The 56027-nt window shown below is 58.6% G+C and carries 54 protein-coding genes and 1 tRNA gene (1 of these 55 cut by a window edge); 18 read left to right on the top strand and 37 right to left on the bottom strand.

All coding sequences use genetic code 11. The annotated features are described in order from the left end of the window. Positions 1-437: the 5' portion of an HNH endonuclease gene (locus tag KW840_RS12635; RefSeq protein ID WP_218495309.1), read on the bottom strand. Its footprint begins 325 nt before the window's first position; only the first 437 of its 762 coding nucleotides appear in the window; it begins with the start codon at positions 435-437; the stop codon falls past the left edge of the window. Between the two features lie 949 nt (positions 438-1386). Between KW840_RS12635 and KW840_RS12630 the strand changes: the two genes are divergently transcribed. After that, positions 1387-2463 carry a type IV toxin-antitoxin system AbiEi family antitoxin gene (locus KW840_RS12630; RefSeq protein ID WP_256353267.1) on the top strand — a complete coding sequence of 359 codons (1077 nt, stop codon included), beginning with the start codon at positions 1387-1389 and terminating at the stop codon, positions 2461-2463. Further along, positions 2448-3362 carry a hypothetical protein gene (locus KW840_RS28465; RefSeq protein ID WP_256353266.1) on the top strand — a complete coding sequence of 305 codons (915 nt, stop codon included), beginning with the start codon at positions 2448-2450 and terminating at the stop codon, positions 3360-3362. Before KW840_RS12630 ends, KW840_RS28465 begins: the two co-directional genes overlap by 16 nt. 771 nt (positions 3363-4133) lie before the next feature. Here KW840_RS28465 and KW840_RS12620 read toward each other — a convergent pair. The 10 genes from KW840_RS12620 to KW840_RS12575 all read right to left on the bottom strand — a co-directional run bounded on the left by KW840_RS12620 (position 4134) and on the right by KW840_RS12575 (position 14617). Next, complete coding sequence (locus KW840_RS12620; protein WP_218495307.1) at positions 4134-4877, bottom strand: hypothetical protein; 744 nt, start codon at positions 4875-4877, stop codon at positions 4134-4136. 398 nt (positions 4878-5275) lie between these two features. After that, the gene (locus KW840_RS12615) at positions 5276-6295 is read right to left on the bottom strand and encodes an XdhC family protein (protein ID WP_218495306.1); all 1020 of its coding nucleotides are present in this window, start codon (positions 6293-6295) and stop codon (positions 5276-5278) included. Positions 6296-6310: 15 nt separating this feature from the next. Then, positions 6311-7657, bottom strand: a complete 1347-nt coding sequence (locus tag KW840_RS12610) for a cytochrome c (RefSeq protein WP_218495305.1) — start codon at positions 7655-7657, stop codon at positions 6311-6313. 15 nt (positions 7658-7672) lie between these two features. Next, positions 7673-9919, bottom strand: a complete 2247-nt coding sequence (locus KW840_RS12605) for a molybdopterin cofactor-binding domain-containing protein (protein WP_218495304.1) — start codon at positions 9917-9919, stop codon at positions 7673-7675. Further along, positions 9919-10401: a (2Fe-2S)-binding protein gene (locus tag KW840_RS12600; RefSeq protein WP_218495303.1), complete on the bottom strand. Its 483-nt coding sequence runs from the start codon at positions 10399-10401 to the stop codon at positions 9919-9921. Before KW840_RS12600 ends, KW840_RS12605 begins: the two co-directional genes overlap by 1 nt. A 163-nt stretch (positions 10402-10564) precedes the next feature. Further along, complete coding sequence (locus KW840_RS12595) at positions 10565-11329, bottom strand: carboxymuconolactone decarboxylase family protein (protein WP_218495302.1); 765 nt, start codon at positions 11327-11329, stop codon at positions 10565-10567. Then, positions 11307-11804 carry a cupin domain-containing protein gene (locus KW840_RS12590; RefSeq protein ID WP_218495301.1) on the bottom strand — a complete coding sequence of 166 codons (498 nt, stop codon included), beginning with the start codon at positions 11802-11804 and terminating at the stop codon, positions 11307-11309. Before KW840_RS12590 ends, KW840_RS12595 begins: the two co-directional genes overlap by 23 nt. 77 nt (positions 11805-11881) lie before the next feature. Further along, entirely contained in the window at positions 11882-12355 is a 474-nt protein-coding gene (locus tag KW840_RS12585; protein WP_256353263.1) for a cyclophilin-like fold protein, read from the bottom strand. A 25-nt stretch (positions 12356-12380) separates the two neighbouring features. Further along, complete coding sequence (locus KW840_RS12580) at positions 12381-13511, bottom strand: MFS transporter (RefSeq protein WP_218495538.1); 1131 nt, start codon at positions 13509-13511, stop codon at positions 12381-12383. 77 nt (positions 13512-13588) lie between these two features. Continuing rightward, positions 13589-14617, bottom strand: a complete 1029-nt coding sequence (locus KW840_RS12575; protein WP_218495300.1) for an alpha/beta hydrolase — start codon at positions 14615-14617, stop codon at positions 13589-13591. 199 nt (positions 14618-14816) lie between these two features. Here KW840_RS12575 and KW840_RS12570 point away from each other — a divergent pair, with 199 nt between their 5' ends. Continuing rightward, a complete protein-coding gene (locus KW840_RS12570) occupies positions 14817-15746 on the top strand; it encodes a LysR family transcriptional regulator (RefSeq protein WP_218495536.1) in 930 nt (309 codons plus the stop codon). A 940-nt stretch (positions 15747-16686) separates the two neighbouring features. On the opposite strand, the gene KW840_RS12565 is transcribed toward KW840_RS12570, so the two are convergent. After that, entirely contained in the window at positions 16687-17430 is a 744-nt protein-coding gene (locus KW840_RS12565; RefSeq protein ID WP_218495299.1) for a hypothetical protein, read from the bottom strand. A gap of 795 nt (positions 17431-18225) precedes the next feature. Between KW840_RS12565 and KW840_RS12560 the strand changes: the two genes are divergently transcribed. The 3 genes from KW840_RS12560 to KW840_RS12550 all read left to right on the top strand — a co-directional run bounded on the left by KW840_RS12560 (position 18226) and on the right by KW840_RS12550 (position 21509). Further along, positions 18226-19098: a TauD/TfdA family dioxygenase gene (locus tag KW840_RS12560; RefSeq protein WP_218495534.1), complete on the top strand. Its 873-nt coding sequence runs from the start codon at positions 18226-18228 to the stop codon at positions 19096-19098. Positions 19099-19204: 106 nt separating this feature from the next. Next, positions 19205-19684 (top strand): 2,4'-dihydroxyacetophenone dioxygenase family protein, encoded by a 480-nt coding sequence (locus KW840_RS12555; protein WP_218495298.1) that lies wholly within the window; start codon positions 19205-19207, stop codon positions 19682-19684. Between the two features lie 181 nt (positions 19685-19865). Next, entirely contained in the window at positions 19866-21509 is a 1644-nt protein-coding gene (locus KW840_RS12550) for a 3-(methylthio)propionyl-CoA ligase (RefSeq protein WP_218495297.1), read from the top strand. Between the two features lie 106 nt (positions 21510-21615). Here the strand turns inward: KW840_RS12550 and KW840_RS12545 are convergent, their stop codons facing one another. Beyond that, a complete protein-coding gene (locus KW840_RS12545) occupies positions 21616-22689 on the bottom strand; it encodes an alpha/beta fold hydrolase (RefSeq protein WP_218495296.1) in 1074 nt (357 codons plus the stop codon). Between the two features lie 360 nt (positions 22690-23049). Here KW840_RS12545 and KW840_RS12540 point away from each other — a divergent pair, with 360 nt between their 5' ends. Continuing rightward, a complete protein-coding gene (locus KW840_RS12540) occupies positions 23050-24093 on the top strand; it encodes an AraC family transcriptional regulator (RefSeq protein WP_218495295.1) in 1044 nt (347 codons plus the stop codon). 312 nt (positions 24094-24405) lie between these two features. Here KW840_RS12540 and KW840_RS12535 read toward each other — a convergent pair whose 3' ends face one another. The 3 genes from KW840_RS12535 to KW840_RS12525 form a co-directional block, all read right to left on the bottom strand. Continuing rightward, a complete protein-coding gene (locus KW840_RS12535; protein ID WP_154863189.1) occupies positions 24406-25416 on the bottom strand; it encodes a YeiH family protein in 1011 nt (336 codons plus the stop codon). Continuing rightward, positions 25413-25580, bottom strand: coding sequence for a hypothetical protein (locus tag KW840_RS12530; protein ID WP_191628031.1), 168 nt, complete (start codon positions 25578-25580; stop codon positions 25413-25415). Before KW840_RS12530 ends, KW840_RS12535 begins: the two co-directional genes overlap by 4 nt. A 184-nt stretch (positions 25581-25764) precedes the next feature. Then, a complete protein-coding gene (locus tag KW840_RS12525) occupies positions 25765-27090 on the bottom strand; it encodes an MFS transporter (RefSeq protein ID WP_218495294.1) in 1326 nt (441 codons plus the stop codon). Between the two features lie 255 nt (positions 27091-27345). Here KW840_RS12525 and KW840_RS12520 point away from each other — a divergent pair, with 255 nt between their 5' ends. Beyond that, positions 27346-28386: an AraC family transcriptional regulator gene (locus KW840_RS12520; protein WP_218495293.1), complete on the top strand. Its 1041-nt coding sequence runs from the start codon at positions 27346-27348 to the stop codon at positions 28384-28386. Between the two features lie 654 nt (positions 28387-29040). Here KW840_RS12520 and KW840_RS12515 read toward each other — a convergent pair. The 17 genes from KW840_RS12515 to KW840_RS12435 form a co-directional block, all read right to left on the bottom strand. After that, entirely contained in the window at positions 29041-30267 is a 1227-nt protein-coding gene (locus tag KW840_RS12515) for an MFS transporter (RefSeq protein WP_218495292.1), read from the bottom strand. Positions 30268-30417: 150 nt separating this feature from the next. Continuing rightward, positions 30418-30999: a TetR/AcrR family transcriptional regulator gene (locus KW840_RS12510; protein ID WP_218495291.1), complete on the bottom strand. Its 582-nt coding sequence runs from the start codon at positions 30997-30999 to the stop codon at positions 30418-30420. Positions 31000-31982: 983 nt separating this feature from the next. Beyond that, positions 31983-33788: a DUF927 domain-containing protein gene (locus KW840_RS12505; RefSeq protein ID WP_218495290.1), complete on the bottom strand. Its 1806-nt coding sequence runs from the start codon at positions 33786-33788 to the stop codon at positions 31983-31985. Then, a complete protein-coding gene (locus KW840_RS12500) occupies positions 33775-34737 on the bottom strand; it encodes a toprim domain-containing protein (RefSeq protein ID WP_218495289.1) in 963 nt (320 codons plus the stop codon). Before KW840_RS12500 ends, KW840_RS12505 begins: the two co-directional genes overlap by 14 nt. 3 nt (positions 34738-34740) lie before the next feature. Then, positions 34741-35049, bottom strand: coding sequence for a hypothetical protein (locus KW840_RS12495; RefSeq protein ID WP_218495288.1), 309 nt, complete (start codon positions 35047-35049; stop codon positions 34741-34743). Further along, the gene (locus KW840_RS12490; protein WP_218495287.1) at positions 35046-35288 is read right to left on the bottom strand and encodes a hypothetical protein; all 243 of its coding nucleotides are present in this window, start codon (positions 35286-35288) and stop codon (positions 35046-35048) included. Before KW840_RS12490 ends, KW840_RS12495 begins: the two co-directional genes overlap by 4 nt. Beyond that, positions 35285-35494, bottom strand: a complete 210-nt coding sequence (locus KW840_RS12485; protein ID WP_218495286.1) for a hypothetical protein — start codon at positions 35492-35494, stop codon at positions 35285-35287. The genes KW840_RS12490 and KW840_RS12485 overlap by 4 nt, the downstream gene beginning before the upstream one ends. 299 nt (positions 35495-35793) lie before the next feature. After that, a complete protein-coding gene (locus KW840_RS12480) occupies positions 35794-36270 on the bottom strand; it encodes a Rha family transcriptional regulator (RefSeq protein WP_218495285.1) in 477 nt (158 codons plus the stop codon). Beyond that, positions 36267-36560 carry a helix-turn-helix domain-containing protein gene (locus KW840_RS12475; protein WP_218495284.1) on the bottom strand — a complete coding sequence of 98 codons (294 nt, stop codon included), beginning with the start codon at positions 36558-36560 and terminating at the stop codon, positions 36267-36269. The genes KW840_RS12480 and KW840_RS12475 overlap by 4 nt, the downstream gene beginning before the upstream one ends. Next, entirely contained in the window at positions 36561-36785 is a 225-nt protein-coding gene (locus KW840_RS12470; RefSeq protein ID WP_218495283.1) for an AlpA family transcriptional regulator, read from the bottom strand. A 124-nt stretch (positions 36786-36909) separates the two neighbouring features. After that, positions 36910-37533, bottom strand: coding sequence for a hypothetical protein (locus KW840_RS12465; RefSeq protein ID WP_218495282.1), 624 nt, complete (start codon positions 37531-37533; stop codon positions 36910-36912). Then, complete coding sequence (locus KW840_RS12460; protein ID WP_218495281.1) at positions 37530-38753, bottom strand: integrase arm-type DNA-binding domain-containing protein; 1224 nt, start codon at positions 38751-38753, stop codon at positions 37530-37532. Before KW840_RS12460 ends, KW840_RS12465 begins: the two co-directional genes overlap by 4 nt. Positions 38754-38927: 174 nt before the next feature. Next, positions 38928-39003 (bottom strand) — tRNA-Phe (locus tag KW840_RS12455). Between the two features lie 103 nt (positions 39004-39106). After that, on the bottom strand, positions 39107-39379 hold the full coding sequence (locus KW840_RS12450) for an oxidative damage protection protein (RefSeq protein WP_057397205.1): 273 nt from the start codon (positions 39377-39379) through the stop codon (positions 39107-39109). Further along, positions 39376-40443, bottom strand: a complete 1068-nt coding sequence (mutY, locus tag KW840_RS12445; protein ID WP_057712416.1) for an A/G-specific adenine glycosylase — start codon at positions 40441-40443, stop codon at positions 39376-39378. The genes KW840_RS12450 and mutY overlap by 4 nt, the downstream gene beginning before the upstream one ends. Next, complete coding sequence (locus tag KW840_RS12440) at positions 40440-42671, bottom strand: AsmA family protein (protein ID WP_218495280.1); 2232 nt, start codon at positions 42669-42671, stop codon at positions 40440-40442. Before KW840_RS12440 ends, mutY begins: the two co-directional genes overlap by 4 nt. A gap of 78 nt (positions 42672-42749) precedes the next feature. Next, positions 42750-43154, bottom strand: a complete 405-nt coding sequence (locus tag KW840_RS12435) for an acetyl-CoA sensor PanZ family protein (protein WP_057712414.1) — start codon at positions 43152-43154, stop codon at positions 42750-42752. A gap of 229 nt (positions 43155-43383) precedes the next feature. Here KW840_RS12435 and KW840_RS12430 point away from each other — a divergent pair, with 229 nt between their 5' ends. From KW840_RS12430 to KW840_RS12400, 7 genes are all read left to right on the top strand, one after another. Further along, entirely contained in the window at positions 43384-45048 is a 1665-nt protein-coding gene (locus KW840_RS12430) for an OFA family MFS transporter (protein ID WP_154861220.1), read from the top strand. 268 nt (positions 45049-45316) lie between these two features. After that, the gene (gene hisB, locus KW840_RS12425; protein ID WP_003218037.1) at positions 45317-45910 is read left to right on the top strand and encodes an imidazoleglycerol-phosphate dehydratase HisB; all 594 of its coding nucleotides are present in this window, start codon (positions 45317-45319) and stop codon (positions 45908-45910) included. Then, positions 45910-46548, top strand: a complete 639-nt coding sequence (gene hisH, locus KW840_RS12420; RefSeq protein WP_057712412.1) for an imidazole glycerol phosphate synthase subunit HisH — start codon at positions 45910-45912, stop codon at positions 46546-46548. The genes hisB and hisH overlap by 1 nt, the downstream gene beginning before the upstream one ends. Next, complete coding sequence (locus KW840_RS12415) at positions 46549-46806, top strand: DUF2164 domain-containing protein (protein ID WP_150812003.1); 258 nt, start codon at positions 46549-46551, stop codon at positions 46804-46806. 42 nt (positions 46807-46848) lie between these two features. Further along, complete coding sequence (hisA, locus tag KW840_RS12410; RefSeq protein WP_027617356.1) at positions 46849-47586, top strand: 1-(5-phosphoribosyl)-5-[(5-phosphoribosylamino)methylideneamino]imidazole-4-carboxamide isomerase; 738 nt, start codon at positions 46849-46851, stop codon at positions 47584-47586. Positions 47587-47595: 9 nt separating this feature from the next. Then, entirely contained in the window at positions 47596-48366 is a 771-nt protein-coding gene (hisF, locus tag KW840_RS12405) for an imidazole glycerol phosphate synthase subunit HisF (protein ID WP_007972752.1), read from the top strand. Positions 48367-48444: 78 nt separating this feature from the next. Continuing rightward, positions 48445-49200 carry an ABC transporter substrate-binding protein gene (locus tag KW840_RS12400; protein WP_090452595.1) on the top strand — a complete coding sequence of 252 codons (756 nt, stop codon included), beginning with the start codon at positions 48445-48447 and terminating at the stop codon, positions 49198-49200. A 148-nt stretch (positions 49201-49348) separates the two neighbouring features. Here the strand turns inward: KW840_RS12400 and KW840_RS12395 are convergent, their stop codons facing one another. The 4 genes from KW840_RS12395 to gpmI all read right to left on the bottom strand — a co-directional run bounded on the left by KW840_RS12395 (position 49349) and on the right by gpmI (position 54559). Next, positions 49349-50125 (bottom strand): divergent polysaccharide deacetylase family protein, encoded by a 777-nt coding sequence (locus tag KW840_RS12395; protein ID WP_218495279.1) that lies wholly within the window; start codon positions 50123-50125, stop codon positions 49349-49351. A 1-nt stretch (position 50126) separates the two neighbouring features. Next, complete coding sequence (locus tag KW840_RS12390) at positions 50127-51446, bottom strand: S41 family peptidase (protein WP_057712409.1); 1320 nt, start codon at positions 51444-51446, stop codon at positions 50127-50129. A 34-nt stretch (positions 51447-51480) separates the two neighbouring features. Beyond that, on the bottom strand, positions 51481-52776 hold the full coding sequence (locus tag KW840_RS12385; RefSeq protein ID WP_057712408.1) for a murein hydrolase activator EnvC: 1296 nt from the start codon (positions 52774-52776) through the stop codon (positions 51481-51483). Positions 52777-53029: 253 nt separating this feature from the next. Next, positions 53030-54559, bottom strand: coding sequence for a 2,3-bisphosphoglycerate-independent phosphoglycerate mutase (gpmI, locus tag KW840_RS12380; protein ID WP_090452598.1), 1530 nt, complete (start codon positions 54557-54559; stop codon positions 53030-53032). A gap of 153 nt (positions 54560-54712) precedes the next feature. On the opposite strand from gpmI, the gene KW840_RS12375 reads away from it, so the two are divergent. From KW840_RS12375 to secB, 3 genes are read left to right on the top strand one after another with little or no spacing between them, the layout of a single operon-like run. Next, positions 54713-55126, top strand: a complete 414-nt coding sequence (locus tag KW840_RS12375; protein WP_008047735.1) for a rhodanese-like domain-containing protein — start codon at positions 54713-54715, stop codon at positions 55124-55126. 1 nt (position 55127) lies between these two features. Further along, complete coding sequence (gene grxC / locus KW840_RS12370) at positions 55128-55382, top strand: glutaredoxin 3 (RefSeq protein ID WP_008047737.1); 255 nt, start codon at positions 55128-55130, stop codon at positions 55380-55382. A 56-nt stretch (positions 55383-55438) separates the two neighbouring features. Then, the gene (gene secB, locus KW840_RS12365) at positions 55439-55924 is read left to right on the top strand and encodes a protein-export chaperone SecB (RefSeq protein WP_057397192.1); all 486 of its coding nucleotides are present in this window, start codon (positions 55439-55441) and stop codon (positions 55922-55924) included. Positions 55925-56027: the final 103 nt, after the last annotated feature.

The following is a 56027-nucleotide window of genomic DNA, read 5'->3' as shown; positions in this document are numbered from 1 at the left end:
ACCTCTGTACGGTCAACTGGATCTTCAATATCGATAGCCGCAGGCGATTCTGGAGCTGTCTCCAGCGGGAGGTATGGCGACCAATCGAAGCTTTTCGATTTCTTAATTTCCTCCCTCCACCAGACGAAGTCCTCGGGCTGTCGACCAAACAAATCAAAGTAGCCTTTACCTGGCATCAATGAGGTGCGATCAATTACCAAACCAGTGATCGCTGGCTTGCCAGTTCCATGCGTCCATTCAGCAAGAGAAACGAGGCCTTGTGCCTTGAGGCTCTCGCCAAATTTTTCTCGCAGCTGAGGCAGGCCGAGACGATCATGCGCTTCCTTGTAGCCGATGAAGGTTTGTGGATTTTCAGGGTTTGCAGAGGGTAGTTTGGCGACTAGGAGCGCCAACAGTCTCTGGCCCTGAGCATCGAGAGCGATAGTAATAGAAGACATATGAACAGTCCTTTGTGCAGAATCGATGCGCAACGGTATCAATATAGCATCACACGTTATAAAGGCCTTGTGGTGGTCGGTGGGGTTTAGCTGCTTGAGCCGCTAATCGGGAATTGGAAACGGGCAGCTGCTGTAAAGTGCCTATGGCACGAAGATCAAATAACGGTGGAACCGAAGGAAGGCGGTTGCCAGCTAGTGATTATGAGCTAGCTGCATTGGCAGACGGCTTTGTTGGGCTAATCCCGGCGCTAGTGGATTGCCCCTTCGCACCTATGCTTGGGATCTGAGCAACGTAGTTCGCAAGCTGGTTGAAGTGAAGGGCAGTGGAGGAGGCAGAATGGTTTGGGGATTTGTCGTAGGGTTGGCTGTTGCAGGCTCGGCTTGGCTTCTTAACGGTGGCCCGCCCCAGATTCTTCTGGAGCTGCTCGGATTACCATCTAAGGTGTTCTTAGCAACTTTGATACTGGGCACTCTCTGGACTCTCGCACTGCTAGTTGCGCCCAACAAATTACGAGGCAGGCGATCGGCCCTTACAGCCTTGCTGGAGCGCCTGGCGAGTGTATTACTGAGACCCGCTTGCGCCCTATCTGCCATTGGCCTGGTCGCACAATTTCACGCATTCTGGATCTCGGAGCCGGCCGCTCACCTCCAAGGCGTAGCGCTGAGCGTGTCGGTTAGTGTATGCCTTGCCCTGTGCAGTTATTCGATCAGTAGCCTTGCTGATGGGCTTGCGGGCTATCAAGCAATCGAGCGTACTTAGCCGGGGAAGACAGGCTAAAAAAGAACCTAATCTTAGCGAAATTCGCATGTTTAGCTGTTCAGCTAAAGACTATCTTTGAGCTAAGATTTAGCCTCAATCAGTACTTTTGCTGTCCAGCTAATGAAAGGGTTTGAGCTAAAATTTATGGACCGACACCTAAATTGGGCCTCAAAGCTTGAGTGGCAGGTCATGGAAGCCTTGGCTGACAGCCTGACTGAAGCCTTTGGAGCTGACACCCACGTTCGAGTCTACTCGGGGCATGAGGCCATCACAGATGTTTCGGTGACTCCAGACGTTGTGATCGAACTGGAAAGGCTATCTAAGCGACTCAGAATCTTTGTTGAGGTGATCAGCAGCGGCTATCCACGTGACATTCGAGATGCTGTTTGGCGTCTGGATGCATTCACGAATCAACGTTCCAGCTCTTATGACTCGATCAGAATGATTGCCGCGGAGTCCCTTAGTCCGGGCGCAAAAAAGGAGCTAAAAGAACGAGATATAGCCTTCTTCGAGCTAGGGGGGAGTCTATATCTCAAGCATGAGTATTGGTTGATCAATATACAAAAGCCATCCAAACCATCTGCATCAAAGCGAGCTGTGCAGCTCTTCACCGGTGCTCGTGAAAGCGTTATCCATGCGCTTCTCGTACACAATCATGAGTGGCTTACGGGAACTGAGCTTTCGGAGCTGGCAGAAACGTCCCAATACACCTGCTCTCTAGTCCTGCAAGAGCTAACTAATCGCGAATGGTCCGAATCTGTAGGGGGTGGACCGACCAGGCGAAGAAGGCTTGTGGAGCCGGGAGCACTCCTGGATGCTTGGGCAGCCCAATGGCAGAGGCGCCAAGAGGAGACGACTAAGTGGTACACATTCGTTGAAGACCCAAAGCTGCTGTTGGCCCGACTCACAGAACTGGTAGCCCGGCAGGATATCGATTTTCCGTGGGCGTTTACCGGTACGGCTGCGGCAAATGTATTCGCACCGCTTCTAACAAGCACAGATAACGCAGAAATCATCGTGCCTGCAGGATACGCGGAGCATATGGCTAGGGCGCTCAACCTGAAGCCTGTCACGAAAGGGGCTAACGTAACCCTCATAGAGCGCGATGGAGCGAGCTTGCTATTTCGAGACGAACACCCGGATTATCCTGCATTTTTTGCGAGCCCCTACGTCCTGTATCTGGACCTATTGAACGGGCGCGGGCGAAATAAAGAACTGGCTGAGCACATTAGAGACAAATTGGAGGCGCAATGGGCAAGGAACTGAAACCCCGCACAGCAGCTGGGTACAACGCTGATGTTACGGTCGCTTGCGAGAGAACTCTGCTAACGCTTCTCAGCGCCTTTGGGAATTTGAAAGACACCTTGCGCTTGGTCGGTGGGTTAGTGCCGCGCTATCTCACCCCAGAGGCGCCGCCTGAAGTTCCCTCGCATGCTGGAACCTCGGACGTCGATATCGTGTTGAACCTTGAGGTTTTGGCTGAGGGGGATGAGTACAGGAGCCTTGCTGAGCAATTGAAAGGACGTGGATTTGTCCGTTGGGTAGAGGACGGGAAGGTCGCTTCTTGGCGCTGGCGCAGGAAGGTTGACGAACATATCGAGGTGGTCGTTGAGCTTCTTCGGGATGCCGGTGAAGAGAATCCAGGTAGAACGGTTAATGTCAGCGGTGAAGCAGTATCAGCGCTTACGATCAAGCACGCCAAGATCGTGCACGATTGGTATCAAGAAAGAACGGTATCCGCTCAGTTACTCGACGGTGGCGGGTTATCCGTGGACCAGGTGCGTTTTGCGGATGTACCCGCCTTTGTGATTCTGAAGGCAATCGCCCTTGACCAGAGGCAGGAGAATAAGGACGCGGCGGACCTCATCCACGTTCTGCGATATTCCGGTTCAATTGAAAAGGTTGCTGGGCTTTTCGTAGACCGTATTCGTTCAGGAATGCATATGGCTGCTGTTAGCGATGGTATGGCCGCATTAAAGCGCCGATTCTGCGATGACGAATACGGAGAGGGCTTCGAAAAGGTAGGAGCAGTCGCATACGCGAGATTCCATGGTACTGATGATGACGACGACCAGGTAAGAACACAGCGTTATGCAGCAGGGCTTGTTCAGGCATTACTTGAACAGATCGACACGCAGCTAGAGGCAGTCAAGGAACCAGCCTAGCGTGAACGCGGGGCGGCGATATTGTGTCTGCCGCCCAAAGCTACTGCGAAGCACTGATTTGTCCCCTACTTGGGGGCAATCCAAGAAACTCAGTTTTCGTTAGATGACATCAACATTCTAGGTGTTCAGGGAGCCATCCTCATGGTCGCACGTCACTGATGTTGCGAAAGGGTGTCCGAGCCTGTGACCAATGTCTGCCGACAGAGTTAGGCACTCAGCGATAGGCGCTTTAAAATCCTCTCGTATGGTTGTTTTCTGAAAGACCTTGCGGGCCTTGCTCTGGAAGGGCTCCAGTGGATTACCAGAATCTCCGGATCTAACACCGGTCAACCTGAGCCGTGTCCAAATTGCACCCGTGTCTAACCGGCGGATGGGCGTCATTCAGTCTGGCCATCCCGTTAATGGCTGTTTTCGCCATCGAGGGCAGCCAATCGGCGATACATCAACCTAGGCCATTCACTCATCGACATGGCTGGCCAGAGTCGTTGCGATGAACAGGACCGCAAACCCCATAGGGTGCGAGGCTTGCGGTGATCGACTAAACAACAACCAACCACCGAAAAAAGGTCATATATACCGAAGGCGCGGGGCCCGAATTACCCCCTAGGCCCACCCCTTCGGGAGGACCCATTGATATCTTTTCCTGTGTGCAGCCCGCTCCTATCGGTTGGCGCATGCAACTGGATCGCAGGCAGGTATTGGGTATAGTCGTTGTGCCATCCTCCCATGGGATTGATCCAGACAACGCCTACAAGACTTTCCGTTTCTGGTCTACGCGGGTGAAGGTGTGGACACGGAGGGCAAGGTGTCCAGCGCGGGCATCTCGGTACTCTCCTCCGGTGCTCCCTGACTAGGCTCTTCCAAGTCGTAGGCGGCCATGTCCAGATAACGTTTTACGCAACCCTTCTCATAGGTAGCGCTGTGAATGCCGTCCAAAACCATCCAGTAAATGAACAGCGCGACTATGCCCAGCATCAAAAATACCCAACCCTTACCCAACGTAAAGAATGTCGTGGTTTTGATGAGCTCGGTGCAAATGGCGATCATAAAAGCAATGAGTGAGGCAAAGCCCAGGTTCTGCGACAGCGCCGGCCTTGTCGGTTTGACGGTCAGGTCCGCATATTCCGATAACTCCCGAATCTTCGCGACCGTATAGCCCTCATCGCGCAGCTGCTCCAGGAAGAAGGCATAACAAAGAATATTTTCCTTTCCCAGCGAGGATTGACGGTCGATAGAGTGTTCCGCGAACTGTCGCGGATAAACAGTGCGAAGTGCTTTGATGCGAGTGAAATAGAGCGCTAGCGCCCAAGGAAAAAGGGCTATGTAGGCGTAGGGAATCAGCGTCGGGTTCTTGATGCCAAAGCCCGCGAACACAACGAGCAGTATCGTTGAAGCCGCGGTCGTCCACATGGACCATAACCTGCGAGCATTTTCGCGCTTGAATAATAGTTTGTTGGGTTGTTTGCGACTGCGTTTGTAGAGGACCTTGAGGTCAGCCCATTCCATGAGTTTCATGACTAATCCGTATCTTCAGGGGGTCGACAGCGAAGCAATAGTTCGCCAGTCATACTAAGTGAGTCGAACCACGTTTGCAGCCGACCTCCGGCCCAACGATGCTCTGTTTAATGCCTGATACAGCTTGCTCAGCAAGGCCACGCAAGCAGTCGGGTGGTTTGCCGCCTGAATGACCGCTTTCTGCCGATCACGACTGGCTGAAGTCGGCCAATAGCGGCCATTAATTATCTGTGGAAGCAGCCATGCACAACTGACTGATTCGGTGAGCGGTCACCGGTGGATACAACCACTTGCCTCCATTTCAGGCCTTGTACTGAAAACAGATTTCGCTCGCTGGTTAGTGTGGGGACGCTCGATGCGCTGCACCCAAGCGACAAGTCGCATTCAACGTAACGGGCTTATGTACATATCTCCATCTCTCTGATTTCCTTGGCCTGGGAAATAGAGAGTTCGTTTGGGAGCGCTACTGCGTTTTTAGCGGCTAGCACTTCGGCCATCACACTGACGGCGATCTCCGGCGGCGTCTTGCTACCGATGTATATGCCGATCGGTCCATGCAGACGTTCCAGCGATTGCTCGGTCTCACCAAAATGCTCGATCAAACGATTCCGTCGGTTCTGGCTGTTGCGTCGCGAACCGATGGCGCCGATGTAGAAGGCTGGTCCTTGCAGGGCCTCCAGTAATGCCAGGTCGTCAAGCTTTGGATCATGACTGAGGGCGATGATGCAGGTGCGTAAGTCGGGAGCAAAGGCTCTGACCACGTCGTCTGGCATGTTCTGGATTCGAGTTACGCCCTGAACATTCCACATCTCTAGGTATTGAGGCCGGGGATCGCAGATGGTCACCTGAAAGCCATTGAACTGGGCCATCACGGCAACGTACTCTGCCAACGCCCCTGCGCCGATCAGCAGCATGCGATAGCCCGGCCCCAGTGTGTTGCTCATGTGTAGACCATCAAAAGTGAACTGATCGGGCGTCGCTGTGCTGTGCAGATTTACCTGTCCAGTCCGAAGATCAAGTTGGCGCCGCACCAGTTGGCCCGCGTCGAGAAGAGCCAGCAGTTGCTCAAGGGTCTCGACGGCGGGCATGAATTCCAGAATCAATTCGAGCGTGCCTCCGCAAGGCAGGCCGAAACGGTGCGCCTCGTCGGCGCTCACGCCGTAGCGAACCACCTCGGGCAACCGCTCCGGTAAGCCTGCTGCGCCGTAAGCGGTGGTGTATTGGTGGATGAGGTCGTCTTCGATGCAGCCGCCGGAGACGCTACCCACTACACGCCCATCGTTGCGCAGCGCCATCATCGAGCCCACCGGCCGTGGTGATGAGCCCCAGGTTCGCGCCACGCTTACCAGCAGCACGCGGTCGCCCGCAGCAAGCCAATCGCGGGAGGTGCGCAGTACTAGCAGATCAATGCTTTCCATCAGGCCTCCGGAGGCTCAGCGCATGTGCAAGACAATTGGCGTGGGGCTGGCCGGGTCTGTATGCGCGCGCAGTCGGGAGACCGCCTGCGCATCAACCTCGCCACCCCGATTGCCCCAGGTCGCGCGGACAAAAGACAACACCTGCGCAATCTCTACGTCCGAGAGTTGTTCGCGAAAGGCAGGCATCCGGTAAGCATCTGGAACCCCGGCGGTGACCACCCGCATCGATCCGTTGAGGCTGATATTGATGGCTGAGTCAGGTGCCGCCGTCAGTGCCGAAGTCGCCCCGGCAAGCGGCGGCATCCACGGCGCCTGTCCCTTCCCATCCTGACCATGACAGGAAGCGCAGCGCGTCTCGTAGATGTGTCCCCCTGTGCTGGCGAATGCCGAAGCAGCTGCCGCCTCGTATTGCCATGGCGCGCCGTCGCGCTTTGGATCACCCGGCAAAGACTTAAGGTAGTGAGCGATAGCTGCGAGGTCGGCGTCGGTCAAGAATTGCGTGGAGTTGTTGAACGCCTCGGTCATCGAACCAAACACCACCGCATGCTCGTTGCGCCCGGTTTTCAGGAACTGCGCGATATCCGCTTCGCTCCAGCGCCCCAGCCCCGTGCTGGGGTCGTTGCGCAAGCTGGGGGCGTACCAGCCATCCAGCAGGGCACCGGCCAGGAACTGGCCGCCGGCATCACTCAACGCTTTTTCATTGAAAGCCGGGCCGCGTGGCGTATGGCAACTGCCACAGTGGCCTGCGCCCTGGACCAAGTACGCGCCGCGATTCCACTTGGCGTCTCTGGCGGGTTGTTCAATAAAGATTGCAATATCGGTGAACAGGCCATTCCACAATGCGATGGGCCAGCGCATGTTCAGCGGCCAGGGAATTTCGCTCGGTGTATTGGGTTTTGCGGCCGGGCTGACGCCCTGCATGAAGAAGGCATACAAGGCCCGCACATCATCGTCTGTCAGCTTGGCGTACGAGGGGTAAGGCATCGCGGGGTAAAGCCGGCGCCCCTCAGGGGCAACGCCGTGGCGAACTGCACGGTCGAAGTCAGCCAGGCTGTAGTGACCGATACCTGCCGCGCGGTCGGGGGTAATGTTGGTCGCGTAGATGGTACCCAGTGGCGTAGCCATCGCCAGGCCTCCGGCGAATGGGGGGCCATCCGGCAAGCTGTGGCAGGCCACGCAGTCGCTTGACCGGGCCACATACTCGCCGCGCTGCACCAGTGCCGCGTCGCCTGCTGCAACGCTGCCTGCGGCGTCGAGCGCCGACGCCGGCACCCGGGTGCCATACCAAACCAGCAGTACCAACGCGACGAGACCGAACAATGCCAGTGTGCCGGCAGCTTTTGCGTAATGCCGTTTGCTCATGGACACATCTTCCCGTCAGGCTGGTTGGCTAAAGGTGTAGTTGGAGAATGGCATGCTGCGAAGGCGCTGGCCGGTAAGCCTGGCCACGGCATTGGCCACTGCCGGCGCCACGGCCGGCAGCGGTGGCTCACCGATGCCGCCCATCTTGGCGCCGCTCTCAATCACTTTGACGTGCACCCGTGCCATGCGGGCGGGCGGCAAGATCGGGTAGAGATCGTAGTTACGCGCGCGCGGTTTACCGTCGACGTACACCGCTTCTTCAACCAACGCCTGGGACAAGCCTAGGGCCACCGCGCTATTGACCTGTGCTTCGACAATGGCGGGGTTAACGATGCTACCGGGGTCTATCGCCTGCCAAATGTCGTGAACCTTGACTTGGCCATTTTCAATCGACACCTCGGCGACCACTGCCGTCTCCGTACCAAAGGGCGAGGCCATGGCCACACCCCGCGCGCGTCGTGAACCATCTTCAGCGGTGAACGGCCCACGCATCCAGCCACCGGACATTTCAGCGACGGACTGCAGCAGATGGGTCAACCGCGCGTTGCCTTGCAACAAGTGCAGACGAAGCTCAAAGGGGTCATGGCCACCCTTGTCGGCCAGCTCGTCCAGAAACGCCTCGTAAAAGAAGTCATTGAGCGAATTGCCCACCGAGCGCCAGTAGCCAAGCATGACAGGGCCCTTGACGTATATCTGGGCAATGCGCCGGTTGGGAATCACGTACGCCTTGTCGGTCAAGCCTTCAACGGCCGAAGGGTCGAGCTTTGCACCTTGCTTGCCGGCAAGACCCTCGGTTGGCCCCTCGGTGGCGCTCACCGCCTCGAGTGCGACGGGCCAGCCCTTGTCATCAAGCGCGGCGCGAAACTTAACTACGGCCATGGGACGCAGCACGTCGCGCAGGAACTCTTCCTCTCGGCTCCAAATCAGCTTGATCGGGCGCCCGACTGCCTTCGCCAATTCGATGGCCTGCGGGTAGGGGTTGGCGGTGTCGTACAGGAAGTGCCGCCCGAAAAAACCGCCGAGCAACGGCGTATGCAGCGTGATCTTAGAAGGAGCCAGCCCGGTACGTTTCACGATGTCCGCCAGGAAAAAGTCCTGCGCCTGGTTGGGTAACCAGATTTCCAGCGAACCATCGGAATGAAAGTGGGCCAATGCTGAAGGGGGTTCGAGCTGCGCGTGATTGACGTACTGGTTGTGGTAGGTGGCTTCAACGTGCGTAGTCGCCTGTGCCAACGTGCCGGAGAAGTCGCCTTCCACCTCGGCATCACGCCCCGGCCCTGGCTCATTGGCCAGACGCTCACGGAACGCCACCGTGGAGAAGTCGGCGGGCATCACCCGCAAAGGCGAATCGGCAGCGGGCTCCTGCCATTGCACCTGGATGGCTTCGACGGCACGCTTGGCGTGCCACCAGCGCTCGGCGACAACCGCCACGGCGCCGGGCAAACGATGCACCGAGTGCACCCCTTTCATTGCCTTAACTTGCGCTTCGTTGTGCAGCTCGCCCACTGTCATGCCCAGGCGCGGCGCATGTTGCACGGCAGCGTGGAGCATGCCGTTTACCTGCATATCGATGGTGTACAGCGCTTTGCCGGTGGACTTGTCGTAGCTGTCCAGACGGCGCACTGGCTTGCCGATCCAGCGAAACTGGCTGGGGTCACGCAGCGTAATGCTCTCGACAGCGGGCACTGCCAGGTCTAAAGCAAGGCTGGCCAGCTCGCCGTAGCTCAGCGAGCGTCCCGAAGCCACATGCAAAACGTGGCCAGGCTCGGTGGTCAGCTCAGCCACAGGCACATTTAGACGTGCGCTTGCGGCCTGCAGCAACATCGCGCGGGCCAGAGCACCCAGCCGGCGCATGGTAGGGTAACTCATGCGCACCGACATACTGCCACCGGTTATGCGCAGGCCATTTTCCATCACCACATAGGCTTCGCCGGGCGGCGCGCTTTCGACCACAAAGGTCGATGGATCGGCATCCAGTTCCTCGCCAACTATTTGTGCCATGGCGGTATAGGTGCCCTGGCCGCCCTCAATAAAGGGGCATAGCAAGCGGATGGTGTTATCTGGGCGGATCTCAAGAAAAGCGCTCACTTGGGTGCCTGCCGCTTGGCGCTCGGCCGCCATCGCCTGCATACGTGCAGAACCGAGCGGCACACCAAAACCGAGCACCAAGGCACCAACCGCAGTGCCTGCAGAGGCCACTAGAAAGCGACGGCGCGATAGATTGATCGGCTCACCAAGAGCGGTATCAACATGCGTACTCATCAGACCTTCTCCTCGGTTGGCGCCGCAGCGGTTGCAACGTCGGTTGCCAGCTCGTGGACGGCAGCATTGATGGCGTTGTAGGTGCCGCAGCGACACAGATTGACCATCGCCGCCGCGATCTGCACATCGTTGGGCTTTGGGTTGCGCTTGAGCAAGGCGGTCGCGGCCATAACCTGGCCAGACTGGCAATAGCCGCACTGGGCGACCTGATGCTCAACCCACGCAGCGACCACACGCTTTCCGACATCGTCGGCTTCTATCGCCTCGATCGTGGTTACCTCTCGGCCCAACACCCCGGCTACCGGAATAACGCACGAGCGCACAACATTGCCGTCCACGAGCACCGAGCACGCGCCACATTGCGCTAGACCGCAGCCATACTTGGTACCGGTCAGCCCTAGGTCATCGCGGATAACCCATAGCAGCGGCGTATCCGCCTCGGCATCGACCTGGTAGGTTTTTTGGTTTATTCGCAGTTCCATGGCTCACCTGTTTTAACGAGGATTAGTCTTTTAGATGGAGGCATACGGATGGTGGTCTCAGTGCCTTAGAAACTTAGCATTCGCCCGCTGATTCAGAATCCACGGATTTCGATAGCCGTTATTAGCTGAACTCATCAACATCCCGTTGCCATCGGTGGCCTAGTCAGCCCCTGATTTTTTCCAAGGTCACAACAATGCGCTCAGCCGCCTCTTGGTCACCGTGGCGTTTGAGGTCGCTAGCCACTTGGTTCAACTGCTGCGCCGTAAGGCCAACATTCATGCTGATCTTCAGGTGCGACTCCAACTGCGACGCTAACCCTGGCATCGCGGCAAGTGCCCCAACAGTGGCCAGTTCACGAGCAGCCCAATCGAGATTGTCTCGAGCGAAGATATCGCCGAATAGGTGAACCTTCAGAAACTGGTCAATCGCAGGAGCGAACTCAAACAACGGTCCTGAGACCGGTGCACCTACCAGACGGGTTTGATTGTCGGTGCCCAGGTCGAGCAAAGCGTGCCCCGACGGCACGGGGCCTGGTTCGCGTCCCGGCTCGTCTTGAACTCCGCGTGCTTCGCGCTCTTGCAAGACGCTCATCAGCAGCGACAGTGCATTGAGGCTGCGCGGGAACCCGGCGTACGCATAGAGCTGAACCAAGATTTCCCTGCTCTCACTAATCGTCAGACCGGCATCAAGACCGCGATTGAGCGCATCGCGCAAACGGGGCATATCGCCGGTCGCCATGCTGGCGCCGATAGGGGCGACAGCCAGTTGTTTTGCAGTCAGGGTTTGCTCAGTCACCGTCTGCGTCTCCGAATTGTGTGTGGTACTGGCACTCGATACGTGAGCACCTAAAACACTGGCCAGCACTACCAGGCCGGCCAACGACCCCAAGCGGACATAGCGGTATTTACTTGGTTGGGTACTGTTCATCGCTGACCTTCTCCATCCAACGGACGTTGTTGCCGTTCTTCATGCCAGTGATAGCCATGTGCGTCATGGCCGTCGATGGCGCGGCGCCATGCCAGTGCTTTACCCCAGGCGGGCAAAACACCACATCACCGGGACGTAATTCCTGCACCGCCTTTCCCCATTCCTGAGTACGTCCGACTCCCGCTGTCACGACAAGATATTGTCCGGCAGGATGCGTGTGCCAGGCCGAACGAGCGCCAGGCTCAAAGGTGACGTAGAGCGTTGAGGTGTTGAGCTCGTCCGTTGCAGTCGTCAATGGGTCGATCCGCACGTGACCAGTGAAATAATCGGCAGGCCCTGTTATCGAAGCCTGCTCACCCGCACGTGTGATTTTCTGGCTGGCAGGGCTCAGCTCGGCCGCGAAGGCTGGTCCAATGCAGGTAGCGGTGAGCAGCGCCAATGCGGCCAGGGTTGAATTAGTGTGCTTGGACGGCATAAGAAGCTCCTGTATCAACGTGCAAGTGGGTTGTGCGCATCACGTGACATTACTGGGTGGGCGGAAAATGACTGAAACTAGTCCGCTGAAAACGTCACCCGAACATCATCCCGACCCAGAGCCTGCGAGAGGCCCGCTGGGTTGTCGATGCGACCGAGACGGGTATAGCTGTAAGACGAGCTGAAGGTTTTATAAAAGATCACCAACGTGTCGGGGCCGTACAGGAGGAAATCGCCGTTGTGGATTGTTCCAGGTCGATAGGTTTGAGTGGGTAACGGTCGCTGCAAGGTGACGTGCTTTTCGTTGTCGTTCAGATCGCTCATGTCCAGGCTGAGCGGCAAACGGGCGGCAAGCTCCCGAGTGGTCGGGTTGTCCTCAAGGGTAATGGCGAAGCGCTGTTGGCCTATGGTCATCCACATCGTGTAGTTCTCCATGCCTGTTGACGGGCCGGCGATATCTGTCGCGGCTGCGAGGGGCAATGCCGATAGGGCAAATGGCATCAAGGCTGCGAACCAGAGGCCCCTCCATCCAGGGGAATGATCGATAAACATGGCCTTGCTCCTTGGAATAGGAGGTTCACAGGGGTGGCGGCACCGGCGAACGAGAGGTTAGAAAGGTCAACAAGGCGGCGAGCGTCAACATCGCGGCGCTTGCGATGAAGGTGCTCTGGTATCCGAGAGCGTCAAACAGTACACCGCCGACGGTGGAGCCCACGGCAATAGCCAATTGGACAATCGCCACCATCAGGCCGCCGCCCGCCTCGGCGTGATCCGGCAAGGCGTGCGCAATCCAGCTCCACCAGCCCACGGGCGCTGCCGTCGCAATAAAGCCCCATAGGCCGAGCAATACCGCTGCCGCGATAACCCAAGTGCCCGCAGGAATCAGCGCTACCGCAATAACCGCCATCAACAGCGAGATGGTACTTAAGGTGCCGTACAGGCTGCGCTTGAGCACTGATCCGATCAGCACTGTTCCACAAAAGCCAGCGACGCCTATCACCAATAGCAGCAGAGAGAGAATCGGCACGTTGACCTGAGTGACTGTTTCTAGAAACGGGCGCAGGTAGGTGAACAGCGTAAATTGGCCCATAAAAAACAAGCCGGCGGCCGCCATGCCCAGCGCCACCTTGCGATTTGTCAGTAATGTGAAAACATTGCCAGCACCCCGCGAACGCTTCTGCGCGGCCATGCTAGGTAGGCTTATCCACTGCCAAACCAGCGCAATTAACGCCACCGGCACCAAGCACAAGAACGCACCACGCCAACCCACAACTGAGCCCAAATAACTGCCCAATGGCGCTGCCACCACAGTCGCCAGGGCGTTGCCACCGTTGAAAACAGCCAGCGCTCTGGGCACCTGTGCGGCAGGCACAAGGCGCATCGCAGTGGCCGCCGACATAGACCAAAATCCGCCAATCACGACGCCGATCAGGGCTCGCCCAGCCATGTAGATCAGGTAGTTCGGGGCAAGCGCCACAATGGCGCCCGATACGGCCATCAAACCGGTTAGGGCCAGCAGCAGGGTCTTTCTGTTCAGGGCGCCGGCGATCCAACTGATCGACAGGCTGGCCAACACCGCAAACGCACCAGAGATGGCAAGCCCCTGGCCCGCCAAGCCCTGGCTGACCTGCAGGTCGTTTGCCAATGGTGTCAGCAGACTGACAGGCATGAACTCCGAGGCGATCAGCGCGAATACGCATAGCGTCATTGCATAAACGCCTCCCCAATGACCGGTACGCGTACCTGTCTCACTCAAGGTGGTGGCGTGCAGATGGATTTCAGCGGTCACTTCAGGTGGTCCTGAAAGAACTGGGTCAGCTTGGCGAAAGGAATCAGGGCAACACGGTCGTAAAGATCGACATGGCCTGCGTTGGGCACAATGACCAGCTCTTTAGGTTCCCCTGCCAGGCGGAACGCCTCTTCGCTGAACTCGCGAGAGTGGGCGTTTTCACCTGCAATAAACAACATCGGACGCGGCGAAATGCTCTCGATATCTACGAATGGGTAGAAATTCATGAACTTGGCATTACTGCTCAGCGTCGGGCGGGTGGTCTGTTGCGGCGTGGAGCTGGCCGGGGTGAATTCACCACGCGGGGTGCGGTAGAAGTCAAAGAACTCGCGCTGAATAGGGTGAGTGTCGGCATTGAGTTCCTGCACCGTGCCGCCGGTGTATTCGATCTTGCCCCCCGTAAACTCCACATAACGCTGCTCGGCCGCCGCCGCGATGACTTGCTTGCGCTGTTCAAGGGTTTGCGAATGCTTGAGCCCGTTGCGGTTGGCGGCGCCCATGTCATACATGCTGACAGTGGCAATGGCTTTCATGCGCGGGTCGATCTTGGCTGCACTGATTACAAAGCTGCCGCTGCCACAGATCCCCAGCACGCCAATGCGCTGACGGTCGATAAAGGGTCGCGTGCCTAGGTAGTCCACGGCGGCACTGAAGTCTTCGGCGTACATGTCTGGCAGTACCGCGTTACGCGGCAGGCCTTCACTTTCGCCCCAGAACGACAAATCCAGCGCCAGGGTAACGAAGCCCTGTTCCGCCAGTTTTTGCGCATACAGGTTGGAGCTTTGCTCCTTTACCGCGCCCATGGGGTGGCCAACGATAATGGCCGGGCTGCGGGTGGCGCTGTCCAGCCCTTTGGGGACGAATAGATTGCCCACGACATTGAGCTGGTACTGATTTTTGAAGCTGACCTTTTGCACGGTCACCTTGTCACTTTTAAAGAAATTATCTGCACCGTTGGACATGTCGGCTCCTAAAGCTGTGAATGAACTGATTAGAAGCCCAAGCATTACGAGAAGTCTTTTCATGGGGCGTCCTTTTGAGGGAAAGCTAAAGGCGACGCAGGCAGTTAGCGCGAGGCTCGCCCTTCTTCATGCCGAGAGGCTGGGATGCCGGTTAGTGTTACGCAATAAGGAGATTTTGATTAGCTAATGAATGCTTAATGCGGATATAACCATGCCTAATCAATCAATCAATCAATCAATCAATCAATCGAGCATGCTCGCTATGGCCAAACCCAATTTCAACGATCTGCTGGCATTCGTAACCGTGGCGCGGATGGGCAGCTTTACCCGCGCGGCGGTACAGCTTGGGGTGACGCAATCGGCAGTGAGTCAGGTGGTTTCCGCACTGGAAGCGCGTCTGAAAATTCGCTTGCTTACCCGCACCACCCGCAGCGTATCGCTGACGGCGGCGGGCGAGCGATTGCTGGAAGCGGTGGCCCGTCGCTTCGATGAGATCGAGGCCGAAGTGGAAGCTTTGACCGAGCTGCGCGATAAGCCGGCCGGGACGGTACGCATTACCTGCGGCGACAACATCATCAAGACAACCCTGCTACCCAAGTTGGTGCCGTTGCTACAGATGTACCCGGATATCAAGCTGGAATTCGATATCAACTATGGCTTTCGCGATATCGTCGCCGACCGCTTCGATGCCGGCGTGCGCTTCAGCGACACGGTGGCGCAAGACATGATCGCCGTGCCCATTGGCCCGCCGATACGAATGGCCGTAGTTGCTGCGCCAGGCTATTTCGCGAAAAACCCCGCCCCGGAACACCCTCGCGATCTAGCAGCACACCGCTGTATCGATATCCGTTTTCCCACCTATGACGGCGTGGATGCATGGGAATTCGAACGCCTGGGCAAGAAGCTTAAGGTACGTGTAGACGGCCAGTTGGTATTCAACTCCACCACCCATATCGCCGATGCTGCGGTGAGTGGGCTGGGCATCGCCTATCTGCCCGAGGACGAGTTTGCCCCGCATCTAACCGAAGGGCGGCTTGTTCGGGTACTGGAGGACTGGTGTGAACCCTTCGGCGGCTTTCATCTGTACTACCCCAGTCGCCGACAACCCTCCCAGGCGTTTTCGCTGGTCGTTGATGCGTTGCGGGTTGATCGTTTGCCGCCGACCGGTGATCCGCGCGAGACGGACGGCTAACCGCTCTCACTGGTGCGATTACGCGCGGAAACGCTCCAGTGCCCGCAAGGACACATGCAATCAAAGCGACCTGATTGCGCATCCAACCAACGCGAGCTCTTGGCGAGCAATACCCTAGGGATAGGAGAGACTAGAGGCAAGCTGAGTGTCTGGTATGGGTCGATTCTGTTGAAAAAGTCGACCCGCTCTGGCTAGCCATGCATCGAGCGGTGAAAGCGCCTTTTTTTGCACGCTGCTACGTCAAATCCGAGTCCTGGACCTTCTGCGCAAAACACAGATTTCAATCTCAGACGCGCACTTTTCTGCAGTGGAAACCGAAGCCGACTTTTTCAACAGAATCGGTCGGTTTCAGACGGTCGTGATAGGCAGAGAGCGGCCAGTAGCGGACGTTTATCTATCTCGTGAGCGGTGGCCCTTGCGGCAAGAGCTTGGCCCCAGCGCCTCAGGTTCTGCACCGTTGAGCTAGAACAGGATTTAGCCCCTAGCTTTGGCTGTTTCTTTCGAGCGCTTATCTAGAGCGCTCCTCCATGCCGCTAACCTCTCGATATCCGCCTCCAATTCGTCAGGTTCTGGTATGGGAAGCCTTCCAACGTGCGTTGCCGCGTCATGCTCGAACTTGGAGCTCTTGGATATCGATATGGCTAGCCTGAGTCGTTGCGATGTACAGGCCAGCTAAACCCATAGGGGGCGGGGCTTGCAGTGAGCGACTAAACAACAACCAACCACCGAAAAAAGGTCATATATACCGAAGACGCGGGGCCCGAATTACCCCCTAGCCCCACCCCTTCGGGAGGACCCATTGATATCTTTTCCTGTGTGCAGCCCGCTCCTATCGGTTGGCGCATGCAACTGGATCGCAGGCAGGTATTGGGTATAGTCGTTGTGCCATCCTCCCATGGGATTGATACAGACAACGTCTACAAGACTTTCCGTTTCTGGTCTACGCGGGTGAAGGTGTGGACACGGAGGGCAAGGTGTCCAGCGCGGGCATCTCGGTACTCTCCTCCGGTGCTCCCTGACTAGGCTCTTCCAAGTCGTAGGCGGCCATGTCCAGATAACGTTTTACGCAACCCTTCTCATATGTAGCGCTGTGAATGCCGTCCAAAACCATCCAGTAAATGAACAGCGCGACTATGCCCAGCATCAAAAATACCCAACCCTTACCCAACGTAAAGAATGTCGTGGTTTTGATGAGCTCGGTGCAAATGGCGATCATAAAAGCAATGAGTGAGGCAAAGCCCAGATTCTGCGACAGCGCCGGCCTTGTCGGTTTGACGGTCAGGTCCGCATATTCCGATAACTCCCGAATCTTCGCGACCGTATAGCCCTCATCGCGCAGCTGCTCCAGGAAGAAGGCATAACAAAGAATATTTTCCTTTCCCAGCGAGGATTGACGGTCGATAGAGTGTTCCGCGAACTGTCGCGGATAAACAGTGCGAAGTGCTTTGATGCGAGTGAAATAGAGCGCTAGCGCCCAAGGAAAAAGGGCTATGTAGGCGTAGGGAATCAGCGTCGGGCTCTTGATGCCAAAGCCCGCGAACACAACGAGCAGTATCGTTGAAGCTGCGGTCGTCCACATGGACCATAACCTGCGAGCATTTTCGCGCTTGAATAATAGTTTGTTGGGTTGTTTGCGACTGCGTTTGTAGAGGACCTTGAGGTCAGCCCATTCCATGAGTTTCATGACTAATCCGTATCTTCAGGGGGTCGACAGCGAAGCAATAGTTCGCCAGTCATACTAAGTGAGTCGAACCACGTTTGCAGCCGACCTCCGGCCCAACGATGCTCTGTTTAATGCTTGATACAGCTTGCTCAGCAAGGCCACGCAAGCAGTCGGGTGGTTTGCCGCCTGAATGACCGCTTTCTGCCGATCGCGACTGGCTGAAGTCGGCCAGAAGCTGACGTTCGATTTTTTTGGGAACCTCAAAGTCCTTTGATGAAAACACCAAATCTCGCAGTGGTTCCGCGGCCAGTTTGACCAATCACTTTCGGATTGAGCCTTTTACAACTGGAGAACAAGGCAGCCCCCAGGGCCTCTCGCATAAAAGCGAGGCCCGGCGACCGCTCACGTGCTTTTTAGTGCTCCTGATCAGCCATATTGCGTGGATTTTCGACGCCCTCGATGCTCCTGACGATATGCACTCCTCCGCCCATCTCTAGAAACACCGTCCCAGCAGGCAAAACTGCGCCGGAGCGTGGACATTAATCAGCTTAGCCCGTGGTCCCGACGCGTCGTCCCAATATGCTAAGAAACTGTCCCGCCGCGCCCATAGTCTCGTACCCGAGATATCTACTATAGGACCAGTACCTCTGCCATCAGCGGGGGCCTGTTACCTATACCGGATGCACATCTTGCGCATCGCCGTACAAGCACGGATTGGAGACAACAATGACAAAAATCGCCGACATCCAAAACACCCCTTCACCAGCATCGCCCTCGGCACCGGCCATCATCCGGTCGTCGGTGCGCCAGCATTCGATCAAGGTAGAGCTTTGCACACCCGCCATCGGCGCCGAGCTCAGCAACGTCAGCCTTGTCGACGCTGCCCAGGACCCCGAATTGATCGCACAAATCCGGGAGCTGTGGCTCAAGCACAAAGTGTTGTTCTTTCGCGACCAGAACATCACTCCAATGGAGCAACAGCACTTCGCCGCGCAATTCAGCGAACTGGAAGCCCATCCCTTGGCGCCGAGCCATCCTGAGGCGGACAAGCTGCTGATGCTGTACCGCAATCTCGATCCGAGCAAGCCCAAGAGCTACGTGGAAAAGGCTAGTCGCGAAAACCTCTGGCATGCCGATGTCACCTACAAGCAGGCGCCGCCCCGGGGCGCGGTATTGCGCTGTGAACTGGGTCCGGAGACCGGCGGCGATACTCTGTTTTCCAACATGGTGATGGCCTACGAAAAGCTGCCCGAAAGCATCAAGCAACGGATCGATGGCTTGTATGCCAAGCACGGTGCCGAGCAGACCTTTGGCGCCCAGTTGCCACGCGAAGAACGTCACGCGATGGCCCTGAAGACCCCCGGCGCCGAGCATCCGGTGGTGCTTGTGCATCCCGAGACCGGCGAGAAGGTGCTGTTCGTCAATTCCGCATTCACCACCCATTTCTCGAACTTCTTCAACTTCGAGGACATCCGCTACGGCCAGGACTTCATGCCCGAGGCTCATCACCTGATGAACTACCTGATGTCTCAGGCCGCGATTCCGGAATACCAGGTACGCCTGAAGTGGCGAACCAATACGGTTGCCATGTGGGACAACCTGCAAGTCCAGCACTACGCCGTGGCTGACTACGGCAATGCGCCACGGAAGATGCTGCGCGCGACCCTGGCGGGAACCCCGCTGACCTGACCCTGACTGCCTGACAGACAGCCCGGGCACCCGACCATCCGTGATGGTCGGACCATCCCGGCCGCCGAAAAATTCCCGATCAAAACAACAATCAACGGAGATACCTATGCTCTACGAACACGTCGACACCGCAGTCATCGATGGCGAATCCCTGCCCTGGATTCCGTTTACCCCTTATGCCGATAACGTCCTGCTCAAGTACTTCAAGCTCGACCCGATCCGTGGCGAATGGATCGTCATGATGAAGGCGCCGATCGACATGCAGCTGCCCAAGCACCACCACACGGGCACGGTGATGGTCTACACCTTCGAAGGCCAGTGGAAATACAAGGAGCATGACTGGGTGGCCGGCCCGGGCAGCATTGTCTACGAGACGGCCGGGTCGACTCACACCCCGGAAGTCGTCAGTACCGGCAATGGCGACGGCTATGTGCTGACCCTGGTCCAGGTCAATGGCGATCTCGCGTTTGTCGATGACAACGACAACATCGTCGCGCTGGAAAACTGGAAGTCCGGGCTCAAGCGTTATCTCGCCTATTGCGAGCAGCATGACATCGCACCGAAAGACCTCACGGCATTCAACTGACCTGCATTTCATGGAAATCCCGGCATCCCCGGTTTTAAGGGGGAGCCGGGGCAGTTGCCAGATCGCAAAAATCCAGGGGAGGGAAACAGGCTGTGTCGGTTCGCGGTCTTGACGCGGAATCTGACAGGGGCCTGGCCGCCTGCTCGCTCCCCGATCACAAACATAAGAACGGAGCGATGCCATGAATGGCCTAATGATGCAAAAGCAGCTATTGATCTCCTCGCTCATTGAGCATGCCGACCGCCATCATGGCGATACGCAGATCGTGTCTCGCAGGGTGGAGGGCGATATCCACCGCTACACCTTCCGTGACTGCCACCGTCGCGCGCGCCAGATGGCCAGCGCGCTGACCAGCCTGGGTGTCCAACCCGCCGACCGGGTCGGCACGCTGGCCTGGAATGGCTATCGTCACCTGGAGTTGTACTACGGCGTGTCCGGCATGGGTGCCATTGTGCATACCATCAACCCTCGCCTGCATGAAGACCAGGTGGCTTACATCGCTAATCATGCCGAAGACCAGTACATCTTCTTCGACATGACCTTCCTGCCGCTGATCAAGCTCATCGCTGGCCGCTGCCCAACGGTCAAGGCGTTCATCGCCATGACCGATCACCTGCCGACAGACACCGGTATCGACAACCTGCTGTGCTATGAAGATCTGCTGCAACAGGGCGCCTGCGATTACGTCTGGCCGGATCTCGACGAGGATGCCGCCTGCACGCTCTGCTACACCTCCGGCACCACGGGCAACCCGAAAGGCGTGATGTACAGTCATCGATCTTCGCTGCTGCACACCTATGCCGCCGCGCTGCCGGATGCCCTGAACTGTTCGGCGCGCGACGTCATCCTGCCGGTTGTGCCCATGTTCCATGTCAACGCCTGGGGGCTCCCGTACATCGCGTGCATGGTCGGGGCCAAGCTGGTATTTCCCGGCCCTGCGCTGGACGGCAAATCGCTGTTCGAACTGCTCGAAGCGGAGCAGGTGACCCTCTCTGCTGGCGTACCCACGGTCTGGCAAGGGCTGCTGGGGCATCTGGAGCAAACCGGCGAGCCTTTCTCCAGCATGAAACGCACCATCATTGGCGGTGCAGCCTGTCCCACGGCAATGCTGCACAAGTTTCAGGAGACCTACGGCGTGGCGGTGTTGCACGTCTGGGGGATGACGGAATTGAGCCCGATCGGCACCATTGGCACCCTCAAGGCCAAGCACTTTGGCATGTCCCCGGAAGAGCGTAATGCCGTGCAGTCCAAACAAGGCCGCGCAGTGTTTGGTGTCGACATGAAGATCGTCGGCGCGGACGGCCTGGAACTGCCTTGGGACGGCGCGACCTCGGGTGACCTGATGGTGCGCGGCCCCTGGGTGGTACGCGACTATTTCAGAAATGAAAGCGACTGTTCGCCGCTGCTCGAACACGCCGGCCAGACCTGGTTCCCCACCGGCGATGTGGCAACCATCGATGGCGATGGCTTCATGCAGATCACCGATCGCAGCAAGGATGTGATCAAGTCGGGTGGCGAGTGGATCGGCTCGATCGATCTGGAGAACATTGCCCTGAGCCATCCCTCAGTCGCCCAGGCGGCCTGCATCGCCGCGAAACACGCGAAGTGGGATGAACGGCCCTTGCTGATCATCGTCAGGAAAGCGCAGGCAGCCCTGACCCGGGAAGATCTGCTGGCCTTTTATGATGGCAAGATTGCCAAGTGGTGGACGCCGGATGATGTGGTCTTCGTCGACACGATTCCACTGGGTGCTACGGGCAAGGTGTTGAAGAACCGTCTGCGCGAGCAGTTCGGCGATCATCTGCTGGTCAAGGCTGCCAGCTGAGTAACAAGGAAAAAATCCAGCCCTGTCCATGTGCAAAGGCAGGGCGGACGTTACGGCAGATGCCGGTAGCGTTCGCCCTGCCTTTGCATTACCGCTATCAGGGGGTTTAGCCAGCCGCTGGCTCAGAGGTCGGGTCGCCGGACATCAACTGCTCGAGAAACTCCAGCAGCAATTCGTTGACCTGAGCCGGGCTTTCCTCTGCGGCGCTATGGCCTACACCGGGTAGCAGCACCTTTTTGCGCAGAGCGGGCAGGTAGGCTTCCATCTGGTCGTAGAGGCTGCGGATTTCCACCGGCTCCAGGGAAGGGTCGGCAGCACCACCGATGAACAGGCTTGGCTGGCTGACCTTCGCTCCGTCGAGAAACGCGGTGATTTCCCAGTTGCGGTCGCGACAGCGGTAGTAATTCAGGGCACCGGTAAACCCCGTGCGCGTGTACTCGGCGACGTAGTAGTCGAGCGACCGCGGGCTCAGCCAGGACGGGAACGCTCCCTTCGGCTCGGTAAAGGCGTTGAGAATCGGCTCACCGGCCTCGACAAACAGACGCCAGCGTTCGGCTCCGACGGCGCTGCCGGAGATCGAGTAGAAGACGCTGCTCAAGGTCTTGCGCGGATCAGCGGCCAGCTCGCGATCCGGCTTGGTGAGCTGCTGGAAATACAGGTGGTGGTAGACCCGGCCTTTCGCTATGGCCTGCAAGCCCACGGTTGGCTTGACCTTGCCCCGCGGCGGTACCGGGGTATTGAGCATCACCAGGCCACTGAACAGATCCGGGCGCAACATGGCGGCCGCCTGGGCCACCCAGGCGCCCAGGTCGTGGCCGATGATCACCGCAGAGGTTTCGCCCAGGGCCGCCATCAAACCCACCATGTCGCCGACGGACTGGCTCATGTCATAGGCTTCGATGGCGTCGGGGCGGTCCGATTGCCCGAACCCGCGTTGATCGGGCACCACAACCCGATAGCCGGCCTCGGCCAATGCCACGATCTGGCGCCGCCACATGTACCAGAAGTAGGGGAAGCCGTGCAGCAGGATGACGAGCGGGCCCTGGCCCTCGTCGATGTAGTGCATGCGGATGCCGTTGACGTCGGCAAAGCAGTGGTTGAATGCACCAGGATCGTCGGCATCCACCTGCGCCATTGCAGCGAGCGGCTGACCGATACGCATTGAAGTGCGCGTATCCATTATCTACCTCCATCTTATTAGTTGTGGGCTTGAAGGTAGCTCTGAGAGGGTGCCCCGCACTGAGCTTGACAGGACACAATCTTGTGAAATTGGGACAGCGCGAAAGACTATAGAGCTGCTTCTGCCGCGGCCATTCTTGGCTCGCCGGTAGTGTCCCAATATGCAAAGAAATTATCCCGCCATGCCCATAACGCCGCGCTCGTGCTCCCTACAATGGGACCGCGCTTCCTGCTCTGCAATACGCCAGACCAAGGTTGAAGATCGCTAGCGCTATCAGTACTTCCAGAAGCGCCGTCTTCTCGCTCAATACATTTTCGATGAAAAAAGAAACGCCGCCATCGGCCGAGGGAGATCCTATACATGCCCAAGCTTGTTCGCGCCGCCGTCTTGACCAAATACCTGGAAGTCACCCAGGACCTGGGATTCAACCCGCGTGACGTGCTGGCAGTTGCCGGCCTGAACAAGGCTCAGCTGCAAGCCCCTGAATACCGCATTCCCATCGATGCCGCCGTACGTCTGCTGGAAGATTCGGCCGCCGCCAGCGATTGCCAGACCTTCGGCCTGCGCATGGCCGAGTCACGCCAGCTTTCGGACCTCGGTGTAGTCAGCCTGCTGCTCAGCCAACAGCGCACCCTGCGCGACGCCTTGCAGGTGATGGAGCGCTACCGTCATCTGATGAACGATTCCCTGGGAGTCTTCGTTGAAGAGGCCGGCAGGATGGTGATCATTCGTGCAGTGATGGTCACCGAGACACTGCTGCCCAATCGCCAAGCCACGGAGCTGGTCATTGGCGTGCTGTTCCGCTTGTGCTCGACACTGCTCGGCTCGAAGTGGCGCCCCTACAGCGTCAACTTCATGCACCAGCCGCCAGACAGCCTGCACTTACATCAGCGCCTGTTCGGCTGCAATCTGGAATTCGGCAGCGAGTTCGACGGCATCGTTTGCTCCGAAGCCAGTCTCGATATGATCAATCCCAATGCCGACCCGTCCATGGCCCGTTATGCCCAAGACTACATCGATTCCTTGCAGGGCGATGAAAGCACCTCGATGCTGTTCGAGGTGCGCAAGGCCATCTACCTGTTGTTGCCCATGGGGCGCGCCACCCTAGAGCAGATCGCCCTGTCACAGGGCATGAACGTGCGCACCTTTCAACGCCGTCTGCAGGACGACGGCTGTGCCTTCAACGACCTGATCAATGACGTGCGCCGCGACCTGGCGCTGCGTTATCTGGAGAACCCGAACAACTCGATGAGCCGCATCGCCGACATGTTCGGCTTCTCCATGGCCAGCTCCTTTACCCGCTGGTTCATCAACCAGTTTGGCATGCCACCGGCGGCGTGGCGCAGCGCGCAGAAACAGTCCGGTCTCTGCGCAGAGAGTGCCGCAGCCCCTAAATCCTTCTGAGTACAAGGCAAAAAATAGGGTTTTCACGCAATCTCGGGAAACTCAGAAACAACAGCGCCGATTTGACTGATGATGTTCGTGCGAGCAAACACATCTGACAAATCGGCGTTCTTGTGCGTGATATGAGTATTGCGAATTCTTTTTCAAGTAGATCAAGTGCATCTTTCCCAACATTCGTGACGAACCAAAAAAACGGCGACTGCTGGTACAGTCGCCGCAAAAAACCGATGTTTGTGACACCGGTGGTGAGCTTCACTGTAACGAGGAGCCAGCCCAGTGAAGCCCTGCCATAAACCTGTGTGAAGCCTGTTTTCAGAGACCCCAGTGCAGCAACAACAGCACCAGCACGACCAGGAACACCGTCTCACCGACCATCAGCAGGATCGGTTTGATCCCGACCGCCGCCAGCTCCTTGAGTCGGGTCTTCATGCCCAAGGCACTGATGGAAATCACCAGGCACCAGCGCGACAACTCATTGACCCCGCCTTGCACCGCCGGAGCGATCCAGCCGGTGCTGTTGATGCAGGCGAGAATCAGAAAGCCGACGGCGAACCATGGCAGCAGCGGCGGACGCTTGCCGGTCGGGTCGGCGCCCTGCATGCGGGTGATCATCGCCGCGGTGACGATCACCGGCAGCAACATGGCGACGCGCATCAGCTTGACCACCGTGGCCGTGTCGCCGGTCTCGGTCGACATGCTGTAGCCGGCGCCGACCACTTGGGCCACGTCGTGGATCGTGGCACCGAGGAACACACCCGCCACCTGCGGTGACAACTCCAGCCAGTTGGCGATCATCGGGTAGATGATCATCGCCAGCGTCGACAGCGCCGACACGCCGATCACCGTGAACAGGGTCGCGCGCTCTTTCTGCGGATGGTTCGGTAGCGCCGCTGCTAATGCCAGGGCCGCCGAGGCGCCGCAGATGGCCGTGGCACCACCGGTGAGCATGCCAAACAGCCGCGAGAAACCCAGAAACTTCGCGGCGATCACTGAGACAGCAATGGTCCCCACCACCAGGATCACCACCAGCACCATCGGCTTCCAGCCCAGCGCCGCCATTTGCTCCAGGGTGATGCGCATGCCCAGCAGCGCCACGCCAATGCGCAGTACCGTGCGGGCGGTGAACTCGACGCCGACTTTGCAGGGACCGTCGTCGGCAAGAAAATTCAAGGCCATGCCCAGCAACAAGGCGAACAACATGACCGGTGCGCCGTAGTGCTCGGACAAAAACGACGCGGCGGCGGCCACGATCAGGCTGACGATAAAGCCCGGTGCCAATTCGCGTGTGCGACTGTGGATACGGGTGAGAGCAATGGCGCTCATGGCGCGGACTCCTCGGAAAAGGTAGCAATGAACGCCTGGCCGTCGATGATCTCGGCTGGGTAGTTATTGATTTTGAGTTGGGTGGAAGTGGGCAGATAGCCGCCCTTGGTATGGCCCCCGGCCGGCGGGATATTGCCAGCAGGCACAGGAATGGGTCGGCGCATGCCGGTTATGCTCGCGATCACTTCCGCGCAGCGCTTCGATCATGGAGGCCAGTAGCGTTTTGGCGGGTCGTGAGCCCACCACCGTCATCTGCGGTGGGACTGCACATTCGGCACGTTGAAACTGAACCTGCGAGTGCTCCAGTTGGCGCTTGCCGATCCGGCACATCAATACGTAAACGACGACTCACAACTTCACCTCTATCCCGGCTTCACGGACAGGGTCAGGCACGCTCTGACCCTGAAGCCGGGCAATATCTTTGTGGTAATGACACTTGGCGTAAAAGAACACCGCGGCCGCCGCGAGGCTGACCAGTGGCACCAGTTGAAACGCGGCATGCAGACCGATCAGATCGGACACCCGGCCGGTGATGAACGGCCCCGGCGCCAGCCCGAGCAGGTTGTTGGCCAGGGTCAGTGTGGCGAACGCCGTACCGTGCACCGAGTAATGGGTCAGGTTGGCAACCATCGCACCGGCGGGGCCAGTGGTACCGGTGGCAATCAGCATGCCCAGGCAGATCAGCAGCAGTTGCACGGGCCCCGCCTGCAAGGCAAAAGCGGCGGACAACAGCAAACAGCTGCCCAGGCAAAAACCGATGGCCAAGGCGACCTTGCGTTCCGGCGAATGCCGACACAGGCGGTCGCTGAGCATGCCGCACAGAATCATTCCCACCCCGCTGCACAACACGATGAGCGCCGCCATGCCGCCGGCCTTGTCGGTGGGCATGTCGTAGTAACGGTTGAGGTAGCTGGGAATCCACACCATCACTGTACCGCCGACGAACAACTGCAAGCCGCTGCCGACGTAGGTCGCCACCACCGAGCGGCTGGACCAGAGTGTGCGCAACGGGCGTTTGACCGCGGCAGCGGTCTTGTTCGCAATCTGCGCGGCACGTTGTGGCGCAATGCGCGCTTCCTTGACGATGAGCGGGTACAACACCGCCAGGCACAGGCCGAACAGCGCCATGCCGGCGAACGACCAGCGCCAGCCCAGCTTGGCCGCGATCGCACCGCCCAACGCCATGCCCAGCACGGCGCCAAACAAGCCGCCGGCCATGAAAGCGCTGGTCAGGGTGGCGCGCATGTGTTTAGGAAACACCGATATCACCACCGCAATGCCCACGCTGCCGTAAGCGGCTTCGCCGACGCCGACCATGAACCGGGCGATGAACATCTGCTGGTAGTCCTGCGCCAGCGCGCATCCCAGGGTGGCCACACTCCACAGCAGCGCCATCAATGCCAGGCTCTTGACCCGGCCGAAGCGGTCGGCCAGCAACGACAGGGGAAACGTCAGCAAACCGACCATCAGGGCGACGATGCCACTGAGCAGGCCGAGCTGGCCGTCGCTCAGTATCCACTCGCTCTTGAGCAGGGGGAACACTGCGTTGAGCACTTGGCGTGACATGTAATCGGAAATCAACAGGCCGAACGTCAGGGCAAAGACGATCCAGGCATATTTACGCGCAACGCCGACTCCACCGGAGTCGTCGGCGGCGATTGGGTGAAAGGCCATGCAGCCTCCTCAATAGCTTTGTTTTATTGTTGTTATCAAGCGTGTAGCCGCTACGGCTTACGAAAGTGACTTCAATGCCCACACGCGTGAGCATCCCCATGACCAAGGGCCGTGCTGTTGAACCGCAGTAGGTTCTAGCGCGTATCCATTACCTTCCGCTCTCTATTTTCAGAAGCCTGAAGGTAGCTCTGACGACGCATCCTGCACTAAGCTTCGCAGGACACAATCTTGCGAAATTGGGACAGGAGGGAAAGCATGTATACCCTGACGCGGAGTGCCAGCCTTACCAACTATGAACAGATTGCCCGTTCAGTGGGGCTCGATCCATTTCGTATGCTGCGGATGGCCAAGCTGCCGGCCAGTGCCCTCGACGATCCGAATATCATGATCAGTAGCGATTCGGTCGGGTGGCTGCTGGAGGAGTCAGCTCGATTGTCCGGCCAAGAGGCTTTCGGCCTGATGCTCGCCGAAAAGAGACACCTTTCCAACTTTGGCATGCTGGCGCTGCTTATCCGCGAAGAGCCGACACTACGCGCCGCCTTGCAATCTTGCTTTCGCTATACGCGACTGCATAACGCCGGTGTGCAATTGTGGCTTGAGGATGTAGGCGATCTGACCCTATTGCATTTGGGTGTGAACATGCAGGGCCATCATGGCGTTTGGCGCCAGGCGATTGAACAAGCAACCGGAATTATCCTGCGCACGTTGTGCATTCTGAGCGGCTATACCTTCCGGCCGGTAAGGATCAGTTTTACTCACGAGCCCCCCTCCAGCCTTGAAGTACACCACCGTGTGTTGGGAACCGCGATCAAGTTCTCTCAGGAGTTCAATGCCATCGTTTGCCGCGGGCGTGATTTGGATATGGCCATACCTGAGGCGGACCCGGCGCTGCATCGCGAAGTGAAACGATCGCTGGACATGCAATTGGCTAACCTGCGCGACGAGCCGACGCAGCGGGTACGCCAGATCGTCAAGATGCTGCTGCCAAGCGGACTGTGTTCTGTCGATGCAGTTGCCCAGCATCTTGGCATGCATCGACGCACCCTTAACCGACACCTGGCAACTGAGGGTGAAAGTGTCACAACGATTATCAACGCTGTACGGGCTGAACTCGCCGAAGAGTATCTGGCCAACAGCAAACGCCGATTATATGAGGTGGCCGAACTGCTCGGCTTTTCCTCGGCTGGTGATTTTTCACGCTGGTTCCGCAGCCAGTTTGGCAAGACACCTTCGAATTGGGCAGCTTCCTATCGAGAGAGCAAGGCGCCCCCCGAGCCCCGCCGCCTGAAAAAATAGAAGGAGAGATTCAAGGGCGACTGACAAGCCTGTTGGCCGACCAACCTGCCTGAACCTGTCATTTCTTCGACGCGGCCATTATCGGCAAAAAATCCTACACAAGTGAAACGCCCCAGAATCCAGAGACGCTTCTGAGCGTCTCCTTTGGGTCGGTTTCAGCCGGTCGTGAAAGGCAGAGAGCGGCCAGAAGCGGACGTTTATCTATCTCGTGAGCGGTGGCCCTTGCGGCAAGAGCTTGGCCCCAGCGCCTCAGGTTCTGCACCGTTGAGCTAGAACAGGATTTACCCCTAGCTTTGGCTGTTTCTTTCGAGCGCTTATCTAGAGCGCTCCTCCATGCCGCTAACCTCTCGATATCCGCCTCCAATTCGTCAGGTTCTGGTATGGGAAGCCTTCCAACGTGCGTTGCCGCGTCATGCTCAAACTTGGAGCTCTTGGATATCGATATGGCTAGCCTGAGTCGTTGCGATGTACAGGCCAGCTAAACCCATAGGGGGCGGGGCTTGCAGTGAGCGACTAAACAACAACCAACCACCGAAAAAAGGTCATATATACCGAAGACGCGGGGCCCGAATTACCCCCTAGGCCCACCCCCTCGGGAGGACCCGTTGAAATTTCCCAGCGTGCCGGCGCTCTCCTATCGGGCCATTGAGCACATTATTGCGTGATGGCTCGATGACCAGGCTTGAAACCATTGGCCCTGGCTTGCCAAACCACAGTCAGCCCGAGCAACGCCAATATCAGAAGTGTTGGAGGGAAAGAGTTCGGCCCCACATGTTCCAGTAACAAGCCGCCAGCAATGCCACCTCCGGCTACTGCCAGGTTGAAAATGGTGACCAGCATCGACTGCGCAACATCGGCGCCATCACCAGCGGTATCGGCAATGGCCGTCTGTAATAGTGTGGGAGCGCCACCGAACGTCAGACCCCAGATCGCGATGCTGAGGAGCACAACGTTGGGAGAGCTGCTTGCCATTCCCAACACCAGCATCGCCAGCGCGAAAACCACCAGACTCAGGAGCGTCAGCGCACGCAACCCACGATCCACCCACATTCCTGTGACCCCGATGCCGACGATAGAGGTAATACCGAAGAGCATAAGGACGAGGTCTATCCGCTGGCCAAGCCCCACGGAGACTAAGAACGGCGCGATATAGGTGTAAAGAATGTTGTGCGCGAGCATCCAAACGAAGATCACAACCAATATCGAGCGCAGGCCAGGGGTAAGAAAAATACTTCGGAGCGGCTGGCGCTGACGTTCAGTTTGTCCCGGGTAGTCAGGCACACCAAATCGCACCCAAACGAACAAAAACAATGCGAGGGCTGACATGATCCAGAACACGCCACGCCAATCAAATAGGGTCCCCAGCCAAGTGCCGAGGGGTACGCCAAGACACAAGGCCACGGGTTGGCCGATACCGACAATCGCCAGGGTTTTCCCTTGGAGATCATGAGGCACCATGCGTCGTGCATAACCGGCCAACAGTCCCCATATCACGCCCGCCGCCATTCCGGCGATAAACCGCGCGGCCAAGGTCAACACATAGTGGGAGGACAACGCCGTCACAGTGTTGAATACCAGCAGCCCGGCAATTGCCAGCAGAAACAACGGTCTCCTATGCCATTTCCGCGTAGCAGCAACGACTGGAATCGCCGCCAGAACCGAGCCCAACGCATAGAGCGTAATTAACTGGCCAGCCATGGCCTGCGAGACGCCAAGATCCTGTCCAATCAGAGGCAGCAGACCTGCTGGCATGGTTTCCGTCATGATGGTGATGAAGCCAGCCACCGTGAATGCCAACAGTTTCCAGAGGGGCAGTCTTTGCACAGAAGACGTTTCATCAAGACCCGGTGCTATCAATCCATTGTTTCCGTGCGTGCTCATTGTTGTATCCCTGAGAAAGAGTTCATGTCCTATTCCTAATCAACCGTCCGAGGTTGCTTTGATCTTTCTGGAATGATCATTCCAGTACTAGGCAAAAAAATCTGACCTCTGCCAGATTTTCACTCGAAGTATTCCAACATCCCGTTTTGGTTACAAAGCGTCCATCGTGATATCGACCACGTCCAACAGGCGTTGTCGACGGTTCTGGTGAGCACTGCCTTTACTCAATACTCGCAGGCCCTGAATCGTGTTCACGATAAAGCGTGCGAGCGCGCGAGGTTTCTTGTGCGCAAGAATTTCCCCAGTTTTCTGGCCACGAGTGAGTGCTTGCTCTAAAGCTTTCTCCAGACGGAGGAAGTTGAGAGAGACCAACTCGGCAATGGATTTGTCTTGGCCAGCCAGCTCAAGTGAGGCATTGGCGGCAAGGCAGCCGCGTGCCCCTGTATCGCTGAGCTCATCATTCACAATCCTCAGCAGCAGTTGCTGGATCAACGCTTTGACGGAGCCTGATTCCTGAAGCAACGCTATGTTCGAGGCAGTCAGATCGTGATAACGGCGTAATACATGCTCGTACAAGCCATGCTTATTCTCAAATGCGTTGTACAGGCTGCTTCGAGATAATCCTGTACCGTCGACCAGGTCCTGTATCGAGGTGGCGCAATAGCCGAGCTGCCAAAAAACCTGCATAGCTGCATCGACGATTTCATCCTGCTCAAATTCTTTGGTGCGCATTGGAGCAGCCTTTCTGGAATGACCATTCCAGAAAAATACTGACTTCCTTCGCGCTCGTCAAGGATGGCCCCCACTGAGGGTACGAGGGCATGACTGGGAAACCGGACTGGCTATGAGAGGAGATGCATCGAAGCCCTGCCGGGGTGCAGGAAATGCACCCCGTTGGCATGCCGCAAAAGTGCGCGATCGCGCTCTTCGTTTTGAATTGGTGGGTTCACGGCTCTAACGATGGGTTAACGATTACACCGTTACCTTTCCGTTAGCTGTTCGTTCGGTAGCGGTGAGATAAAGGCAGGCCGTGAGTCTTTTCATCGATTTGAATCCTCTTATAAGATTAATTTCGGTTTTCGGCTCTAGGCCTGACACAGCGCTGTCTTCGGCGCTTTTGGTCTTGCCGGGCATCTTGCTCCTGTCTTGCTCTGCAATGGGCTTTTTCCATGGATTGCCGGGTCGCTGAAACGGTCCCCGTTACCATTTTCAAACCTCGGCATTAACAAATTGTTGAGTCGACTCGCAGACCCCGCCGTTCGTGGTTTGCAGGTTGTTTTGTGAATCTTGCAATCTAACGCCTGTCCACCTGCGCCATGACCGAATTGAACCCCTATCTAACGGCATTAATGAAAAAACCGCCGTCTGGTCACCTCGTTGAATGACTGCCGGCGCGACTGCTCAATGGGTCGGTGTTGGTGGCGTGTACAAATGAAAAGGCCGCCAGGGGTGAACCCAGCGGCCTACGGTCTCCAAAAAAGTAATGAGTGAGGTAAATCGACGGCTGGCCACGCCCTATGTGCCGAACACCTCCCACCAGGTCGCTGGGCAGAGGCAGGGTCGTTTATAGAAAAACAGGTGTGTGTTCCCCCTGTTCCCCAACATCTCTATAAGGGGGAACGCGCCAAGGCCCCGGAAACATTGGCTGTTCCCACTGTTCCCCGTGTTCCCCACAAAACTAGGTTCCTGTGAAGTCGGCCATTGGGATTGAGTGGTCATACATGGGCGGCCTCCAGGTCCATGGCTTCGGTATCGACGACATACAGGCGCGCTGACCCGCCACCGGGCAGGCGATATTTTTTGGTCTTGCGACTGTCTCGGTCGGTGTCGCGCTTGGCGAAAGCGCCCACCCCGTCCAGCGCCTTAACCACACGACTGAGGCCGTAACCGTTGGCGGCCTCGACCAGCGCCGACTTGTTGAACAGGTACAGGCGTTTACCGAGGGATACCTCCCAGTAACCGGCCCGGTTGAACACCTTGGAGTCGGGTGTGTGGTCATCCACGTCGGAGAAACGGCTGCTGCCGTGCTTGTCGATAAAGTCGAGGATGCCAGCGAGGATCTGTCGGTCTTCGGCATTGCCGCTGCCGACCCGCGCCAGCCACTCGCCATACAGCAACTGGCAGTCGGTCAGGGCGCTGCCCGGTGCCCAAGGCAACAGGCCATAGGCGATGGCCATTTCCCCGGCGAGCGCGATCACGGCGAAGCGGTCAGCGACCCGGCCGGCCTGTGCGTTGTCCTCGACGAACTTGGCGCGCACGTTGGCGAAGTTTTCCAGCAGGCCGGGGCGGTCGTCGCTGGCGAGCAGTTGCTCAACGAACGCGGACCCCAGGTGACCATGGTGGGCACCCACGGCCACTGTGAGCAGGCGGTGAAAGTCGGCACCTTCGAGGCCGTGCAACTCATCGAAGGCGCGGTGGGCGCGAGTGCCGGCGTTCACATCGACCATGCGCAGTTCAGCACCGGCGTGGGCGGCGTTGCCAGAAATGGCGGCGTGCTCAGACAGGGAGCGCTCACCACTGGACAAGGTGAGCAGGCGCCAGCTCAGTTTGGCCCGACCTTCGCGCTCACGGGTCATGGTGCCCTTGCCCTGACCGTTGGCCAGCGAGTAAGCCATCTCCTGAACACGCTTAGGATCGGCACGCTTGATTTCGTCCAGCGGCAACAGGGTGTCATTGCGCCCGGCCGCCTCGATCTCCAAGCCTCCCTTGGTCATGTCCCAACTGGCGGCGAACACGCCGGGGTCACCCCACACCGACGAGCCAATTAACTGTGCCAACGACTTGCCGCTGGAACTGTCGCCCACCAGGTGCACGCCGCCACCGAGTACGCCAACTAGACTCAGCAGTGGTCCGGCCAGCGCGCAGCCAATCGCCAACGTCAGCACCGGATTGCCCGCGCACTTGGCGGCAACTTCGCGTTGCCAGAGCGCCAGCTCGCCGCGCACGCTGAACAGGTTCTGGCCTTTGCCGCTGGCCTGATAACGCACCTTGTCGCTGCCGAGGGTGCGCCCAGGCAAAACAAAGGCGCCCGACTCATGCCAGCCCGGGCGGCCCGTGGTGGCGAACACTTCTTCGGGGCGCTGCTCCAGCAGGTACTCCATGAAGGCGGCGCGCTTTTTCAGCGCGATGATGACGCCCATGCCGAACAACTGGCGGCGGGCATCCTCGCCACTGCCGCCGAACACCTCCATGGGAATGATCCATTCCTTGATGCCGCTGTCGGTGCACAGACGCAGCAAACGTCCCTCGCTGCCGTCATCGCTGTTGGTTGTCCGCGCTGTGACGGTCACCGGGCTGGCGATCCATTCATCGATGATCGGGCGATCATTGGTGTCGTTGTCGGCGTCGTCTTCATCTTGGCCCGCTGCGCGCTTGATCCCGTGGCGGTACACACCCGGGCGCAACTTGCGGCCCTTCTCATTGGTGACCCACTGTTCGTACACGGCCCAGCAGGGGCGCTCAGGCGCAATGGTCGGCGCATCAGGCCGAAGGCTGATGACGTTGCTGTCAGGCAGGGACATGGGCGCGCTTCCAATTGGCGAGGTCGTTGAAGTCGGTGAGGTCGGCAGGGGCGTCTTCTGGCCACTGTGGGAACGCGACTTGGCCACCCACGAGCGCGGCGGCGGCATTGGCGGCGGTGCGCCCGGGATTGCCATCGGTGAGCCGGTCGTCGTCGCCGGCGATGAGGATTGGCTGTTGTGGGTAGCGGGAGCGCAGGGCGAGCGCTACGGGTTTGAGGTTGCCGCTGTTCATGGCGCAGGCCACGGCGTAGCCGTGCTGGTGCAGCGTGGCGCCCGTGGCCCAACCTTCACAGATGCACAGCGGTTGGCCCGGGACGATAATGCCCAGCGGCGAATAGCTGCCCTTGATCCGGCCACCCGCGAGAAAGCGTTTGCTGCCATCGCGAGCAATACGCTGCAGGTTGACCAGCTCGCCTGCCACATACAGCGGCACCAGCAAGGCGTCACCACTCTGACGCAGGCCATGCGGACGGACGCCCTTGGCGACAAGGTACGGGTGAGATGGGTCAGCGCGCCGCGCATCGCGCCACCAACGCTGAGCGCGGATCGCTGCCTTAAACTGGCGCTGTTGCCGCTCGGCTTCGCGTAGGCGTTTGGCTTGCTCGACGTACTGGCGCACTTGTTCGGCTTCACGCGGATCGGCAGGTTCACGGCTGCACCAGGTGCTGGTGCAGCCCGCTTTCCAGCTGCCAAACGCGCCCGACGCAATGCCGTCCAGGTACAAAACATACCAGCCGTTTTCGCTGCCCGGTTTGTCGCCGGGAACGTGGAAGCGATGAATCAAACCGTCTGGCTCTGGCTGCCAATCGAGCGGGCCATAAACGGACTGAAGTGCGTCACGAAACAGGACCGGCACAGCCTTGTGATGGGTGACACCAGACTGCTCGATGACATTCTTCAGGCAAGCCGAGGGCGTCACCGCCGATTGGCAGTGTTGAAAGTTCGTCATGAGTTAGCCCCTCAGATCAGAGTGGCAGCGAAACATCTGCTGGCTGGTTTCACCGCGCACAGAGGCACGCCCGAACAACGTTTTGTTGGTGGAATAGCAATCCGCTAACCAACGGTCATGATCCCCGGCAGACCCGACTTCTTGCTCTTTCACCCAATGCGGCAACTCACCACGGCAGCGCATTTCGTTGAGCATCGTCCACCAGTGGGAAGCGTGATTGCGCTCGACTTCAATGAGGTCGATTAGCGTGCGGCGCTGTTCGTTGTTCAGGCTGACTATCGGTGAATCAGGCGTGCAGTTGAGGGTATTCATAGCGACACCTCGACCACATCCAGCTGACCGCGCAAGCGCTTGGATTGCCCGTCCAGATAGTGGTCCCAATCGCTGCTCAGGTACTGGCCCAAGCCGGTCAATTTTTCGAGGTCACGGCCCTTGTTGTATTGCGCGTCGGCACGAATGGCCGTCATCAGGGCAGTCAGCCAGCCGATGTGATCGGTGGTGGCATCAATCAGGTCGAGAGCGTCGTCGGTGATTTGGCGGAGGTTGTTCATTGCGTCACCCCGTCGCTCAGAGACGTGGCAAGCGTGGCGCGGTCGGTGCTGCTGAGTGCGCCGAGGGTATCGGCCATCTGCACCAGGCCAAGAAGGTGGGCGCGTTGCTCGGGCAAGCGGTTGACGCGATAGGCGATCAGTTCGGCGCCGATGATGGCGATGGCCAGGCTGTTGCTGGACGGATTGAGGGCGTGGATCCGTTGCATGGGTGTAGCTCCTTTTGCTGAGGAGCCACCGCTATCTGCCGCCAAGCAGGAAAGGGTGGCGAGTTGCACAGGATTGGCGGATCGGGGCAAAAGGAACCCGACGCACCCGAAGGTGCTCCTGCGCAACCCGCCATAACACGAGAATGCGGGCACAAAAAAAGCGCCTGCAATCGTAATGGGGGCGCTGTTGCGCCTTTTGCTCATCGACCCGCCAAGGTCGGTCACTGATTTTGCAGCGACGGACAAACCATAACGCTTACGGGAATGCATCGCAAGGGGAAGAAATGCTTGTGCAGTAATCATGGGCGCACATCCTCCAGCCCGAAAGTGAGCTGCAGTTGCTCCCGCAAGTGCGCGACATGCTGGTAAGCCCCAGGCTTTTCATAACGCCAGTGGGCCAGCCGTCGACCACTCTGGCTTGCTTCCCGTATGCGAGCCTCCAGCGTTTGGCAGGCCATGCCATAACGTGCTTCGCGAAACGCCATGACCAGACTCGACTTCAGCTCTACAACGCGCTCGGTGTTCCGTGACAGGGCGAGCAGGAAGTACGCCTGATCCTCGTTGAGCAGGGCATATCGCTGATGTTTTGCACCGCGAGCGCCTGGCGTTTTCACTGCCTCCGTTTGAAAAGGAAGCAGTCCAAATTGCTGAATCTTGCCGGCGTAGCGCTCGATCAGCTCCATGGTGTTTTTGTGTTGAATGCCCAGCCGCTCAGCAAGCACACGACTGTCGGCACGAGCCTCGCATTGGGACTGGATCAGGGCAATTGCGCTCATGCTGCCACCCTCCGTGCCGGCTCGCCGATAAGGGTGTACTGCGCGATATTGCTGTGGGAGCGGCGGTGCTCGTCAGTGATCGTGATGCGCTGGGTGTGGAATATGTAACCTTGGTTTTTCAGTTCTTTGATGCGTGAAGCAGGCATCAAAATATTGAGGTCGCGGCGGGCAGTAAGGGTGTCGATTGGGCCGCGGTTTCGCAACCATTCGAGTAACGAACGCCGCTGTGCCGAAAGGCTGTTTTCATTAAGGTGCAGTTTGTTCTGGTTGTCCTGTTTTGTGCCGGACATTTAGGCGGCCTCCCCACGACTTTCGGCGATGCGCTCATCACACCAGGCCAGAACCTCGGCTTCGATCCAGACGACACACTTGGGGCCGAGGCTGACTTGCTTTGGGAAGGTATCGGCAGCGATGCGACGATAAATTTCCGTGCACGACAGACCAGTAATCGATTCCACTTCTTGACGCTTGATAAACCGCCGAGCGGGTGTGGGGGTATTGGTAGCGTTTGCCATCGTCTGTGCCTCCTAGGGCGGTATTGGTAATCGACGATGGCAATGCTGGCGGTTCTGACTGGTTGAAAAAATTCAGTAGATGTTACGGGCAATGGATTATCCGTAGCGGAAATACTGTTATCCGTTACGCAGAACGCTTTTTCGTGCGACCTTTTGCGCGTGCGTGCTCAGGTGCAACACTCCGGATCCACACTTTCACACGCTCTACGTTTTGCGGGAGGTATTGTGAAAAGCCTTCGTCCACAAGCTGGCTCCAAACGCGATTCGCCATCTCGCTTGTTCTTATCTCTTTGTTAGTGTCGGCAGCCCACTTGTCGTTTGCGATAATTTTTGCCCTTTTGATGACGACCGATTTTTCATTGTTTGCATCTAGCAATGGTTTTATTCGTAGTCGCTCAGATTTTATTGATATGGATGCTGAGCAACTCTGTGATCTAAGTAATGCCAGAAATAGCGGGATTAAGCTTTTGCGTATATTTTCTGAAATTACTTCGTCACCTTCCGATGCATCTTCTAAGCTCTGAAAAGCCATGCCAATAAAGTCGTTGTTTGAACTGTTTTCTTCTTCTGTAATTAGAGTTCTTGCTAGAGTGTTTAGGTCTCCAAAAGTTGGAGCTTCGCCGGAGTTAAGTGCTTTTGATAGGGATTCAATTGCAGAGTTGAATTTTGGGAAGAATTTTTTCCATGTGGAAGTTAATTGGTCAACTTCTAAATCTGCAGTGACTATGGGGGCTGGATTGCTAGTCATTGCGCTCTCCGAATTGAAACCACATCCGCCCCGGCGCATAGCGCATCGATTGAGTCAGCCCAGTCTTGCATCATTGCCCGGCGCTGCTCCAGATAGTTGGCGTGGTTGTAGGTATCGCGAATGCCGTCGGAGTCACCGTGAGCCAGTTGGCGTTCGATCCAGTCCTTGTTGTACCCGCGTCCGTTGAGCTCAGTGGACAGTAGATGGCGGAACCCGTGGCCGGTCTGACGACTCTCGTAACCCATTACGCGCAGTGCTTTGTTGATTGTGTTCTCGCTCATGGGGCGGTCGGGGTTTTGTTGACCGGCAAACACAAGCGGATATTTGCCTGTGATCGGTTGAAGCAGGCGCAGGATCTCAACGGCCTGTTTTGGTAGGGGGACGGAGTGCGAGCGGCGGGCCTTCATACGCTCCTTGGGGATTGTCCAGGTCGCAGCGTCCAAGTCGAACTCTGCCCAAGGCGCAGTTCGCAACTCCCCAGGTCGAACTGCGGTAAGCACCAGTAGGCGAATGGCGCAGCGGGTCAGCAAATTAATGTTGGCGCTGTCGCACTTGGTCAGCAGTTCGGGCAACTCGGACATGGCGACGTGAGGATGGTGGCGGGGCGCTTTCGTGGGAGCGGCCACCACGTCCAGATCGGTGGCGGGGTTCGACTCCACGACACCCTTGGCCAACCCATAGCGGAATATCTGGTGCAGCCACTGGCGGATCTTTCCGGCGGCGTTCAAGGTCCCTCTCGCCTCGACCCTGCGCACCAGCTCCACCAGATCGGGCCGGGTGATGCTTTTCAGCGTTCGAGAACCGATACCGGGGATCAAATCATTCTCTAGGTAGAGCTTCGCCTTGTAGGTGGTGCTTTCTGCCCAGCGGGGTGCGTTATAGGCAAACCACTCCCGCGCAAGCGTTTCAAATGTCAGTCCATCCACCTTCTGTGCTCGCCTGGTGGATTTTCGTTCATGCGATGGGTCTTTGCCCTCTGAAATCAGCTGTCGTGCCTCAGATCGCTTTTTGCGAGCTTGCACCAATGTCACTTCCGGGTATGAGCCAAATGCCAATCGGTTTTCTTTGCCAAGATGACGATATTTGAGGCGCCAGAGCTTTGAGCCGGTAGGCATGATTTCGAGATACAGGCCTTCGCCGTCGGCAAGCTTGTAAGGCTTCTCTTTGGGCTTGGCTGCTTTGAGAGCGGAATCGCTCAGGGGCGTGACTTTCAGGGCCATGGAGCACCATTTTGGGGGCATGCGAGATGACCGAACCGGTCATGCCCCCAACTCTGCCCCCAAAACTTCGGGCTGCCTAGGTCAGTTTGGGCAACCATAGACAACAAAAAGCCCGCACTAGGCGGGCTTCTTGTGGGCTTTCGGGTGGTTTTGGCACCACCTGAAATTAATTAGTGGTGCCCAGAGACGGAATCGAACCGCCGACACGGGGATTTTCAATCCCCTGCTCTACCGACTGAGCTATCTGGGCAACGGGGCGCATTAAACGGGTTTTTCAGGGGGTCGTCAAGCAAGTTTTCAAAAAAATTTTAATTATTACCGTCGCTTACGTTCCGACCCCCGATAAATCGGGGTTATTCCGACGGCGGCACGTAGCCTTCGGCCTTGGCGTAATCCTCGCCGGAGAAGTACTTGTCCATCTCGCCCTGAAGATATTTGCGATCTTCGGCGTTCATCATGTTCAGGCGTTTTTCGTTGATCAGCAGGGTCTGGTGCTTTTGCCAATCTGCCCAGGCCTTGGCCGAGACGTGGTCAAAAATGTCCTGGCCTTTGGCGCCCGGGAACGGTGCGCGCTCCAGGGCAGGCAATTCTTCTTTGTACTTGCGGCACATGATGGTGCGGGTCATGACGACTCTCCTGCGTTCAATACGGCGGCCGCGCGTTCGAGCAATGTTTTGACCGGGGCGGCAAGGCCCAGGCGCGGCGGGGTGGCGAGGTTATACCAGAGCCAGTCAGCCTCGGCCACGTGATGGCCGCTCTCCTGGACCTGAACCAGCCAGGGTTCGATGGATAACTGAAAATGGCTGAAGGTGTGCACCAGGCTTGGCAATGCCTGTTGTGTGCCCAGTTCCAGCGAGTGCTGCGATGCCAGGTGCGGCAGGTCATCGAGGTCGTCGAGTTCCGGCAGGCTCCACAAACCGCCCCACAGGCCCGTGGACGGGCGACGGTAAAGCAGGATCGCGCCTTCGGCGTTGGCGAGCATCGGCATCAGCGTGCGCTTCTGCGGGATGGCTTTGCGCGGCTTGGGGATCGGGTAGCGGGTTTCCAGGCCGAGCATGTGCGCCTCGCAGCCCTTTTCCAGCGGGCACAGCAGGCAACTCGGTTTGCTGCGGGTACAGAGCGTCGCCCCCAGGTCCATCATCGCTTGGGTGTAGGCGTTGACGCGGGTCTGCGGCGTAAAGCGCTCAGCGTTGGCCCAGAGCTGTTTGGCGACCTTCGGCTCGCCGGGGTAGCCCTCTTGCGCGGTAAATCGCGCCAGCACCCGTTTGACGTTGCCATCGAGGATCGGCGCGCGCAGGCCCATGCTGATGCTGGCAATGGCGCCGGCGGTGGACAGGCCGATCCCCGGCAGATCAGTGAGTTTTTCCACGTCCCGGGGAAATTCGCCGCCGTACTGCTCGACGACGATCTTCGCGGTCTTCTGCAAATTGCGCGCGCGGGTGTAGTAACCAAGGCCCGTCCACAGGTGCAGCACTTCGTCTTCCGGCGCGCACGCCAGCGCCTGGACCGTCGGCAACGAGGCCATGAAGCGGTCGAAGTAGTTCAGCACGGTGCTGACCTGGGTCTGCTGCAACATGATTTCCGAGACCCACACCCGATACGGGTTGATGTCCTGCTGCCAGGGCAAATCGTGACGGCCGTGGCGGTCGAACCAGTCCAGCACCGCCGTTGAAAACTGCTCGGCTCTCATCGCTTGAACATTTCCTTGAGCGCGTCTTTCAGTTTCGGGTCGACTTTGTCGCCCCATTTCTCCTCGATTTTTTCGCTGATCCTGTCGCCAGCCTGTTTGGCCGCGACCTGGCCCATGCGGTCGTTATCCAAACGGCAAGCCTTGGCGCCCAGCTCCAGCGGGCCGCGGCAGCGCAGCGGCCACTCGATGCCGACAAACTTGTCGCCCACCTGGCAAGCAGGGTCCGGCATGGCGCTGGTATCGCCTTCGACGATGATGCCGACGCGGTAGTCCATGCCCAACACTCGCAGATCGATGTCACCGTCACCGTTGACGGTCATGCCCGGGATGCGCACTTTCAGGTCCGGGTTGCTGGCCACGCCGTTACGCAAGGTCAGGTTGCCCTTGAGCTCCTGGAACGGTGTGTCCTTGCCCCGGGGCTCGCCGCTGAGGGTTTTGCGGTTGAGCGTGGCGATGCCTTTGCACAGCTGTTGCTCAAGGTTGGCGTTGAGCAGCACGCCATTGTTGATGACGAAACTGGCATTGCCGTTGAGGGTATCGATCAACGCTTTCTGGCTGTTGCCGCTGCCGGTCAGGCTGCTGTTGAGCGTGACCAGGCCTTTGACGGGCGGGTTCTTGCCTTGGCTTTCGAGGATTTTTTCCGCCGGTACCCGGCTGATCTTCGTCTGCAGTTTCAGCGCCGGCACTGGCTGGCGCACATCGAGCGTGCCGGTGGTTTCGAAGTTGCCCTCGTACAGATCGCCGCGCAGGTTGGCCAGTGTCAGCAGGCCGCCCTGACCGATGGCCTTGAGCGCAGCGTTATGAATCGGCAATTTTTGCAGGGTCAACTGGCCGAAGGTCAGGTCGGCGTCCACATCGAGCTTGCTCAAGCGTTCCACGGGCAACAGGCGGTCGCTGCTCCAGGCGTCCTTGGTCGGCGCGGGTGGCAACGGAGTGCTGCCGGCGCCGGCCATGGCATCGGCTTCGGTGCTGGCGACTTCGGCCTGGCGCACTTGTGTCGCGCTATTGGCCTCGGCGGATTTCGGCGGCAGGTAGCGGTCGACGTTGAAGGTGTCGGCCTTGAGTGCTGCGCGCAGCGATTGCTTGGCGAAATCTTCGACGGCAATGCGGCCGCTGAAGGTGCTGTCGTCGACTTTCAGGTTGATGTTGTCGAGCGCCAGGCTGGTGGGTGTTGCTGCCAAACGGCTGACCAGTTCGACCTTGCTCAGGCTGCCTTCGGCCATGGCGGGGAGTTTCTGGCCGATGCTATCGACGAATTTCGCCAAGTCGAACTGGGCGATCGAGATGCCGCCACTGACTTGTGGAGTCTTGTCGAGGTCGTTGACTTTCAGTTCACCCAGTGCCCGCAGCTGGTTGGCGGAGATCTTGATGCCGGTCCACTCGGCGACATTGGCGGCCTTGTCCAGCACCAGCTGGCCCTGGGCGGAGAACGTCATGGTCTTGCCTTGCAGCGGGTCGCCGGTCACTTCACCGGACAATTTCATGTCTTCGAGCTGATAGCGCTGCAGCGCGCGTGCGATACGCACCTCACCATTGAGCTCGGTTCGAACCCGCAGTGCCGGCTGGTTGGCGGACAGGAAAGCCGTGAGCTTGAGCGGAATGTTGACGGAGTCGTGAACCGCACCGGTGCTCAACTGAATACTTTCGGCGCTGAAGCTCTTGCCGGTTCGTTCGTCGGTGTACTCGACCCGTGCGTTGTTCACGGTCAGGCTGTCGATGTCCAGGCGGATCGGCTGAGGCGGTTTTTCCGCCGCGACGCTGGCTTCGGGCGCCGGTTCGCCAGCGGCTGGCGGGGTGCTGGTCGCGCCGGTGTTGGCCGGTGCCGGCAGCTTGCCGACGTCTTCCCAATTGCCGTGGCCGTCCTTGTCACGGTTCAGGCGCAGGTTCAGGCCCTCGACACGTACGTCGCTCATCTGCACTTCACGGCGCAGCAGCGGCAGTACGCGTACCGACAGGCCTAGCATCTGCAAGTCGGCAAACGGTTCGGTCGGTTTGACCATGGTCGCGACGCTGGCGTCGTGCAGTTCCAGGCCCAGCCACGGGAACAGGCTCCAGCCGATATCGCCATTGAGCGTCAGCTCGATGTGGGCCTTGTCGCGGGCAATCTGGCGGATCTCGTCTTTGTAGTCGTTGGGATCGAAGAGGTGGGTCAGGGCAAAGCCCAGCGCCACAATGATCAGCAACAGCCCGAGAAGTACCAGACCCAGGATTTTGCCGAACGCTTTCATGGGCGAGTCCTTGTAATTAGTCGAATTCAAAATTTAGCCGAGGAGTATAGCGCCCCCGAACAGGCGACCGGTCAGTGATCACGCCGGCAGCACATCCAGTGGCAGTTTCAGCTTGGCGGCCAGCGCCTGAGCCTCCAGATGCCCGGCAGGCGCCAGCAGGCGCAGGGGCATGCCCGATTGCGCGGCCATTTTCTGGGCTTCGGCAACCAGTCGCTCGGCAACACCACGGCGACGGGTAATTTTTCGAACACATATTTGGGACAAGTGCCAGGCGTCTTGGTGCCTTTGCAACCGGGCCGCGCCCAGCAGGCGATCGTTGAAGCGTCCGGCGATCAGTGTGCCGTCGCGCAAACAGTCTTCGATCAACTGCGCGGCCCCGGAAAAAGGGGCGAACAGCCAGTCCGGGGCGTCGCAGTAGATCTTCTGCAGATCCTGTCGATCCTGGGCAGTGGCTTGGTTCAGCGGCTCGACAATGATCGGCATGGTGATTCCTGTGAGGTCATGAAGCGATAGAGATCAGATGACGTACAAAAGGTGATGTCAGTTTGGTTTTTCTGTCACTTGCAAATGGTAACCTTTGCCCGTTCGTCCGTCCTTCTGCGACCTGTTGTCGCACAACAAGGTGCTCTACAAAAAACGGTCATGCCTGCGTGCATAAAGGCCGGGAGTGAGCTGTGGCTGGCGAACCATACAAATAATTGGGGGATACACAATGACCACGAGCATCACGGCGGACGGCTTCAGCGCCGACCAGCCTGCGTTCCTGTCCAAGGAGCGGATCATCGCCAAGCCCGGTTTCAACCGTTGGCTGGTGCCACCGGCCGCGTTGGCCATCCACTTGTGCATCGGCATGGCCTACGGTTTTTCGGTGTTCTGGTTGCCGCTGTCCAAGGCGCTGGGCATCTCCGCTCCAGTGGCCTGCGCACCGGACATGAGTTTTATCGCACAAGTCTTTTCGTCCCAGTGTGACTGGCCGATCTCGATGCTCGGCTGGATCTACACCCTGTTCTTCATCTTCCTGGGTTGCTCGGCCGCCATCTGGGGTGGCTGGCTGGAGCATGCCGGACCGCGCAAGGCCGGTGTCGTATCGGCACTGTGCTGGTGTGGCGGCCTGCTGATTTCGGCGCTGGGGGTGTATACCCACCAGATCTGGCTGATGTGGATCGGCTCCGGGGTCATTGGCGGTATCGGCCTGGGCCTGGGCTACATTTCGCCGGTGTCGACCCTGATCAAATGGTTCCCGGACAAGCGCGGAATGGCGACCGGCATGGCGATCATGGGCTTCGGCGGCGGCGCAATGGTCGGCGCCCCGCTGGCGGCGGCTCTGATGGGGCATTTCGCCTCGCCAACCAGCGTCGGCGTCTGGCAGAGCTTCCTGGTGATGGCCGCGATCTACTTCGTGTTCATGATCGGTGGCGCACTGTCCTACCGCGTTCCGCCAACCGGCTGGAAGCCGGAAGGCTGGACGGCCCCGGCGAAAAAAGCCTCGAACGCGATGATCACTCATCGTCATGTTCACGTGAATGTGGCCTGGAAGACGCCGCAGTTCCGTCTGGTGTGGCTGGTGCTGTGTCTGAACGTATCGGCTGGAATCGGCATCCTCGGCATGGCGTCGCCGCTGTTGCAGGAAGTGTTCGCTGGCAAGTTGCTGGGCAATGACCTGGCGTTCGGCCAACTCGACGCTTCGCAACTGGCTTCGATCGCCGCCATCGCTGCCGGCTTCACCGGTTTGCTCAGCCTGTTCAACATCGGTGGGCGCTTCTTCTGGGCTTCGTTCTCGGATTACCTGGGCCGCAAAAACACTTACTTCGTGTTCTTCGCCCTGGGCTTTGCCCTGTACGGACTGATTCCGAACCTGGGTCACCTGGGCAGCATCGCGCTGTTCGTGGCGGCGTTCTGCATCATCCTGTCGATGTATGGCGGTGGCTTCGCGACTGTTCCGGCGTATCTGGCGGACCTGTTCGGTACGCAAATGGTCGGTGCGATTCACGGTCGTCTGCTGACGGCGTGGGCTGCTGCCGGTGTGCTCGGTCCGGTGCTGGTGAACTATCTGCGTGAATATCAACTGAGCATCGGCGTCGAGCGTGCGGCGGCTTACGACATCACCCTGTACATCCTCGCCGGCCTGCTGGTGCTGGGTTTCCTGTGCAACCTGCTGGTGCGTCCGGTGGCGGACAAGTACTTCATGACTGACGCCGAACTGGCCGCCGAACAGGCGCTGGGCCATGACAAAGGCGCCGACAGCAGCACCGTGCTGGAGTGGAAAGCCGCGCCGGGCACCAAGCCGCTGGCGGTTGCGGCGTGGCTGGTGGTGGGCATTCCGCTGGCGTGGGGTGTCTGGGTGACCTTGCAGAAGACGGCGGTGCTGTTTCACTAACACCAGTTTCAACCCGAAACCTGTGGGAGCGAGCTTGCTCGCGATAGCGGTCTGACAGTCAGCAAAAATGTTGAATGTGATGGCCCTATCGCGAGCAAGCTCGCTCCCACATTTTGTTTTGTGGTGTGCCAAATGGCTTGTATGGACATGTACATCGCCGGCACCCCCGAATTCACTCCGTCAGGGATATCACCTCTCGTGTTTCTGTTTCGGCCCCGCACGCCTATAATGGCTGCCTTTTTCGCCCAATGATTTTGCGGAGCTGGTGATGGCCGAACGTAAGGCGTCTGTCGAGCGCGACACTCTGGAAACCCAGATCAAAGCCTCGATCAACCTCGATGGCACCGGAAAGGCCCGATTCGATATCGGTGTTCCTTTTCTTGAGCACATGCTGGACCAGATCGCCCGTCACGGGCTGATCGACCTGGATATTGTCAGCAAGGGCGACCTGCATATCGATGACCACCACACGGTGGAAGACGTCGGTATCACCCTCGGCCAGGCGTTTGCCAAAGCCATCGGCGACAAAAAAGGCATCCGTCGCTACGGCCACGCCTACGTGCCGCTCGATGAAGCGCTGTCGCGGGTTGTGATCGACTTCTCCGGCCGTCCAGGCCTGCAGATGCATGTTCCGTACACCCGCGCCACCGTCGGCGGCTTCGACGTTGACCTGTTCCAGGAATTCTTCCAGGGCTTCGTCAACCATGCATTGGTCAGCCTGCACATCGACAACCTGCGTGGCACCAACACCCACCACCAGATCGAAACCGTGTTCAAGGCTTTCGGCCGCGCTCTGCGCATGGCCGTCGAGCTCGATGACCGCATGGCCGGGCAAATGCCATCGACCAAGGGCGTCCTGTAATGCAGACAGTCGCGGTTATCGATTACGGCATGGGCAACCTGCACTCGGTGGCCAAGGCCCTCGAGCACGTCGGTGCCGGCAAGGTGCTGATCACCAGTGATGCCAACGTGATTCGCGAAGCCGACCGGGTGGTTTTCCCCGGCGTCGGCGCGATTCGCGATTGCATGGCGGAGATCCGTCGCCTCGGCTTCGATTCGCTGGTGCGTGAAGTCAGCCAGGACCGGCCGTTCCTTGGCATCTGCGTGGGCATGCAAGCCTTGCTCGACACCAGCGAAGAGAACGATGGTGTCGACTGCATCGGCCTGTTCCCGGGCGCGGTCAAGTTCTTCGGCAAAGACCTGCATGAAGACGGGGAACACCTGAAAGTCCCGCACATGGGCTGGAACGAAGTGAAGCAGAAGGTCAGTCACCCGCTGTGGCACGACATTCCGGACCTGGCGCGGTTCTACTTCGTGCACAGCTACTACATCGCTGCCGCCAACGCGCGGCAGGTGGTGGGTGGCGGTCACTACGGTGTCGATTTCGCCGCAGCGCTGGCCGAAGGCTCGCGTTTCGCCGTGCAGTTCCACCCGGAGAAAAGCCATACCCATGGCCTGCAGTTGCTGCAGAACTTCGCTGCGTGGGACGGTCGCTGGTAAATGGCCGTCAAGAAGAAGCCGCCGATTCTGACCCTCACTCCCGAACAGGAGAGCGAGGCCACCAGCAAGATCAAGCGTTTCATGGAAGACCGCTTCGAACTCGACCTCGGCTCGTTCGAGGCGGCGGAGATTCTTGAGCTGTTTACCCGTGAAATTGCTCCGCACTATTACAACAGGGCGATTTTCGATGTGCAGGCGCACCTCAAAGAGAGGTTCGAAAGCATCGAAAGCGACCTGTGGGCGCTCGAGAAAAACTGATTTCCGAGCCAAGCTGAACATTCGAATTTGAAGGTTTGCCAGATGCTGATTATTCCCGCTATCGATCTTAAAGACGGTGCCTGTGTTCGTCTGCGCCAGGGCCGCATGGAAGATTCCACAGTGTTCTCCGATGACCCGGTGAGCATGGCTGCCAAGTGGGTGGAGGGCGGTTGCCGTCGTCTGCATCTGGTCGACCTGAACGGCGCCTTCGAAGGCCAGCCGGTCAACGGCGAAGTGGTCACTGCCATCGCCAAGCGTTATCCGAACCTGCCGATCCAGATCGGCGGCGGTATCCGCTCCCTGGAAACCATCGAACACTACGTGAAAGCGGGCGTTAGCTACGTGATCATTGGCACCAAGGCCGTGAAAGATCCGGCCTTTGTTGCAGAAGCCTGCCGCGCGTTCCCGGGCAAAATCATCGTGGGTCTGGATGCCAAAGACGGTTTTGTCGCCACTGACGGCTGGGCTGAAATCAGCACCATCCAGGTGATCGACCTGGCCAAGCAGTTTGAAGCCGACGGCGTGTCTTCGATCGTTTATACCGACATCGCCAAAGACGGCATGATGCAGGGCTGCAACGTACCGTTCACCGCGGCACTGGCTGCTGCAACAAAGATCCCGGTGATCGCTTCCGGCGGCATCCACAACCTGGGTGACATCAAGACCCTGCTCGACGCCAAGGCGCCAGGCATCATCGGTGCGATCACAGGCCGTGCGATCTACGAAGGCACCCTCGATGTCGCTGAAGCGCAAGCTTTCTGCGATTCATACAAAGGCTGAGGACTGATCATGGCGCTGGCCAAACGCATCATCCCTTGCCTGGACGTGGACAACGGCCGGGTGGTCAAGGGTGTGAAATTCGAAAACATCCGCGACGCCGGTGACCCGGTGGAAATTGCTCGTCGCTACGACGAGCAGGGCGCCGACGAGATTACCTTTCTCGACATCACCGCCAGCGTCGATGGCCGCGACACCACGCTGCACACCGTCGAGCGCATGGCCAGCCAGGTGTTCATCCCGCTGACCGTGGGCGGCGGCGTGCGCACCGTGCAGGACATCCGCAACCTGCTCAATGCCGGCGCGGACAAGGTCTCGATAAACACCGCCGCAGTGTTCAACCCGGAATTTGTCGGCGAAGCCGCGCAGCATTTCGGTTCGCAATGCATCGTGGTGGCTATCGACGCGAAGAAGGTTTCCGGACCGGGCGAAACCCCGCGCTGGGAAATCTTCACCCATGGCGGTCGCAAACCAACCGGTCTCGACGCCGTTGAGTGGGCGAAGAAAATGGAAGGCCTGGGTGCCGGCGAAATCCTGCTGACCAGCATGGATCAGGACGGCATGAAAAACGGCTTTGACCTGGGCGTCACCCGCGCCATCAGTGATGCACTGGGCATTCCGGTGATCGCCTCCGGCGGTGTCGGTAACCTGCAACACCTGGCCGACGGCATTATCGAAGGCCACGCCAGCGCGGTACTGGCGGCGAGTATTTTCCACTTCGGCGAATACACCGTGCAGGAAGCCAAGGCCTATATGGCCCATCGCGGAATCGTGATGCGTTAAACAAACCGGTACAGGCCAGTGGACACCATGGCGTACCCAAGGCACTCTTGGGTACGCCATGGATTTCGGTAGCCAGACATGCTTAAACGCTTTCTTCTCGTCCTTGCCAGCGCTTCTCTGTTGTTGATCAATGGAGCAAACGCTAAAGACAGTCCCGATACCGACTTGGTGTTGCTGACGGAAAACTTCCCGCCGTACAACATGGCGAAGAACGGCAAGAACTTCGCTCAGGACGAGAACATCGATGGCATCGCCACCGATATCGTCCGCGAGATATTCAAGCGCGCCGACATTACCTACAGCCTGACGCTGCGTTTCCCTTGGGAGCGAATCTACAAACTCACCCTGGAAAAACCCGGTTACGGCGTATTCGTCATGGCGCGCCTGCCCGATCGCGAAAAACTCTTCAAATGGGTCGGCCCGATTGGCCCGGACGACTGGATCATGCTGGCCAAGGCTGACAGCAAGATCACCCTCGAAACCTTGAATGACGCGCGCAAATACAAGATCGGCGCCTACAAGGGCGACGCCATTGCCGAGACGCTGGCCAAGCAGGGACTCAATCCGATTGTTGTACTGCGCGACCAGGACAACGCGAAAAAACTGGTCAACGGGCAGATCGACCTGTGGGCCACTGGTGACCCGGCCGGGCGCTATCTGGCGCGCCAGGAAGGGGTTAACGGGTTGAAAACCGTGTTGCGTTTCAACAGTGCCGAACTGTACCTGGCACTGAACAAGGACGTGCCGGACGAGACGGTTGCCAAGCTCCAGGCGGCGCTGGATCAGATGCGCAAGGAAGGTCGGGTGGACGAGATAATGGCGCAGTATCTGTAGGATTCAATACCAACCCGTTAGCCATGCCCGGACCACTGTGGGAGCGAGCTTGCTCGCGATGACGGTCTGCCAGTCGATAGAGATGTTGAATTTGATGGCGCCATCGCGAGCAAGCTCGCTCCCACAGTAGTTTTGTGGTGCCGCAGACTCAGCGGTACACCCCATCCTTGCCATGCGCCGCCGTCGCCCGGTTTCCGCGCACGCTGATCATCTGCCGGATATCAATCCACTCGATCCCCTGAGCCTTGAGCTTGGGTAGTTCGCGTTCCAGTACCGCCAGCGTCTGTGGATACGGATGCCCGATCATCACCGCCGAACCCTGCTTGTGCGCGAGGCTGATCGCGGTCTGCAACTGGGTCAAAATCGCTGCTTCGGTACGCTCATCGTCGAGAAATACATCCCGTGAAACGCTCGCCAAACCGATCTTCTGCGCTTGGGCAGCGGCTACGGTCAGCGCGCTGGTGCGGCTGTCGACAAAGAACTTGTGCCGTCGCTGCAAGGCCGCCATCAGCCAGGCCATGGCCGTTGGTTGTGCGGTCATGCGGCTGCCCATGTGGTTGTTGATGCCGCTGGTGTACGGGACCATTTTGAACGCGGCGTTCAGGCGTTTTTCCAGCTCATCGACGGGCAGCTCGGGATGCCAGGCGAACGGTCCGGTGGCCGGATCCATGGGCATGTGCAGAATGACGATCTTGCCGGCGCGATGGGCTTCGCGGGCGAATTCGGTGGCGTGGGGTGTATCGGGCATGATCGCCGCAGTCACCGGGCCGGGCAGGGCCAGCACGCGGCGATCCCGGGGCAGGTTCTGCCCCAGGTCATCGATGATCAGGCTCAGGTAGGCTTTGTGGGACGTCGATCCGGCGGGTTCTGCATGAACAACACCCGCCAGACAACACAGCAGACCGATCAGCAACCGCAGAAACATCTCAACGGCCGGACGTGATGCTCAGCCCTTTGAGCAGGCTCAGGGCCTGGGCCAGTTGGTAATCATCGTCCTGCGGCATCGGCTTGGCTTTGCCGCTGGAACCGGTCGGTTTGTCGACACCGCCGTTGCCGTTGCCCAGGTGACCCTGCAAGTCCGCTTCCTTGAAGTAATCGCTGTCCTGCTCGCTGGTGATCTTGGCCTTGCGCACTTCGATGTCCGGGACGATGCCCTGGGCCTGGATGGAGCGGCCGTTCGGCGTGTAATACAACGCTGTGGTGATCTTCAATGCGCGTTCATTGTTCAGCGGCAGCACGGTTTGCACCGAGCCCTTGCCGAAACTGGTGGTGCCCATCAGCACGGCGCGTTTCTGGTCCTGCAGGGCGCCGGCGACAATTTCCGAAGCCGAGGCGCTGCCGCCGTTGATCAACACGACCATTGGCACGGCTTCGCTTTCGTCCTTGCCGGTGGCAGAGAAACGCAGCTCGGAGTTGGCGATACGGCCCTTGGTGTAAACGATCAGACCCTTGGTGATGAAGTGGTCGACCACTTCCACCGCCGCCTGCAACACCCCGCCCGGGTTGTTGCGCAGGTCGAGAATGATGCCCTTGAGCTTCTTGCCGTTGTCTTTGCGCAGCTTGGCCAGGGCTTTGGAAACCTCTTCACCGGTCTTGACCTGGAACTGGGTGATGCGGATGTAGCCGTAGCCCGACTCCAGCAGCTGGCTCTTCACGCTCTTGACCTGGATGACGGCGCGGGTCAGGGTCACGTCGAACGGCGTGCCGCCATCGCGCACCAGAGTCAGGGTGATTTTCTGGCCGATCTTGCCGCGCATCTTGTCCACGGCTTCGGTCATGCTCTGGCCGCGAGTCGGCTGGCCGTCGATCTTGACGATGAAGTCGCCGGCCTGAATACCGGCCTTGGAGGCCGGAGTGTCGTCAATCGGCGACACCACCTTGATGAAGCCGTCTTCGGCGCCGACTTCAATGCCCAGGCCACCGAATTCACCGCTGGTGCTTTCCTGCAGCTCGGCGAAATCTTCAGGGCCCAGGTAGGCGGAATGCGGATCGAGGTTGCTGAGCATGCCCTTGATGGCGTTTTCCAGCAGGGTCTTGTCGTCCACCGGTTCGACATAAGCGGCCTTGATCCGGTCCATCACCTCGGCAAAGGTGCGCAACTCATCCAGCGGCAGCGGCGCCTTGGTGGTCGCGGCAGTGCCCGCAGGCGCAACCACCGGCGCTGGTTGAGCGGCAAACGCCAGAGGCGCGCCGATCACCAGGGCGATCGTCAGGGCCAGCGAGGTAAGGCGGGACAAATGCAGCATGTCGAACGAACTCCTAATGTAGGTGACTCTACGCCTATCCTTGCGCGTGGCACCATTGCGCAGGGTCACTCGGGTGACCCTGCTGACGAATTGCGAAATACAGCGCTGGTGTGTCCTGCCCGCCACTGCTACCGACAGTGGAAATAGGCTCACCGGCTTTTACAACGTCACCGGCAGACTTGAGCAGCGTCTGGTTGTGACCGTACAGACTCAAATAACCATTGCCGTGGTCGAGGATCACCAGCAGCCCGGCGCCGCGCAACCAGTCGGCGAACACCACGCGACCACCGTGTACGGCACGCACCGCACTGCCGGCAGACGCGCCGATCATCACGCCATCCCACTTGGTCCGGGCATCGTCGCCTCGGCTTTCACCGTAGCGCGCGAGCAGTCGACCATCGACAGGCCAGGGAAGTTTGCCGCGGGTTGACGCAAACGGACCGCCAAAGGTTTCGCCGGAACTGGAAACCAGTGCGCCAGGTGTCGATCTGACCGGTTTGCGTGGGGCATCGTCGCTGGCATCTGCCTGCGCCTGGGCCTCACGTAAACGCTTTTTTTCGGCTTCCTGCTGGGCAATCAGCGCTTTTTGTCGCGCTTCTTCTGCCTCACGGGCCTGGCGTGCCAGAGTTTCTTCAATGGTTTTAAGGACTTTAGACAGGTCTGCCTGATCCTGCTCGCGCGCCGCCAGTTTCTGATCGCGGGCCTTTACGTCGTCATTGAGCTTGGCCAGGACTTGCTGGCGCTCCTTGCGGACTTTCTCGAGCTCATCACGCTGGGTGTCGAGGCTGCTTTGCTGCACCAGCAGTTGCGCCTGTTGCATGGCGATGTCTTTCTCGACATTGGACAGCTGGCGAAGGGTTTCGTTGAAATTCTTCAACTGCTCCAGGCGAGCCTGGCTCAGGTAATCGTAATAGGTAAGGGTACGGGCAAATCTTTCAGGATTCTGCTGGTTGAGCAGCAGCTTGAGGTACTCCTGGCGACCGTTCTGGTAGGCCGCCCGGGCCTGAATGGCGATCAGTCGTTGCTGTTCAATGCGCGCGCTCTGGAGTTTTTTTTTCTCTGCATCGAGTCGCTGCAGCTCGGCTTCGCTTTTCTTCAGCTCTTTTTGCAGGGCTTCGACCTGCTTCTCGAGCTTGCCCATTTCGGTTTCGGTGCCCTTGAGCTCTTTCTGCACACCGGACTTTTCTTCCTGGAGCTTGCCCAGCAGCTTCTTCAGCTCGGCAATGTCCTGACGCGTGGCGTCCAACTGTTGTTGGGTATCTGCGCGCTCGTCAGCAAAGGCCGGTTGGAGCAGGCATGTCAGAGCTAGGGCTATCAGGACGCGAAGCATAGGGGCGGGCGGCACCAGGGAAAGGGACGGCCTAGTATGCCCGCCATGGGCAGCAAAAAAAATGCCCATTTCTGACTGTGTGATGACTGGAGCGAGCGACAGACTGAATTCCATTTCGAAAACTCCATAAACCATTGTGGGAGCGAGCTTGCTCGCGATGGCGTCCGATCATTCAACATAGATGTTGGCTGTCAGATTGCTATCGCGAGCAAGCTCGCTCCCACAGGGTTTTTCAGTGTTCGGGATATCCCGGTTACACCAGAATCGAAGTCCCGGTCATTTCCTTGGGCTGCTCAAGGCCCAGCAACTTCAGCATGGTCGGCGCCACGTCCGCCAGCACGCCGCCTTCGCGCACCTTCAGGTCGCGCTTGCCGACATAGATGAACGGTACCGGCTCGGTGGTGTGCGCAGTGTGCGCCTGGCCGGTGGTTTCATCGGACATTTGCTCGACGTTGCCATGGTCAGCTGTGATCAAGGCTTCGCCGCCGACTTTTTCCAGGGCATCGACGATGCGACCCACGCACAGGTCCAGGCATTCAACGGCCTTGACCGCCGCTTCGAACACGCCGCTGTGGCCAACCATGTCGCCGTTGGCGTAGTTGACCACGATCACGTCGTAACGCTGGTTTTCGATGGCGTCGACGATGCGGTCGGTGACTTCCGGTGCACTCATTTCCGGCTGCAAGTCATAGGTGGCGACTTTTGGCGACGGAATCAGGATGCGTTCTTCGCCCGGGAACGGTTCTTCGCGGCCGCCGGAGAAGAAGAAGGTCACGTGGGCATATTTTTCGGTTTCGGCGATGCGCAGTTGGGTCTTGCCGTTTTTCGCCAGGTAATCGCCCAGTACGTTTTCCAGGCTGCCGGCCGCGAAAGCCGACGGCGCAGGAATGCTGGCGGCGTATTGGGTCAGCATGACGAAACCGGCCAGTTTCGGCTGGCGGGCGCGCTCGAACTCACTGAAGTCGTCTTCGACGAACACGCGGGTCAGCTCGCGGGCACGGTCGGCGCGGAAGTTCATGAACACCACGGCATCACCGTCTTCGACTTTTACCGGCTCACCGATGGAGGTGGCCTTGACGAATTCGTCGCTCTCGCCACGTTCGTATGCCGCCTGCAGGCCTTCCTGGGCGGTGGCGGCGTTGAATTCGCCCTGGCCATCGACAATCAGGTTGTAGGCCTGGGACACGCGGTCCCAACGGTTGTCGCGGTCCATGGCGTAGTAGCGGCCGATGATGCTGGCGATCCGGCCTTTGCCCAGGGCCTGGAAGGTCGCGTCGAGCAGTTCGATCGACGACTGCGCGCTTTTCGGCGGAGTATCGCGGCCGTCGAGGAAAGCGTGCAGGTAGATGTTTTGAGCGCCGCGCTTGAAGGCCAGTTCGGCCATGGCAACCAGGTGATCCTGGTGGCTGTGTACGCCGCCATCGGACAGCAGGCCCATGAAGTGCACGGCTTTGCCGGCGGCGACCGCTTTGTCCACGGCAGCGCAGATGGTCGGATTCTCGAAGAACTCGCCGTCGCGGATCGATTTGGTGACGCGAGTGAAGTCCTGATACACCACGCGACCGGCGCCCAGGTTCATGTGGCCGACTTCGGAGTTGCCCATCTGGCCGTCCGGCAGGCCGACGTCCATGCCGCTGCCCGAGATCAGGCCGTTCGGCACGGTGGCCCACAGGCGGTCCAGTACGGGCTTCTTCGCGGCGAAGATAGCGTTGGATTCAGGGCTGTCACTGTGACCGAAGCCGTCGAGAATCATCAGGACCAAAGGTTTAGGCGTGGTAGTCATGGAATCCACTCGTGGCTGAGATAAAAAGGAGCAATGGAAAAGGGAGTGGCAGTTTAAAGCGAAGTTCCGGCCGCGTCACCGCCGGACGGGGTTTGGCCCACCATAGTGGCTGTGTATACTGGCCGACATTTTAACGCCCTGGAACCTCCTTCGATGGTTGCTAACCTGATTCAATTTGCCACTAACCACTACATTCTCGTCGGTATTTTCGTCGTACTGCTGGCGTTGCTGATTGCCTATCAAATGCAGGGCGGTGGCCGTAGCCTGAGCACCGGCGAACTGACCGGGCTGGTCAACAAGGACGCAGGCGTAGTGATCGACATTCGTCCGACCAAGGATTTCGCCGCCGGTCACATTGTCGGCGCGCTGAACATCCCTCAGGACAAACTGACCGCACGTGTAGGTGAGCTGGAAAAGCACAAGGCCAAGACCATCATCCTGGTCGACGCCATGGGCCAGACCGCCGGCACCCACGCCCGCGAATTGATGAAGTCCGGCTTCACCGCCGCCAAGCTGTCCGGCGGTATCTCCAGCTGGAAAGCCGACAATCTGCCGCTGGTGAAGTGATATGAGTAGCGTCGTCGTCTATTCCAGCGATTACTGCCCTTACTGCTCGCGAGCCAAGTACCTGCTCGAGAACAAAGGTGTGGCCTTCGAAGAGATCAAGGTCGATGGCAAGCCGCAGGTGCGCGCTGCGATGGCCCAGAAGGCCGGGCGTACGTCCGTGCCGCAAATCTGGATCGGCAGCACCCACGTGGGCGGTTGTGATGATCTGTTCGCCCTGGAGCGTGCCGGCAAGCTCGACGCGCTGCTCAGGGCCTGACGGCAATACCCCAAACAAGCAAACCTAAAAGAACCCTGGATCAAGAAGGATCTGCGATGACTGACCAACAGAACACTGCTGCGAACGAAGAAGAAACTGCACCGCAATTCTCCTTGCAGCGCATTTATGTGCGTGACCTGTCCTTCGAAGCTCCGAAAAGCCCGGCGATCTTCCGCCAGCAGTGGGAGCCGAGCGTCGCTCTGGATCTGAACACCCGTCAGAAGACGCTGGAAGCCGACTTCCACGAAGTCGTGCTGACCCTGTCGGTTACCGTGAAAAACGGTGACGAAGTGGCGTTCATCGCTGAAGTGCAACAGGCCGGGATCTTCCTGATCAAGAACCTGGATGACGCTTCGATGAGCCACACCCTGGGTGCGTTCTGCCCGAACATCCTGTTCCCGTACGCTCGCGAAACCCTGGATAGCCTGGTGACCCGCGGTTCGTTCCCGGCACTGATGCTGGCTCCGGTGAACTTCGATGCGCTGTACGCGCAAGAGCTGCAACGCATGCAGGCTGCTGGCGAGACTCCGACCGTTCAGTAAAAGCGTATCAATACTGTGGGAGCGAGCTTGCTCGCGATGAGGTCACCAGCTTCAACATCCGTGTTGACTGATGCACCGCCATCGCGAGCAAGCTCGCTCCCAC

The sequence above is a fragment of the Pseudomonas sp. PDM30 genome (genome assembly GCF_019218985.1).
In the GTDB taxonomy this organism is placed as follows: domain Bacteria; phylum Pseudomonadota; class Gammaproteobacteria; order Pseudomonadales; family Pseudomonadaceae; genus Aquipseudomonas; species Aquipseudomonas jessenii.
This window is presented reverse-complemented; position numbering and strand designations above follow the sequence as displayed.

What these genes read in the sequence shown, in the direction of transcription:
- KW840_RS12630 (WP_256353267.1), top strand. Translation starts at nt 1,387, where the DNA reads ATGGAAGCCTTGGCTGACAGCCTGACTGAAGCCTTTGGAGCTGACACC.
- KW840_RS28465 (WP_256353266.1), top strand. Translation starts at nt 2,448, where the DNA reads ATGGGCAAGGAACTGAAACCCCGCACAGCAGCTGGGTACAACGCTGAT.
- KW840_RS12620 (WP_218495307.1), bottom strand. Translation starts at nt 4,877, where the DNA reads ATGAAACTCATGGAATGGGCTGACCTCAAGGTCCTCTACAAACGCAGT.
- KW840_RS12615 (WP_218495306.1), bottom strand. Translation starts at nt 6,295, where the DNA reads ATGGAAAGCATTGATCTGCTAGTACTGCGCACCTCCCGCGATTGGCTT.
- KW840_RS12610 (WP_218495305.1), bottom strand. Translation starts at nt 7,657, where the DNA reads ATGAGCAAACGGCATTACGCAAAAGCTGCCGGCACACTGGCATTGTTC.
- KW840_RS12605 (WP_218495304.1), bottom strand. Translation starts at nt 9,919, where the DNA reads ATGAGTACGCATGTTGATACCGCTCTTGGTGAGCCGATCAATCTATCG.
- KW840_RS12600 (WP_218495303.1), bottom strand. Translation starts at nt 10,401, where the DNA reads ATGGAACTGCGAATAAACCAAAAAACCTACCAGGTCGATGCCGAGGCG.
- KW840_RS12595 (WP_218495302.1), bottom strand. Translation starts at nt 11,329, where the DNA reads ATGAACAGTACCCAACCAAGTAAATACCGCTATGTCCGCTTGGGGTCG.
- KW840_RS12590 (WP_218495301.1), bottom strand. Translation starts at nt 11,804, where the DNA reads ATGCCGTCCAAGCACACTAATTCAACCCTGGCCGCATTGGCGCTGCTC.
- KW840_RS12585 (WP_256353263.1), bottom strand. Translation starts at nt 12,355, where the DNA reads ATGTTTATCGATCATTCCCCTGGATGGAGGGGCCTCTGGTTCGCAGCC.
- KW840_RS12580 (WP_218495538.1), bottom strand. Translation starts at nt 13,511, where the DNA reads ATGACGCTATGCGTATTCGCGCTGATCGCCTCGGAGTTCATGCCTGTC.
- KW840_RS12575 (WP_218495300.1), bottom strand. Translation starts at nt 14,617, where the DNA reads ATGAAAAGACTTCTCGTAATGCTTGGGCTTCTAATCAGTTCATTCACA.
- KW840_RS12570 (WP_218495536.1), top strand. Translation starts at nt 14,817, where the DNA reads ATGGCCAAACCCAATTTCAACGATCTGCTGGCATTCGTAACCGTGGCG.
- KW840_RS12565 (WP_218495299.1), bottom strand. Translation starts at nt 17,430, where the DNA reads ATGAAACTCATGGAATGGGCTGACCTCAAGGTCCTCTACAAACGCAGT.
- KW840_RS12555 (WP_218495298.1), top strand. Translation starts at nt 19,205, where the DNA reads ATGCTCTACGAACACGTCGACACCGCAGTCATCGATGGCGAATCCCTG.
- KW840_RS12550 (WP_218495297.1), top strand. Translation starts at nt 19,866, where the DNA reads ATGAATGGCCTAATGATGCAAAAGCAGCTATTGATCTCCTCGCTCATT.
- KW840_RS12545 (WP_218495296.1), bottom strand. Translation starts at nt 22,689, where the DNA reads ATGGATACGCGCACTTCAATGCGTATCGGTCAGCCGCTCGCTGCAATG.
- KW840_RS12540 (WP_218495295.1), top strand. Translation starts at nt 23,050, where the DNA reads ATGCCCAAGCTTGTTCGCGCCGCCGTCTTGACCAAATACCTGGAAGTC.
- KW840_RS12535 (WP_154863189.1), bottom strand. Translation starts at nt 25,416, where the DNA reads ATGAGCGCCATTGCTCTCACCCGTATCCACAGTCGCACACGCGAATTG.
- KW840_RS12530 (WP_191628031.1), bottom strand. Translation starts at nt 25,580, where the DNA reads ATGCGCCGACCCATTCCTGTGCCTGCTGGCAATATCCCGCCGGCCGGG.
- KW840_RS12525 (WP_218495294.1), bottom strand. Translation starts at nt 27,090, where the DNA reads ATGGCCTTTCACCCAATCGCCGCCGACGACTCCGGTGGAGTCGGCGTT.
- KW840_RS12520 (WP_218495293.1), top strand. Translation starts at nt 27,346, where the DNA reads ATGTATACCCTGACGCGGAGTGCCAGCCTTACCAACTATGAACAGATT.
- KW840_RS12515 (WP_218495292.1), bottom strand. Translation starts at nt 30,267, where the DNA reads ATGAGCACGCACGGAAACAATGGATTGATAGCACCGGGTCTTGATGAA.
- KW840_RS12510 (WP_218495291.1), bottom strand. Translation starts at nt 30,999, where the DNA reads ATGCGCACCAAAGAATTTGAGCAGGATGAAATCGTCGATGCAGCTATG.
- KW840_RS12505 (WP_218495290.1), bottom strand. Translation starts at nt 33,788, where the DNA reads ATGTCCCTGCCTGACAGCAACGTCATCAGCCTTCGGCCTGATGCGCCG.
- KW840_RS12500 (WP_218495289.1), bottom strand. Translation starts at nt 34,737, where the DNA reads ATGACGAACTTTCAACACTGCCAATCGGCGGTGACGCCCTCGGCTTGC.
- KW840_RS12495 (WP_218495288.1), bottom strand. Translation starts at nt 35,049, where the DNA reads ATGAATACCCTCAACTGCACGCCTGATTCACCGATAGTCAGCCTGAAC.
- KW840_RS12490 (WP_218495287.1), bottom strand. Translation starts at nt 35,288, where the DNA reads ATGAACAACCTCCGCCAAATCACCGACGACGCTCTCGACCTGATTGAT.
- KW840_RS12485 (WP_218495286.1), bottom strand. Translation starts at nt 35,494, where the DNA reads ATGCAACGGATCCACGCCCTCAATCCGTCCAGCAACAGCCTGGCCATC.
- KW840_RS12480 (WP_218495285.1), bottom strand. Translation starts at nt 36,270, where the DNA reads ATGAGCGCAATTGCCCTGATCCAGTCCCAATGCGAGGCTCGTGCCGAC.
- KW840_RS12475 (WP_218495284.1), bottom strand. Translation starts at nt 36,560, where the DNA reads ATGTCCGGCACAAAACAGGACAACCAGAACAAACTGCACCTTAATGAA.
- KW840_RS12470 (WP_218495283.1), bottom strand. Translation starts at nt 36,785, where the DNA reads ATGGCAAACGCTACCAATACCCCCACACCCGCTCGGCGGTTTATCAAG.
- KW840_RS12465 (WP_218495282.1), bottom strand. Translation starts at nt 37,533, where the DNA reads ATGACTAGCAATCCAGCCCCCATAGTCACTGCAGATTTAGAAGTTGAC.
- KW840_RS12460 (WP_218495281.1), bottom strand. Translation starts at nt 38,753, where the DNA reads ATGGCCCTGAAAGTCACGCCCCTGAGCGATTCCGCTCTCAAAGCAGCC.
- KW840_RS12450 (WP_057397205.1), bottom strand. Translation starts at nt 39,379, where the DNA reads ATGACCCGCACCATCATGTGCCGCAAGTACAAAGAAGAATTGCCTGCC.
- mutY (WP_057712416.1), bottom strand. Translation starts at nt 40,443, where the DNA reads ATGAGAGCCGAGCAGTTTTCAACGGCGGTGCTGGACTGGTTCGACCGC.
- KW840_RS12440 (WP_218495280.1), bottom strand. Translation starts at nt 42,671, where the DNA reads ATGAAAGCGTTCGGCAAAATCCTGGGTCTGGTACTTCTCGGGCTGTTG.
- KW840_RS12435 (WP_057712414.1), bottom strand. Translation starts at nt 43,154, where the DNA reads ATGCCGATCATTGTCGAGCCGCTGAACCAAGCCACTGCCCAGGATCGA.
- KW840_RS12430 (WP_154861220.1), top strand. Translation starts at nt 43,384, where the DNA reads ATGACCACGAGCATCACGGCGGACGGCTTCAGCGCCGACCAGCCTGCG.
- hisB (WP_003218037.1), top strand. Translation starts at nt 45,317, where the DNA reads ATGGCCGAACGTAAGGCGTCTGTCGAGCGCGACACTCTGGAAACCCAG.
- hisH (WP_057712412.1), top strand. Translation starts at nt 45,910, where the DNA reads ATGCAGACAGTCGCGGTTATCGATTACGGCATGGGCAACCTGCACTCG.
- KW840_RS12415 (WP_150812003.1), top strand. Translation starts at nt 46,549, where the DNA reads ATGGCCGTCAAGAAGAAGCCGCCGATTCTGACCCTCACTCCCGAACAG.
- hisA (WP_027617356.1), top strand. Translation starts at nt 46,849, where the DNA reads ATGCTGATTATTCCCGCTATCGATCTTAAAGACGGTGCCTGTGTTCGT.
- hisF (WP_007972752.1), top strand. Translation starts at nt 47,596, where the DNA reads ATGGCGCTGGCCAAACGCATCATCCCTTGCCTGGACGTGGACAACGGC.
- KW840_RS12400 (WP_090452595.1), top strand. Translation starts at nt 48,445, where the DNA reads ATGCTTAAACGCTTTCTTCTCGTCCTTGCCAGCGCTTCTCTGTTGTTG.
- KW840_RS12395 (WP_218495279.1), bottom strand. Translation starts at nt 50,125, where the DNA reads ATGTTTCTGCGGTTGCTGATCGGTCTGCTGTGTTGTCTGGCGGGTGTT.
- KW840_RS12390 (WP_057712409.1), bottom strand. Translation starts at nt 51,446, where the DNA reads ATGCTGCATTTGTCCCGCCTTACCTCGCTGGCCCTGACGATCGCCCTG.
- KW840_RS12385 (WP_057712408.1), bottom strand. Translation starts at nt 52,776, where the DNA reads ATGCTTCGCGTCCTGATAGCCCTAGCTCTGACATGCCTGCTCCAACCG.
- gpmI (WP_090452598.1), bottom strand. Translation starts at nt 54,559, where the DNA reads ATGACTACCACGCCTAAACCTTTGGTCCTGATGATTCTCGACGGCTTC.
- KW840_RS12375 (WP_008047735.1), top strand. Translation starts at nt 54,713, where the DNA reads ATGGTTGCTAACCTGATTCAATTTGCCACTAACCACTACATTCTCGTC.
- grxC (WP_008047737.1), top strand. Translation starts at nt 55,128, where the DNA reads ATGAGTAGCGTCGTCGTCTATTCCAGCGATTACTGCCCTTACTGCTCG.
- secB (WP_057397192.1), top strand. Translation starts at nt 55,439, where the DNA reads ATGACTGACCAACAGAACACTGCTGCGAACGAAGAAGAAACTGCACCG.